Source organism: Mesorhizobium abyssinicae, from assembly GCF_049887195.1.
GTDB classification, from domain to species: domain Bacteria; phylum Pseudomonadota; class Alphaproteobacteria; order Rhizobiales; family Rhizobiaceae; genus Mesorhizobium; species Mesorhizobium abyssinicae.
The window spans coordinates 1-57,671 of sequence record NZ_JARAKC010000022.1 but is presented as its reverse complement, the minus strand read 5'-3'; the positions used below and the strand labels follow the sequence as shown (position 1 = coordinate 57,671).

The following is a 57,671-nucleotide window of genomic DNA, read 5'->3' as shown; positions in this document are numbered from 1 at the left end:
TGCCACTGCTGCGCGTCACACTTGGCGCGGAATTTCAACTGGAGGTCAAGATCAGAGAGTGGCAAACTGTGATCGAGGGCAGTCCAACCGACATTCACCGGATCTTGCTGAACCTGTGCAAGAATTCATCGGAGGCTTTCTCGAATGGAGGGCGTATCGAGATCGCTCTTTCCACGGCTCATTTCCACCAAGCAAAAACCCTTGCTCAAGGCATCTTGACACCCGGGCGTTATGTGGTGCTGTCCATCAGCGATGACGGCCAAGGAATCGAAGCCGCCGTTCTTCCGCACATTTTCAAGCCATTTTTTACGACACGCTCCCACGCCGGCGGAACCGGGCTGGGCCTTGCCGCAGTGTTGAGGGATGTGGACGCCTTGGGGGGCCGTCTCAACGTCACCTCGACTATTGGCCAGGGAACACGCTTCGACATCTACTTACCAGCTTCCGATAAGGAGAGCGTCACAGTTGACAGCTCTCTTAATCCTTTCCATGGGGCGCCGGGCAACGGAGAGGTCGTTGCGGTCGTAGCCGGCCGTGCAGCGACCTTGGAGGCCTATGAAGACAAGATCGCCGCGCTCGGCTACGCACCAATGGGCTTTAGGAGCGTCGAAAGCCTTGCCGGCTGGATCAGCTGCGGAAACGCCCCCGATCTGGTTATTGTTGATGAGTCCGTGGCCGGGCGACTACCGATGGAAGTCAAACGTCCCGCCCCCAAATCAGTGCCCGTGATCATCGTCGGTCGAAGCGACTGCCCTGTGCCGCTTACATGTGATGACAGAGCCTTCGTGCTTTGGCTTGGCGAGCGGGTCTCGTACAGCAAATTAGCATACGCGATCAGTGCGATGGTCAGGGCATGATGCTCTCGATCGCGCCGTCAAGCTGCAGCTCCGTCAAAGCCGCAGGAGGTATGATCCCTCTTTTCTCGGCTCGACCTTTCCAATACAGCCTCGCAAGCGCCGAGCGCCTGGTGAGATGAAAAGTTTTGTCCGACGGTGCCATGGCCGTCTTGCGAAGATCCGCGCTTCATGGAGTTCATTGCAGACGCGGCACTGACGGGATCATCAGTGCTGCTTGAGAAGATCGGCCGCGGTCTCTCCTCGTCTGCGTGCCTCGGCCGCAAGCCATATCTCCCCCACCTCGTATACCTCTCCATGCGAACGGAACGGTACGATTACGTCGATTGCGGCCGTAAGCATGTCGAGCAGGGTGCGGTCTTCCAATGCAGCCCCTTGCGGGCTGCTCTTGACCAGCGAAAAGAGCTTCTTGAATCCCTGGACGGGATCGGCCCCGTGAATGGTCGATATCGATCCGGCGTGCCCAGATACGACTTCGCTCAAATATGCCCAAGCCGCATCATCGCGCATCTCCCCAAGTAATATTCGATCAGGCCGCATACGCAAGCTTGCTTGCAAAAGTTGCTCCGCTGTCACCGCCCCTACGCCCGCTCGATCTTTCGGATAAAGTAGCCGCACATGATTCTCGTGCGGTATCACGAGCTCGAGGGTGTCCTCGATGGTAACCAGCCTCTCGTGCGGGGGTATAGCGCTGATCAACGTTTTGCTCATTGTCGTTTTGCCGCTGCCTGTGGGTCCACAAAGCAGCATAGTCAGCCGACCGGTGACGCATGCGTGCAAGAACTGCTCCAGATCACCCATGTCGTAGTACTGAAGGATCGTTGCGTCCTGCTGCTCTTGGCGCTCTGTTCGAGAGCGCCATCGATTCCATCGAGAGGATTCGTAACGAGCCGACACTTCTTTCAGTGCCGTCACATGCGCAGATGGTCGTCGTATCGTCAGGCTGACTGTTCCTGAGGGCACGGCGGGCGGCAAACAGATCTGCAGCCGCTCTCCATTCGGCAACTCGGTAGAGCACAGAGGATTTCGCGGTCCAACGTCTTGCTTGCGCAGCGCGCCCGCCAAGATAGCAACGTCTTCCAAGTCCTCGTAACTGAGCGGCAAAGGATACTTCGTGAAGACGCCGGACTGCCGTACGAAGACCTCGCCAGGGCGATTGATGGCGACCTCTTCGGTCCCAGGCTCTTCGAGCCATTTCAGAACAGGCTGCAGAAGCAACCGCAGTTGAGGATCCGCCTCCGATAGCATGGTTTGTGTTCCCATCTTATTCGTCTGTTGTGGTGCCGAGGCTATGGTTGCAGATTTCGTTTTTTGCTTCTGGCAGTGGCGGCGCGAAGCTCGTACACATCTGAAAAATCCAGATCCCTAGCCACAAAGATGGATACGGTATCGCCCTGGTTTTTCCTTAACGTTGGCGGAATGTCCACCGTTGCTCTTAGAGCCGTGTCGACGGTTTGTCCGCCAGTGCTTTGGAAATTGTTGATGCTACCTCCGCCGCCTGAATCGGTGGCGTATTGGCCAGCCGCCTGCAGCGCGCCTTGAACGACGCTCAAGAGCACAGCGCCACCAAAGCGCTGCCAGAAGTGATTATCCACCGTGCCAGGCATTCCGGAGCGGCCGAGTTCGTCGGCGCCTGGGGATGCCAGCGAAACGACGGCGTGATCAGGTGTTTCGATACGATTCCAAATTACGAAGACACGCCCATCGCCCTGTTGGAGACCGCGCTGGATCTCGCCAATGACGGTCGTCCCGCGGTCCAAAAGCACTACGTTGTTGGTTGCGCCGCGAATGTCTTGGGGCAAGATGCACTTCACATAGCCAGGCAAATTTGTATCGACTGCCGTTTGCAAGATGCAGGGAATGATCGTTCCTTGCGTGATTAGAAGATCAGGGTGCGGCAAGAGCGTGGCCCGGCTTGGCTCCTGCACGTCCGATTTCATTCGGCTGGAAAGATCGGTGACGCTTGGAGCCTCTGCCACGATGCCCGCTTGCTTGACATCGCCATGCTCGGCGGCGTCGGGCGATTGATCGCTGCTGGTGTAGGCAAAGATCGGTGTTTGTACCGGCGGTTCAGGCGCCGGATCCGGGGGCGGATCAGCGGTCGGCTTAGGCATGGGCGCTGACTCAGGATCTGACGTCTGCCCTGGCGGCGCTGCTGCGAGCTCTGGGGGCTGAACCGTTTGCTTGAACGGCCAACGTGGTGCTGGACGGAATGGTTCGGTGTTGGCCAGAACCGGGCTTGGCCGCTGCGGTGTGTCGTTTTGCGTGTCGGGACGTGACCCGAGCCAGATGAGCGAGAGCGAAAGCGTCAGAACGAGACCCGCAACCGCCAACTTCTGCGGTCCCGAGAGTCGCCGGCGGCCCGGTTCTGCGACCAGCGATCCCGACGCATCCACATCGGGCGGTTGTGTGCCGACCGCCCCACTCATCGTCTCCATCCTTTCAGAACGCGCCACACGTCGGGTCGTACGGTCCCGGTGCCCGGCGCTCGTCCGACGGAATCGAAAGCCCTGTTGAAGATGGACAGAACAGTTTTGCCGTCCCTCAGACGCCATTCCCGCGCGACCGCGGCGACTTCGACATGGTCTCCCTTGACCGAGTAGTTAGCGGCGGCTTCCTTGCCATCGGGATTGATGATGTAAAGGGATGGTATGCGCGAGTTACCTGGGAAGCGAAATGCGGTGGTATAGCCGTCATCGAAAACCTCCAGCGGCGCCAAAGAACGATCTCCCTTTGCGACGTAGTGGTAATTTCTTTCGTTCGGAGCGGCATTTGCAGAGGGCCGGTTCAACGAATCCTGGACGCTCTGGTCGTAGAGAGCTCTCGCCCGGGTCTCATCAACCACCGAGTGCCTTTGTGCTTCCTTGCGTCGAGCCGCCGCCTCATCGGCTGGATAGGTGAACTGAACACTGTAGTACAGGTCGGCCTGATCCTGATCGAGTTTTGCCATTGACCTTGTGGAAAGACTGAAGACGTATCTTCGCGTACCGACGTCGCTTGTTGTCAGAACGATAACCGGCTGGGGTGCCAGCACCTGGCTTGACTTGAAGAAGAGATAGTTGGCACGGGGAAGCGCTGCCAGGTCTTTGCTGTTGGAAACCGCTACGGCTGTCACCGTCTCGCTGGCGCCGAATGCGACGACCAGAGTTGCCCCCACAGCGGTAGACAGGCGCACGACCTGGTCGGGTTGGTAGGCTAGGTAGCGCATGCGCCGATCGAGTTTACCAGCGGTGGGCGCATCTTCCGCGTGCGCCCCGGACACGGCTAAAAGCAGACAGGCTAGCGTGAGAACCGGTGCTTTCATCATGGCTGGCTGCTGCCCATCGTCGACACAGTGTCTTCAGAGGCTTGGTAGGAGGAAACGAGAAGTCCTCCCGGGTTGGCTAGCCTCGATTGGCTCGGCAGATCGGTCACCCGTTCGTAGCGCAGGGTTGCTGTCCAGGTGCTCTCGACTGGTTTTTGCCCATCCATGGTGAGCGTCCGTTTGTAACGGATCTGCTGAACGTTCGGAGCGATATCATTCGAAGAGATGTGCTCGACCTCGAGCTTGCCGCGCTCGCCAATTGTGACCTGCGGTGAGGCGGGATTCGGAAAATTGAAGAAGGTTTGATATTCCTGTCGCACATTGGGCGCGCTGAAATTGGAAACGAGGTCATACGCGTACTGAGCTGTGTCTGCTGTGTAACCTTCGCGCAGGCGAACATATTCCCACAGCGACGCATTTATGACAGCTCGTTCCTGGGTTGGCGGCAGTCGAGAGACGGACACTTCGCTATCCACGGTCCCATCCGGGCGCACCCATAGAAACACGGGCACGAGCTTGGTCAGCGGCACCATGGTGGCGACGGTGACTGCTAGAGCAACATTGCCAAGCAGCGCCGCTGCCGTAACGGCCATGAGGCCTTTTGACAGGCGCCGCGCGGACTTGGCTCGTGAAGTCTGAAATGCTTCCACCTGCTTGTAGTGCGAGGCCAGCATTTCTCTCTCCACCAGAAGGCTATGTTCTGGAGCGTTCACTGAGGCTCTTTCGCACAGTTAACCTGAAGGTCCTCAGGGGCAGGTTGCCATTGCGCTGCATTGAGCTGGAAGGGCTCGCCGCGGCAGGTCGCCAGCCTCTCGCTTGTCTTGCAGGCGGCCAAAAAGACAAAAAAAATCAGCACCACGTATTTCATATATCCGTACTCACTTGGTTCAGTTGAATCAATCACGGGCCGTCTTGGCAAAATGGCGATTGAGACCGCCAAGGGAACTCGAAGGCGCCCAATAACTGCCGGCGATGCTGGTCGCGATGGTTGGAAGCGCGACGATCAGCGCGTCGCCAGCCAGGAAAAACATATCGAGCTCGTAAAGTCCGATGATCTTGGCCGCTGTCGTACCCGCGAGTTTGATCACGCCAACTATGACCACCAGCCAGATTTCTTCCGTAGCGATAACGATTGTTGCTACGATGTTGACTAGTAAAAGTAGCAGCCCGTAGGAGACGAGCTGTGCGATCCATTTGGAAGCCATGTCTCGGGTGTGGTCGAACAGGTAAGCTACGAGAACGAGAGGGCCAATCGCCAACAGGACTTGTGTCAGGATGCCGGCGGCATCATAGATTTCGAATGTCGTCCACAACGCGCCGTAAAAGACCCACTGCGCTCCCTCGAAGGCGATTGTGTCCTGGCTATTCATCGGCCCGATTTCCGAAGCAATGGACTGGAAAATGACCTGAGTGCCGCGAAATATAACGTCCAGTTTCTGGGGAATGTCGAAGAGCGGCACATTACCGCCGCTTATTCGATGAGCAAACTCCGGAATTGTTTTCTGGAAGACCGAGAGAATGTAAACCTGATAGTTCGCTTGCCCCAAGATCAGGGCGGCGACGATCGACACCATGACGACGCGCGTGATGCCCCCACGCGCGTCGACTTGGCCGCGCATGACCAGAAGTCCCTGGATTACGATCCAAAGCGTGACGCACGCCACAAGAGGCGCCCTGACAGCGTCTTGGACCTTCCCGAGCACGATATGCAGCCCCACGGAAAATGCCGTATCGTAGATGGTGTGTATGGCTGTGAATGGGGCAGGGATAGTGAAAGACATTGCGTCAGCCCGATCTGTTGCCGATCAGCGCAGCTGAGTCAGCAGAGCTTTAGGTCCAGCTATGGCAGGACGCCAAAGATGGTTGCAGTATTCCGACGTTCTTGCCGCTGGTTAGCGGCCTCCTCTGCGTCGTGAAGGCCTGCCTGTGCAGTGGCCATCGTCAGCAGGCTCGTAGCCTGGATATTCTGGATCATCGCATCATGGATCTGCTTCAGAAGCAGGCCGTTGGTGACGGTCGCCTGCATGATGTTGCGTGAGCTGGAGAGTTGCCGAAGGGTGTCGGCGTTTTCTCGAAGGCGCCTGTCCATTAGTCCCAGATTATCGGCTGCAATTCCTATAGCGTTCGCTGCGCCAGCGATCTGTTCCCGCAGCAGTGTCGCCTCGGAGTCGGAACCGTCGACCTCCCGATCCTTATCCAGCGCAATGCTGCGGGCAGTGCTGGAGGCCGGCGTTTGACTGTCAAACATCTGTTTGTCCACCCCCCCACCGGCGGGATAATGACCGGGTCGGTTGAGGGAGGTGAGCAGTCCCGTCACGGCGAAGGTCGAGGTCAGCATTGTCACCATCTCGATGGTCCTGGCCAGCGTCAGGGCTGAATTGCTGAGAGTTCCCGCCGTACTGACCGCAGTCAGCGTCGTTTGGGCCTCTGTCACGGGGTCGCTGACCACAAACTGTGCTCGTGCCGACTGCTGCAGGCTCAGCAAAGCTGCCAGCGCCATTGCTGTGATCTTGGCAAGTCTCATGATATCTTCTCCGTCATTCTTGAACTTCATGGATGCGAGCCATGAACTTGTCGAGCCACGCCTCCGGGGCATGCCCGTGGTCGGCGCGAAGCTGGTCAGCAAAGCGCACCGTGTTGGCGCGCCCCGATAGCACGGCGACATACTCGCGCATTTGCCCAAGATCGAACTCGCAGACGACGCTTCCACTCTCGCGCTTGAGCAAGAACTTTCGGCTGCCGACAGCCATATCCTGGCGAATCGCCTGGAATTCCTGTTCGGTGCACTTCAAGCCATCGACGTACGCAGATCGGTCCGCCGTCGGTGACGGGTAGAAGATTTTCGTCATACATTGGGCAACGAGACTCGCCCCGAGTCGCGACTCGAGCACGTGCTCAGGCTGTTGGGTCGCGAGTATCAACATGCCATTATTCTTGCGAACGGTGAGCAAGAACTTGTCGATGACAGCCGAGAATTGCGGATTAAGAAGGTAGAAGCGAAATTCGTCGCAGCTCATAACAAAGCGACGGCCGTCGACAACGGCACCCACTCGATGCAAAAGATATGCGGCGGCAGGCGCACAGACCTCCTCATACTCCAGGAGCTGCGTCATGTCGAAACCGGTGATGGAGGCATCTAGCCTTACTTCGTCCGCCTCGCCATCAAAGGCCCATCCAAGTGCATTTCCTCTGCACCAGCGCTCCAGCCTTGCTCCTGCGCTCTCAGACGGGCCGTGCAGCAGGAATTCACGTAAGCCAGCGAGTGAGCGCATACCGGGCTCGAATGAGAGCTGACGCACAATGGCGCGCTCCAGCCGCCGACTTTCTTCCGGCGAAATCGTGCCGCGTCCGTCACTTTCGATCAGCGCCACCAGCCACTCACGCAGAAAGTCGCGCGAGGCGGGACTGTTATCCAGTCCACGCAGGGGCGCCAGCCCGCTGGGCGCGCCCCTGCGTAGCGCCAGATATGTACCTCCCGTGGCCCGGACCAGCAGTTCACCACCGCGGTCCTTGTCGAAGAAAACGATAGCGCCCGTTCGGTCGATCATGCTTTGCTCAAGCATAGCGAGCACAAAAGTCATCAGCGTTGTCTTGCCTTTGCCCACAGGACCAAAAATTGCCGTCATGCCGACGTCGTTCTCATGGGGAACGTAGTCGAACGAGGTCCCGCCGTTGGTGCGAAAGCGCGCGACCGCATTGCCCCAATGGCCAGAGCTGGTGCCCCTTGGAAAATTCTCGAATGAGACGAGGCCGGCGAAATTACGTGAAGTGATCGCTCCAGGCCGCGTGCGCCATTTGGTGTTGCCCGGAAGTTGGGACCAGTAGGCTGCCTCCATGCCGATGCCCTCTTGCACGATAACGGCGCCCGCATCTGTCAGCCGTGCACGGGCACTCGCCGCGCGATCTGCTAGGCCATTGAGGGTGTCGGCATAGACGCACAGGCTTAAGTGATGCGAGCCCATTACGAATTCATTGCTTGCCAATGCGTCCTCTGCCTCAGCAAGTTCCTTGATCTGGCTAAGGGCTTTGTCGCCCGCACTCGTCATCTGGCTGGATTTGAGGCTCAGCTTCGCGTGGGCCTGCGCGCGAGTGAGGAAGGAAAAGCTCTGAGTGAGCACGAGCGGGAAGTTGGTGGACAACAACGAATTCAGCATCCCTGGCCGGGTCGCTGCCGGATATTCGCGGAACGAAAATAATGAGCCGACGTAGCTATCCCCTGGGGTGCGAATCTCCAGTGCTCGCTTTCCACATATGACGCGGTCAGTGTAGATTGAGGCTCCGAGCGATCCGCTGATCATGGGTACCGGCAGGAAACGGCAGGTCAATATAAGCCGCAGCGCTTCCCCGATTTCAGAGAAGAGCACGCTATCCTTTTCGCGAACGCCGAGCCGGCGCAGACCGTAACCGCCGAGTGCGCTGGAAATGATGTGCCATAGATCCTCCAATATCCGCATCTGGCTGGCTAGATCATTCCTAACCTTTGACTTGACAAACCGCGCGCCGATCTTGCCGACGGCAGTGCGAGGAAACACAAGAACGGTCAGGAAGTGGTCGTTGTGAAAGAGTTTTCCAAACAGCACACGGCGCTCATATGCCTCGTTCAGGCCCCTGGCGAATGCACTTTGGAACTGGCGAGGCGGGGGAGCTGGCACGTCAGTGTGTCGCACGAGGTGAGCACACAACGAGACGTTGTCATCAGCGATGTTGCGCAAGAGGGTATTGAAGGCGCGGCAGCGTGCATTGCGGGTGGCGGTATCTTCCAATTCAAACGGCAAGCCATTGACATGTGCCATGGCCATGACGGACCCGTCTTCCAGCAGGACAACTTGGTCGCTGACGTGGCCGACATAAGGAAGATAGATCTCGCCAGACCTCTCGGCCCTGCCGCTGGCGCCGAACATCATAACATTCCTCTTCCCCGTTTCGACACTCTGATCGGATTGGGGCTCACGCTCGCCCCACCCCAGATGGCCCCGTCGACGCTTCTGCCTGCGGTCTGCAAATACAGGAGCACCACGCTTGCGGCATTATAATCGCGCTCGACAATGACTCGTGCTCCAAACCAAACCGGCACGAGGACGATCTCGTAAAGCGGGTTCTGAAGGAGGACGATGAGAAGCCCAGCCAACATCATGAGCAGTCCGGCCAGCGTCAGTGGCACACCTAAGAACAACGCGGGGCGTGTCGCCGCCACATAAAGCGTGCTCACCTCCAGCCGGGCGCCCATCAGGTAGTCCCTATGAGCGCCTTTCCCAGGAAGCTGGCCCCGAACATGATGACTATGCCGCCCACGACGCCGGCAACCAGACCGAGCGAGGCACGGCCGAACATCCAAGACAGGCCGACGGCCACGATTCCGAGCACTGCAATAGACTGCCCAAATGGGCCAAGTATGAACGAGCAGATATTCTCAACCATTCTGGCAGGATCGGCCCCGCCCGTCACCTGGGCCACGGCTGGTGTGCAGTACACGGCGCTCCATGCCGCGGCCCCGGCAGCGGCTGGCACATATTCAGCACCCGTGCGCAGCTTCGCAGCAAGCTCAGGAACACGTCTCGCAAGCGTTCGAATTACCTTGAGTTTCATCATTGCATCTCCATGTTTCAATCGAATACCAGTCGATTTGCGTTCGCGGGTCCCCGCTCCTTGGATGTCTGACTTGGCGGGATGGATGATTCGGCTTCGGAACGATTGTGGCGGTAGGAACCCCAAACATCCCATGCCTCTCCCGCGGTCTGCATTTCATCAACCGGCCGGCTCGGCGCGAGCAGGGACGGCACATTCTTTCGAGTGGGTGTTTCACGCTCGGGGATTTTGCGACCGGCCGTTTCAAGCTTCCGCTCAAGCAACCTTGGCACGAGCTTGGCGGCGGCCTCGACCTTGCGCACGTAACCGTTAGCAAAGCCACGTGTCAGACTGCCGGTGTTATATGCCGAGATAGCACGGCGAAGCGCCATTTGCTCTGCCGCGGCAGTTCTGCCGCCAGCATATTGCCGTTCTAGCAAGTGGGCGGCAGCCGAAAGAGACGGGCAGGGTTGAAGTGCTGTTTCGGGCGTGAGGTTGAGCTGGGCAAAATTATTGCTGTTAATTTGCATCAGCCCCACGTCGAGGGAGTGGTGCGCTTCGAGGCGATCCTTCAAGTTTCGCGCCGCTTGCAGCTGATCTTTCCAGCGAAGCTGTTCATCAGTTGTGTTGTCAAAGGCCACCAGCGGGTCGAAGCCACTTTCAACCATGGCAATTGCGGTGAGTGTTGAGGGAGCAACCCACGGAGCGCATCGGCGAGCCACGCGGTCGAACTCACGCGGGGAAAGCGGTGCGGGCTCACTCGGGACGGACGTGGTTGCCAGCAACGCGAGAGCCAAAGGCCAAACTGCAATAAACATCGCCTGTCACATGTCCTCTGTAAGCCGTCGGGAGATTGATCTCCGTCCCCACGCGCTTATCGGAGAGGCGTGTTACCTTAGAATTTCGAAATCCGCCTTTTCCGTTTCAAATGAAGCAATCGGCAATTTTTTGCGGCGTCAACGCGCCCGGGTCCACGCCTGCGCCCGAGCGGCGGCTCAATGGCCGGGCGTCGGGCTCCAGAAGTGGCGAGATGCCAGGCAGGGAAAAGGCTGCTGCGTGTCAATGCCGAGCTGCTCGACAAGGCGACCGGCGAAATTGGCCTCAAGCGCAAAGGGGCCCATGCGGCGAGGCGACTGTCGGCGGAACTCGCCTTCACAGCAGTCCTGCTTCCACCGATGCGAAGATGCCGGCGCAGAGCCTGCAAGGCATGATAAGGATTTCGCCCTGGTCGAAAGCCGTAACTGCAATCGAGGAAATCACCCTCGAAAATACTACAGCCACGTGCTGACCATCCGCGGGCGATAGCTACAGGCTCCGCGCCAAGCGAAACAGCAGCTTCATCCCGCCGTTAACAGGCCTCCAGTCGGCTCCGCCTCGCTCGGCCCGTCACCGAAGGAACTGGACCTTCTGCCGACATCATGAACCCGAAGGTGGGGGCGGTTCTTCATGACGCAAAGGAGGCAGCTCCAGCTGGCATTTGACGGTATGGGAGGAAGTCAGCGGCAAGACTAGCTGGCCTAAATATTCGTCTGCCCGCCATTCTAACCCGCTTCGCGCGTCGCCACGATCGCCCTGCAAGCATTTCCGAACCCCTGCAGCAGCCTCTCGGAAATAGTCTTCTTTCGCATTCGGGATGCCATTGAACCGCCATTTGGAGCGTTTCGGTGGGCTAAAATAGGCTGGATCAACGTTCGATTCGTCGCCGGTTAGAACCAGTCCGCGGAGACGGGACACGATTTTGCTGATACCCTAGGCGCCGTGCGCGAAGCTAGTCGGCAAAATCACAACATCGACTTTTGCGAAGGTTTCAAGCGCGTCGATGTAGCGCCTGCTCACCCAGTCACGATGAACTCCATCATCGATCAGGCGATTTGAAATTACCCCGACCAGCGCATCCTTCGGTGGCGACGCCTCAGCGCTCGCGGCGGTGGGCGTGGCACTCCATCAGATTGGAAATCAAACGCATTTCTGGCGACAGGAGCAACTTGCCGGAGACGCAATAGGGATGGGCGCGGAAATGGGACCGCAAGATGCCCGCAGTTCGAACCCAGGCAGCGAGGAACGGCGCCCGGCACTGCGGGGCTTCAGGCCTCAAGAACGAGATCGGATAGCGGCACAGCCTGGCATGCCAGACACATCCCCTCCTCCAATTCCGGTTCCTCGATCAGGTGCCGGACACGGCCCTGCAAGACTCTGACTGCACAGCTTTCACATTGACCGACGCGGCAACCGCTGGGCAGTTGCTCGCCCTTCTTCTCCGCAAAGTCCAAAAGCACGCCTGAATCCGGTTGCCATCTCAATGTTCGGCCAGATCGGGAAAAGCGGATGTCGCAAGCAACCGACTCACTGGTCGGCGGCCTGATCGGCGCGCGGAACCGCTCAGAAAATATCTCGAACTTGGGCACGTTGCGCGCCAACAGGTCCCTGGTGACCTCATCCATCATCTCATTGCCCGCGCAGAGATAAAACCGCGGCCTGCGCAGGAGCAAGCTTTCAGGGATCTCGTCAACGGTGAACCTCCCCCTTAGAGAATCTCCGGAAGGGTCCATCGGCCGGCTTAGATAGTTCACGACATGTAGGTTGCCCAGGCGGCGCGCGTGATGGCAGAGACGTGCGTGGAAGGGCCGAGATTGGGCATCGCGGCAGGTAAAGTAGAGAGTAACTTCGGGCTCGCCAGGCGCACCGGTCAGGTTTTCCAGGAATGACAGAAAGGGCGTTATGCCGATGCCTGCCGTGATCACAACCACGGGGAATTCGTTGACCAGCGGCAAGATAAAGTTGCCTGCCGGAGACTTCAGAGGGATCACGTCGCCCTCTTTGACGACGGATGTGACGTAGTTAGAAACTGGGCCGCCCAAGATTCGCCTGACCGCGATAGAGTAAGAATGCGGTCTCTCGCAGCTGCCGCCGATCAAGGAATAGCAGCGCTCGTTGCCGTCGACCCTAATTGCTACATGCTGGCCTGGTTTGAACCCGGACAGGGGCAGTCCGTCGACAGGTTTGAATTCTAGCGAAACGATCTCGTTTGCTTCGGCCCGCCGGCCAACAACCTGGAAATCGCGCACCGCAGGCTCGGAGGAACTCCGAACAAGCTGAATGCTGCAGGCAAGCGAGCGCATTGGCAGCGAGCCGCTGATTGGGTCCCGGTCACGCTCCGGCACCAACGCGTTGTAGTTCGCACCTTCACCGTCTGCTTCTAGACCATATCCCGGCAAACCGAGATCCGGCGCCGACTGCCACCAGCCATAATCGCCAACCACGACGTCTGGGGCAAGGCCGTCATCCAGCGAAGCTTTCAAGATGATTGATCCAATGCGCGTCGAAACGCGCACCTGATCTCCCTGATCAATGCCGTAAGCTGCGGCCAGATCGGGGTGCATTTCCACCAACGGCTCCGGCCGTTTCCGTCTCAGGGACGAGATGCCGCGATCCTGGCTGTGGCGGAAGTAACCGTTGCTGGCGGCCATCAGCACCAGGGGAAATGACTGATCACCGCTTTCAGGAGAGGGCACGAATTCAGGAATCGCATGATAGCCGTGACGCAACAATTTCTCCGAATAGAGTTCGGCACGGCCCGTTTCAGTCGGGAACCCTTCCTCACGGTACTTTTGGTAGCGTCGCGCGATCGGGACCCTCACTCCTTGCGGGTTGGCGCGCAGCGTATCGAGATCCAAATTGAGTGGATCAAGCTGATACTTCCAAGCAGCTTCGATGTCACCATCAAAGAAGAGCTCGCCCAATCCGAGCCGTTTCGCCAACTCGAAAACGATCCAAACGTCTGATCGGGTGTCTCCTTGGCGGGGGACCATTTGTTGCCGCAGTTGAACGAGTTCCTGTGCTTCGAAGGATATTTCGAAGCCTATTCGAAGTGCCTCGTATTCCCAGGGCGTTGAGACGGGAAGCAGGATATCGGCATAGTCCGAAGTTGGATTGTGGAACAAGTCGCAATGTACATAGAAGTCTAGGTCTTGCAGCGCTTGCTTGCCGCGTCCCGGCGCAGGATGCGAGACAAGAAGATTGGTTCCGAAGGTTACGAGTGCCTTCACTCCATACGGTCGGCGATCGATGATGGCATCATAGAGATCGGTGGAAGTGATCCAGCCATTGACCGGCGGTCCTAACGGGCGATCAGCCAATCCCAACGCCTTGGCGCGCTGTTGTTCCGACATCAACGCCATGCTGTGCAGGGCCTGCGTCGGCAACGGGGTTATCTGGACGTTTCCTCCCCGCACATCGAAGGATCCGGTAAGCGCGTAAAGCGTGGCAATCGCCCGCTCGGTTTGAGTGGCGTTGCGATGCTGTCCGGTGCCCGTCCAGGTGTGGTAGCTGATCTTCTTCGCAAAGCCGAGTGCCTGCGCGAATGTCGCGAACGTCGTTGGTGCAACGCCAGTTAGTCGCTCCACCGTGTCCGGATCGAATGGTGCCACCGCATCGCAGTAGATGTCAAAGGCTGTGCGGCACAAAACATTTCCGGTCTTCGTCGCGACGACATGGGACGCAGATAGTACGGCCGACTTCGATTTGAGCGCCGCTGGCAGCGACCCCTTGGTTTCGTCATCCCACACCAGGTAGTCTTGCTCACGTTGCGCCATGTCCTCGTGCAAGAGATCGCGCGAGCGCAGAAATCTGCCGCTGTCCGACCTGACAAGAAATGGAGCATTCGTCCAATCGCGCACGAAATCCCCATCGAACGCCGCGCGTTCAATAAGCTCTCTGGCGAGCCCCATGGCCAAAGCAGCGTCGTTCCCAGGCCGAACCCGTAACCAATGATCGGCTCGGCCAGCAAAGGGTGTGCGACGAGGGTCGATGACGGCAAGCTTCGCTCCCCGCGCCTGCGCAGCCGCGATAGCTTCCGCCTGCGCGAGCCAGACATTTGAAGGATTGTGTCCCCACAACAGAATAAGCTCGGAATTGGAATAGTCGGCGGCGGGGATTCCTGATCCAAAAGTGAAGGCATGCGCGTAATCTTTGTGCCAGGTGCAAATCTCCGCCGCGTAGCACAGATTTGGACTGCCGAACCCGCGGATCAATCGCAGGATCCAGTCGGTGCTGTCCGACAACGGGGATGACGATCCAGAGGTTACCGCGAAAGCGACCGACTCCGGACCGCCTCGGGCAACATGGCCCTTCAACCGATCAGCGATCTCATCGAGTGCTTCGTCCCAAGAAATCTCCACCCACTGCGGATCTGGGTCGCTCTTCGGCGTCGTGCGCCGTAGCGGCGCCGTAAGACGCCTTGAATTGTGGACGACTTCCGGCGCCGATCGGCCCTTGGGGCACATTGCCTTGCCGGTTGGATGATCGGGATTTGGCACCACCTTTTTGAGCCAGCCGTTTTCGACGACGTTGATGGTGCCACACCGTGACTTACAGAGGGTACAAAAACCGACTTTCTCTTCGATCATGGTAGACGAGTCTCCGAATGTCGTGCGATGGTCGCTACCAACAGGCGAGCAGGGCGAACCGCCGCTTCACACGACTATCGCGTAGCGACCGCCAGTCCGATCTTTTCGAGCGCAAAATCAACACGATCACCAGAGCCATCCGAACCGTCGAGGCGGCGGCTACGACCACCTGCTCCGCGCCGAACTGGATTTGGCTAAACACATGGATCGGTAGTGTGGCCAATCCTGGTCCCACCAGGAAGAGAGTCGCGTTCACCTCTCCGAAAGAGACGACGAAAGCAAAGATCGCGCCGGCTGCGACACCGTTTTGGGTACTGGGCGTGACGAGCATGAAAGTACGAAATCGGCTCGCTCGGTGGACGCATGCAGCATCCTCGATGGCTATGTCGAACAGGTTCAAGCTCGACAATACGGAACGCATGACGAACGGAATACCGAGCAACCTATGCGCCAAGACCAGCCTCAATACTATGGGCATACCGACCATCTGGGAAGATAACAACAGAGCCACGCCCAAGATCAATCCTGGAAAGACAAGCGGGGAGAGCAGGAACGCTTCGATCGTACTCTTGTACGGGAGACGAAAGCGCGTCAGGGCCACCGCAGCCAAAGTGCCTAATACGATGGACAGGCGCATGCTGCCACCGCGGTCGTTTGCTCCAAACCAAATCGGACGTCGAGGTTGTCAGGTCGGGCTCGGAGCGGGCTGCAGCCAAGGCGCTCGAAATTACCCAGCCTGCCGTCAGCCAGCAAATTCGGATATTGGAGGGTCTGGAGTCCAATTGTTCGGGCGTGACAATGGGGCGGCTTCTCCCGACGTCCCAGACGATGACCCTTTTTCGCGATACCGACGCCACCTTCGTTCAGATGGAGAGGATCGCCAAGACGGTCCCGTGCCTGAAGGGTGTCGATAGCGACACGATCAGCATTGCGGCGCCGCACGTCTTCTCGCTCCGGCTTCTTCCGGAGGCTTTCCACAAGCTGAGGTCACATCAGCGGGTCGCGGGGATCGTTCTCAGGTCGGGCACCTACCCGGAAGTGGCGGACCACGTGCTGGAGGGACGCGCCGACCTCGGAATTGCGCGTCTGCCGCTTGGACGGCAACGTCTTTGACTGGCGCCCGGCGACGACCGCGACCAACGTTTACATGGTGCGCGAACTTGAAGCCGGCACGGAGAGCTCTCAACTCGGCCGCGCCCTTCAGGTGTCAGTTACGCTGGGTCTGAGCGTGGCGACCTAAGTTGATCTACTCACCCCAGACACGTCCGCCGATGCCCCCGCTTGGGGCGATCTCGTCAATCCGCTTGACGTCCGCTTCCGTCAGCACGACTTCGGCAGCCGAAATATTCTGCGCCACACGTTGCGGGTTGCGAGAGCCTGGGATCGGAACGATGTAGTCCTTTCGCGCCAAAAGCCAGGCCAAGGCAAGCTGAGAGAGGCTGATGCCTTTGGCCGAGGCCAGTGACGTAAGCTCCTCCGCGATCTCCATGTTCTTGCCGAAATTCCCCGGCGCCCACCAACCTAGGTTCTGCCGGAAATCGTCGGCGGCGTATTGGTCGCGAGATGTTACGTGGCCAGTAAGGAAACCGCGCGCCAGCGGTGAGTATGCAACCAGTCCGATACCTAGTTCTTCAAGGACCGGCAGCAGCGGCTCCACATCCTTGGCGAAGATGGAATACTGGTATTGCTGCACCGAGATGGGGGCGACAGCGCTGGCGCGACGGACGGTGTTTTCGTCCGAGTTGGAAAGGCCGAGATATCTCGCCTTGCCCCCCTGGACGAACTCCTGCATCACGCCCACGACGTCTTCGATCGGGACGTTGGGGTCGGGGATGTGCTGGTACAGCAGATCGATGGTCTCGACGCCCAGATTCCTGAGGCTGGAGTCCACGACCTGGCGGATGGTCTCCGGCCGGGAGTCGGGGGCATAGCTTTCGGTCAGGCCGAACTTCGTTGCGATCGTCACCTGGTCGCGGATCGGCCGCAGGGCAATACCGAGCAGCTTCTCGCCTTCACCCCAGCCATACATGCGGGCAGTGTCGAAGTGGGTGACGCCGAGCTCATGCGCGCGGCGGATCGCCGTGATCGACTCCTTGTCGTCGCTGGGACCGTAACCGATGGCGGTCCCCATGGCGCCGTACCCAATGGCTCCGACTGTCAGGCCGTGGCGGCCAAGCTTGCGCTGCTGCATCGTGAATGTCCTTTCCTGTTATGTCCCAGTGTCGCTTCTCACACGCGACCGAGCGATGCCCGATCCTGCCGGTTCATTGCCTAATCCTGCCGATCGCTTGACGTTTCCAGGTAAACCCGAGCAGATGGTCTCATGACCGATCTTGCCCAACTCAAAGCCATTGCCCTGCGCCATGCCGGCAGGCCGCAACCGAAAATGCCGCGGGTCAGCATAAGCACCTTCGACCGACCCTCGGAGCCCGGCTGGTTGGTCTATGACCCGGTTGTCTGCTTCGTCCTGCAAGGGTCCAAGCAGGTCTTCATCGGCGACCAGGTGCTGGAGTACGGCGCCGGCTACTGCATGGTGGTGGCAGCCGAACTCGCCGCCATGGGGCAGATCAGCAGGGCTTCATCCGAGCAGCCCTATGTCGCGATCAACCTCCACATCGATCCGGACGTGATCTCGGCGCTGCTCGTGGAGATGGGCGGCATGCCGGAGCTGCCGATGCATAAGGGGTTTGGATATAGCCCTGCTGGGCCGGCACTGATCGACGCCTGGCGACGGTTCGCCGAACTTCTGGACCGCCCCGGTGAAATTCCGGTCATGGCACGTCACAGGGAGCACGAACTCATGTTCCGCCTCCTCATGGGACCACAAGGGGCGCTGCTCCGGCAAATCGCCGGCACCGGTAGCCGCCTGTCACATATCCGGCGGGCAATGGCATGGATTCGCGAGCACTACGCGCAGCACATGAGCATCGAGGCCATGGCCATGGTGGCCGGTATGAGTGAGTCGGTGTTCCATCGCCACTTCAAGGCAATCACCGGATTGAGCCCGCTGCAATACCAGAAGCAAATCCGTCTGCATGAGGCGCGTCGACGCCTGATCACGGAGCATACGGAAGCGACGAGCGTGGCCTACGCCGTGGGTTACGAGAGCGTTTCGCAGTTCAGCCGGGAGTACAAACGGCTCTTCGGCGCACCTCCCCGGCGGGACGCCGGAAAAATGCAGAACATCGTTGAGCCAGGACCATAGGTCCCCCGAAGCCTATGCTGCTCGCTCGGCACGGCTGGTGGAAAGCTGAACTACTTCCGCACGTGCTTTGTCTGTTTGTCGTGCAACGCGCGATGGGCTTCGATTTCGCCCAGATGATCCAGGACCCACGCCGCGAGCTGCATGATCGGGGCGGCGAGAGAAGCACCCAAATCGGTCAGGCCATACTCGACCTGAGGCGGTACGGTCGGATGGACCTTGCGCGTCACCATCCCGTCCGCTTCCAGAGCCTTCAGCGTGCGGGTGAGCATCTGCTGGGAAATCCCGCCGATCAGGCGTTTGAGCTCGTTGAAGCGCCGCGGCTGGTCGGCAAGCATCGTGATGGTGAGGATCGTCCATTTGTCGCCCATGCGGCCTAGGATAGCGTTGACTTTGCGACAATCGGGGTTGGTGCCAGGCAGACTCGGAGGGGTAGGCATATGCATGTGACTAGGCCTCAAAAATATGCGTTCTTGCGGCGTCGGCGGTCAATATCCCATATCTGGTCAGCAAAACATACCACCTTTAGGAGAACGTTGTGACTGACAAGAAGACGATCGCCATTTTCGGCGCGGGTGCCGGGCTCGGTGCCTCCCTCGCCAAACGATTTGGGCGCGAAGGATATCGGGTTGCTCTCGTCGCGCGACGCGCCGCTCCACTCCAAGAGCGCGTCGACGAACTCGCAAGCGCCGGCATCGAGGCTGCCGCCTTTCCAGCCGACCTCACCAATCTGGACGGTATTCCCGCGCTTGTGCGCTCAATCGAGGAGCGCCAAGGTTCAATCGACGTCGCGGTCTATCAGCCCGTCGGAAATGTCGGGTTCGTCCCCGCGGCCGAGCTCGATGCGGCGAAATTCAAACCAATGGCCAACATCTTCGCATTCGCGCCGATCGAGATCTCGCATGCGGTGCTTCCCGGCATGCTGGCGCGCGGCGATGGTGCGATCGTGGTCGTCGGCGGCCTGACAGCGACGGTGCCGATGCCGGGGCTGAGCGGCGTTGGCCCGGCGATGGCGGCAGCCCGTAACTACATCTTCTCGCTGAACGCCGAGGTGATGCCGAAGGGTGTTTATGCGGGCACCATCAACATCGGCGGCTTCATCGACCGCTCGACCGGACTTCGAGCCATGACCTCGGCTGGCGCCAAGCCCGACCCGAGCTATCCCATTCTTGATCCCGATCACATCGCGGAGGAGCTCTGGTCGCTCGTCACCACGCGCGATCGGGTCGAAGCGATCCTTCCGCGGACACCTGCGACCTGACGACAGCAGATCGATGGATGGACGAGGTCGCCAGACAGCGGGCCAAGCAAATGGAGAAGAACGATGAAGGTCGAGATCTGGTCCGATGTGGCCTGCCCCTGGTGCTACATCGCCAAACATCGCTTCGACAACGCGCTGTCCCAGTTCGAGCATCGCGAGCAGGTGGAGGTCATCTGGCGCAGCTATCAGCTCGATCCAGACGCACCTGCCATGTCCAACATGAGCCTCAACGACAGCCTTTCGGAAAAGCACGGCTTGAGTCTTGAGGAGGCGATCGCGATGAACGATCAGATGCGTCGGCTCGGCGCTCAGGAAGGACTCAACTACGATTTCGATCGGGCGCGCTACGGCAACTCGTTCGATGCGCATCGGCTGATCCACTTCGCACGCCAACGCGGCGTCCAAACGACGATGGAGGAACGCTTGTTCAGGGCCTACTTCACCGAGGGCAAGGCGCTGGGCGACACCAATATCCTGGTCGAGCTTGCCCGGGAGGTCGACATCAATGCTGAAGAAGCACGCGCAGTCCTTGTCGGCGAGGCATTCGCTGAGCAGGTTCGGGCAGATACAGAGAGCGCGCGCCGGCTAGGCCTCAAAGGCATCCCGTTTTTCATAATCGACGAGAAATACGCCATCGCAGGTGCCCAGGCGTCGGAAACTTTCCGGGATGCGCTTGAGCGAGCCTGGATGGAGTCGCATCCGCTCGTCAGCCTTTGGGGCCCTGAGATGGGTGCGGGCTACTGCAAAGACGGCACCTGTGAGATTCCGTAACCGAAGCCGGCCCGCTGCCCAGACGTCGGCCCGAGAGCGCGGAAATTGCCGCAAGCGGCTGCCGGGGCTCTGATCGCGGCACCTCGTGGAAGCGGGCAGCAGCGGCGAAGTGGCGCTATGCCTTGAGATTCGATCGCTCTTCAGGGGCTTTATGAAGAACGATACGAGCGCGTCATATCCCCTGGCCGCGAAGGCCGCCGGATACAGCATGTCAGGCTTGACCAATCGCATCCTCGATACCGCCCACGCGCTATTTCAGTGACCGGCGAGAACTGGCTGGCAAGCAGATAGCGCCTCCCCCGGCGAAGATTTGGCGCGGACACGGCGGACAAGATGGACAAAAAGCAGATTCATTGCGCGCATCAGGCCGGTGGCGGATTTCATTTGGCTAGTGATCCCCCTCGATGGGGCAAACGATCTTGGGGATCGTGCCCGCTGACGTGACGGCATTGGTCGCCGTGCTCTCCGGCATGGGCCGGAATAATCAGCGCGCCACTGCCGGGAGGCTGACGAGCGGATCATCACTCATCTGGCTGATCGAGCGAAAACGTGGCCGCTCTTTCCAAGCCCGGGATTGGCGTTGATTTCCAGAACAAATGGTTGACCGGAGCGATCGATCCGAATGTCGACCCGGGCGCTGCTGTCGAGCTGCGCTGGGCAAATATTCTTCGGCGCCGCGCTGGCTTCCCAGCTGGTGCACAGACGATTTTCGCGGTCGCCGAAGTCCCGTTCTACTATGGGCAAGACCTCAAGCTCTCCGTTTCCCAGCAGCGCGACCGTGACTTCTCGCCCATCGATGTATTCCTCAACGAGCGCATCTTGCTGATAGCGCGTGACGATCGTCTCCACCGCCTGCCTCAACTGAGTGGGCTCATTTACGAGATGCAAGCCGGCTTCACCACGAATGGGAAGCGCAGGTCGCCGGTACTTTCTGTGCCGCTGCGCATGACCCGAAAATTCGACGTCGGCACGCCGCGGTCACGGATGAGCGTCTTGGTAATAGCCTTGTCGAGCGTCAGCCCATGCCCGAGCGGACTCGGGCCGGTATACGGAACTCCGGCCATTTCAAGCATGGCCGGAACATGGGTCGGAGGGTATTCGCCCTGGACTCCGTTCGCCATGTTGAAGACGATTCCCGAGGGGGCGGCCGTATGCATCGGGTCGCATGAACCCTTCTAGAGTGGCAAGCAAGCCCTTATCGCCTTCGCACAGCAGCGTCTCGTGGCGGTTCTCTTGCAGCGCTGCCACCACACTCTCGAGCGCCTCGCAGTCGTCCAACCTCTGACGAGACCGTCCGAACCTGTTGATCACACCCTTTAGGATCATGGTTCCAGACGAAGGCTACCCGCATCAGCTACTCCTTGGGATGTCTGCTTTCGCCACGTCCGTTCGATCGCAATCTGGTTGAGTGGGAAAACAGCTTGTCTGGGCGAACGCAAGGCTTCACGAACTCAGTAGCAATGGGCGTGCCAAACGATGAAGTTGTGCTCCAAGAGAGTTTCGCGCCGCGACGGCAACTACGGTGGTCGCCGTGATTTTGCGATCGTCCGCGACGAACTCACTCCAGAAATCCCCTGATTTTTTCCTGCCGGCTATGGCGCGTTGTTAACTTACTAGAAGAGATCGAAGACCGAAAACAGCCGCACAATCGGCCGAGGTCAGCCGAAGCCGTTACCCGCGGCCGCAGCGCGCCTTCTGAAGACCTCACCAAGAACGCCGCCGGCGTCCACAAGGTGCTGCGTGGCAAGGATCCCTGGATGCTCGGCGGAAGCGAATGGCCAAGGTGGAATTGAGACCGGGTAGCAACCTGCCAAGCGGCAAGGCCGCCCTCAGTTCCCGATTCCACGGTCATTACAGTTGGTTTAATTATAATCCATATCCCTTTCGCAGCCGACAATCTTCACATCAGAAAACATCATAACGAAACTTAGCAACCTTTAAATTTGGCCGGACGTCCTTCTTTCCAGGCTTGCAGAGCTTCAGATTGATCGTGGCTGTCCTTCGTGGACAGTATATAATCTTGTTCCATGTGCAGCGCCTGGAGGGTCGACATGCCGACCATATTGAGCAGCGCACTCTTGGCGGCGCCATAGGCAAGCGTGGGTCCATTGGCAAACTCAGAGGCCACTTCCATCGCTCGCTTCATCAAATCCTCCCCGCTTACAATTTCGTCGACAAGGCCCAGTTGCAGCGCTTCAGAGGCCGCGAGAGGTTTCGCCCTTAGGAGCAGTTTCCTTGCAATAGCGAGAGGCAAATAATGTGGCAGAAGCGACAAACCGCCTGGCGTGCCCAGGCGAAGACAGGTCGGGCCGAGCTTTGTCGTCTCGGCAGCAACTCGATAGTCGCAGGCCAATATGATGTCGAGCCCTGCGACATAGGCACCGCCCTGGACAGCCGCTACCACAGGCTTTCGCAGCGTTAGCAGACGGCGGATTAATTGGGCTGGTCCTTCGATCACTTCGGTGTCGGCGGAAACGTCGACATCGTACAACGGACCCAGCCCTTCCAGGTCATCGCCGGCGCAGAACATTCGACCTCGGCCCGACAGCAAGACGCAGCGAACCCTGGGATCCACACCCGCCCATCGAATCGCTTCGATCAGGCCGCACAGCATATTTCGAGTCAGCGCATTGAGTTTCTCAGGACGGTCTAAGACTATGCTTGCCACACCATCCGTCAGGTCCGCGTTGATATGCTCAGAGAATTGAGAGGCCATGATAGAAACTCAGCACCAAAATTGTTCAATTTGCCGATACGCAATCCGTCGCCTCGACCCTGGCTTAAGGAGCGCTTCGCGCCGCTAAGGAGACGCGCGAATTATCTTTATGATCCCGGAAAACCCTAGGATAGTGCGCTTCTCGGTCTCCAGTACGCCTTGAACGAAGATAAGGCTGCGCCCCGCGCGAACGACCCTACCCTGGCCACTGACCAATTGGCCGACTGAGGAAGACGAAGCGAACTCGCAGTTCAACGAAACGGTGACCCCATCATTGCCATCGAGACAGTCAGAAGCGATTGAGAAAAGAGTAAAGTCCGCGAAAGTCATGACCGCTCCGCCGTGCGTCGCGCCGCCTTCACGCAGGTTCTTTTCAGCGATCCGCCATCCGGTAATGATGTTTCCAGTTTCAGCCCTCCGGATGTAAAACGGACCAACGTTGGCCTCGTGAGGGTCAAGCCCGTTCCACCGCGACCAGCCATTCCACTCGCCGTCAACTTGAGCCGAAAGATTCATATTCGCGTCATGCCGCTTGCCGCCGTGCGACTGCGCCTCAATGCCACCGCCCATTCGGACCTGCTCCTTAATCTTACGGCGGTTTTGCTTTCCGACCGTTCAACCATATCCCCGCCTGCTCTTTTCAATCACGCCAGCTGAACGTCTGGCTGAAGTGAGATGCGGCCATCGATTCGATCATCTGCCCAGGAACTGCGGGGGTCTCTTTTCCTGCCACGCCTTCAGAGCCTCTTCGTAGTCATGAGTTCCGTATCCGGTCAGGGAATAATCCTGCTCCATGTGCAGGGCTTGAAGGGGAGACACCCCGATCATGCTCAGAAGGGAGCTTTTGATGGCGCCGTAAGCCAGTGTCGGACCCACCGCATACTTTTTTGCGATTTCCATAGCTCTGTCCAAGATGGCATCGGTTTCGACGAGTTCGTCTACCAACCCGAGCTTCAAGGCTTCTTCACCACCGATAGGGCGCGCTTCGAAAAGTATACGTCGCGCTGTGGCAATCGGCACGTAAAGCGTCAGAAGCGCCATGCCTCCGGCGCCTCCCAGACTCGCGCTGATTGGGCCTAATTTCGTACCCGCGGAGGCAACCCGGAAATCGCAAGCCAGTGCAAGATCGAGACCCGCCACGTAGGCTCCCCCTTGCACGGCGCACACCACTGGTTTGCGGAGTGCAATCAACCGGCTGAGAAGTGGCCCGGGGCCTTCAACGCATTCAGTCAATGGCGATGGCCCGGCGCCGTGAAGCGACCCCAGACCATCGAGATCGTCGCCCGAACAAAACATGCGCCCCTTGCCTGAAATCAGTACCGCTCTGACTTCAGGAGCCACACCTGCCCATTTAATGCATTCAATGAAGGAATTCTGAATAGTTCTGGTCATCGCATTGAGTTTGTCCGGGCGGTTCAACGCGATGTGCGCCACTCCGTCCGTGAATGTTAGTTCGAGATCGTCGCCAACTTGAGGACCAGCCACGTCATACCTCCTTTTTTACTCAATTTATTCTTGAGCGTCAGATAATGGACCGTTCGGATGAAGCGGATGCGACATTCATTTCTGCTGCAATTGCCGCAGCAAGTTCGCGCTTCTGTACCTTGTTGCTGGTGCCAACCGGCAGGTTGGAATGAAAGCGGACGTGACGCGGCTTCTTGTAGGAGGCGATGTGCTCTCCCACATAGGCCTTCACCTCATCCTCCGTCATGGAATGCCCTTCGTGGAGCACAATCACAGCACAGACTGCCTCTCCGAACTCCGGGTCGGGGACGCCGACAACAGCGGCCAGCCGCACCGATGGATGGCGCAGCAATGCTGACTCAATTTCGGCTGGGAAGATGTTTTGGCCCTTCGAGATGATCATGTCGCGCGAGCGGCCTTCGATGTAAAGATAGCCGTCCTCGTCCATTCGCCCTAGGTCACCGGTCTTCAACCATCCGCCTCTGAGCGCCTCCCCTGTAAGCTCGGGTGAATTCAGATAGCCGCTCATGACGCCTGGCCCGGCCGTCATGATCTCACCCACTGAGCCAGTCGGAAGCGTTGTACCGGCGGCATCAGCGATCTTCACCGCTTGACCTATTGTCACGCGGCCAACCGAGTAAGGATGCTTGTCCATCTCTTCTCCGCCAATGAAAGAGACAAGACCTCCTTCCGTCATCCCGTACCCAATCAACAGGTTGACATGGGGCCAGCGGTTCCGAAAACGGTTCAGCTTTTCGGGTGGGCATGCTTCGCCGCCCGTTATGGCAACGCGTAGGGTTTCGAGACCCACTCCAACCTGCCCGTCCGCCTCCAGCAACGGTACGATCATTGTTGGAAAGATCACGGCGTGGGTGATTTGCCAGAGATCGATGAGCTCTGACATTCTTTCGGCCTTCCATCCTTTGCTCGGCATTATGCAGACCGTCCCGCCGACAAGGAAGGTGGGGATGGTGATCTCGTTGATGCCGCCTGTGTTGAACATCGCCGGCGTTACAAGTAACCGCATGTCAGCGTTGTAACCTGGCCAGACTGCAATCTGTTGGAATGCATAATTCATGATGCAGGAATGGTTCAGCATAATCCCTTTCGGCTTACCGGTTGTGCCGGAGGAAAACAGGATGATGTGCGGATCGGTCCTCTCGAATGGGCCTTCCAGCACCTCGCCCCGCGTCATCTGATCGAACAGCGGACCGCCCGTCATCGTGGCCAGTTCGATCAAATCAATATGATGTGCAATGTTCTCGATCGCTATTTTTGCAACGTCGGCCAATCGCTCCTCTGTAAAGATTAGTTTGGCGTTGCTTTCCTCGACGACGGTCCTCAACTCTGCTGGCGCCAACCGAAAGCTTGCCGGTATCATTCGCAATCCCGCAAAGGCGCAGGCGAAATAGACCTGAAACATCTCGCCGCGGTTGAACATATGGCATAGAACGGTGTCACCTACCCGCAGCCCAGACTCGCGCAGCGCGCGGGCCATCGCCAATGCCGATCGGCGAAGTTCAGCGTAAGAGAGGCTTCCCCCGACCCACGTCAACGCTTCCTTTGCCGGGTCAATTCCAGCCGGGAGGCCCTCTCCGCCCAAAAGCCAAGCTACGGAGGTTTCTGACGAGGCGAAGGTGCGGCCGTGCATTTATTCATCCTTATCGAATTTTATCTTGACGACTTGGTTCAGGCTCAGGAGCGAATCTTCGGCGTGTCGGAGATACTATCTAAGGAAAAAGAAGGGCCACGAACTCGGCAACACAGGCGGGTTTGTCCTGTCCTTCGACTTCGACCACGACCCGAGTAATAATTCTGGCGTGATCCTCCTTGCGTTCGAGGGCGACCAGTTCCGCGCCGGCGCGAACGCGCCCTCCGACTGGTACGACAGAGGGAAATCGTAGCTTTTCCAGGCCGTAGTTCAGTTCCATTGCCAGGTTGTTGACCTCGAAGATTTCCGCCACCATGGGTGTGGTCAGGGCGACCGTCAGGAAGCCGTGGGCGATCGTGGTGCCAAACGGTCCGGTCTTTGCCCTGTCCTCATCTGTATGTATCCACTGATGATCGTCCGTCGCGTCTGCGAACTTGTTGATCCGATCCTGACTTACAACGCGCCACGGGCTGTAGCCGAGATGCGTGCCTACAGCCTTTGCCAGATCGTCTATTCCATCAAATTGGCGAGGATTCATAACCGCTAACCTTCTTCGTGAGATAACTTCATGCGGCTTCGAAAAGGCCCGCCGCGCCCATGCCCCCGCCAACACACATCGAGACGACAACGAGTTCCACCCCGCGCCGCCGTGCCTCCAGCAGGGCCGAGCCGACGCAGCGTGCACCTGTCATCCCGTAGGGGTGGCCAAGCGCGATCGCGCCGCCATTGACGTTGCATTTATGGGGATCGATCCCAAGCGTGTCCCGACAATGCACTGCCTGCGCTGCAAAAGCCTCGTTAAGCTCCCAGAGTCCAATGTCCTCGATGGCCAACCCGTATCGGGCGAGTAACTTTGGGATAGCGGCTATAGGTCCGACGCCCATCTCGCTCGGATCGCAACCTGTGACGACGATGCCGCGGTAGTAGCCGAGCGGGGCGAGGCCATGAGCCTTTGCGAAGCCGTCGGAAACCATGACGACCGCAGCCGCCCCATCCGACAGCTGTGAGGCGTTTCCTGCCGTTACCGTTGGCCTAGCGAAAGGCTCTCCTTGAGCTAAGACCGTCGATAGGCCCGCAAGCTTTTCCCCGGTCGTCCCAGGACGGACGCCCTCATCGTGCTCGAGTGTAAGCGTGACACGGCTAAGTTCGCCGCTCGCGCGATCGGTCTCGATCTTTTCGACGGTGATTGGGGCAATCTCTTCACCAAAGACGCCGCGTGCTTGTGCCTGAGCTGCGCGCTGGTGGGAAACCGTGGCCATCTCATCCTGACGAGCGCGGCTGATGCCATAGCGTTCGGCCACCAATTCCGCTGTTTGAATCATGGGCAGGTAGATGCCGGGCTGATGCCGAACAAGCCAGGGATCGCGCGCCCGGTAGGAGTTAATGTGACTATTTTCCACGAGCGAGACCGACTCGACCCCGCCGCCGATCACGACATTAAGCCCACCGCATTCGATCCCATGCGCCGCGACGGACACGGCTGTGAGGCCCGAGGCGCATTGGCGGTCGAGGGTCATAGCTGGAACGCCGTGAGGAAGTCCCGCCCTCAATGCTGCTTGACGGGCAGTATTCATTCCTGTCGTGCCCTCAGGATTCGCAACCCCTAAGACCACGTCCTCGACCAGGTCGCCCTCGATGCCCGCTCGATTGATGGCATGGGTAATAGCATGGGCAGCAAGGGCTTGGCCTTGGGTATCATTGAATGCGCCACGGTACGCCTTGCCGATCGGTGTGCGTGCGGTCGACAAAATTGCCGCCTTGGTCATTAGCTTCTTCCTTGGGTATGCCGTTTCGATCACCAATCACTTGGGCAGGCTTTCGCCACCGTCGATGTAGAGCGTCTGTCCCGTGACAAACGAAGCCTCGTCGCTTGCAAGGAACGAGACTGCTGCAGCTACATCCTCCGGGTAACCGACACGCCGGACTGGAGTCCCCTCCGCGCAAAGTTTTCGAAATTCGTCAGGTGCCATCCCAAGGCGGACAGCGGTCGCATCGGTCATGTCGCTAACGATGAAGCCAGGCGCCACGGCGTTGACATTGACACCGCGCGGGCTCAACTCGATAGCGAGCGTCCGGGTAAGGCCCTGTATGGCCATCTTGGCGGCGGAGTAGTTTGCTTGTCCGCGAGCCCCCAAGGCCGAGACGCTGGATACATTGACTATCTTTCCGTAACCCTGCGCGACCATGTACTTCTGAGCGCTCCTGCTCATCAGGAAGTGACCGCGCAGGTGAACCCGCATAACTACATCCCAGTCGTCCTCGGTCATCTTGAACAGCAGATTGTCACGTGTAACGCCGGCATTATTCATAAGGACGTGCAGTCCGCCGAGCATCTCTTGCGTCTGCATCACGACGGTTTCGACCGAGGTGGCATCCGTCACATCGGCGCCGACGCCGATGGCACGCGCCTCGCCCACCAACGGCAATCTACTGGCCGCCTGGCCTGCCGCCTCGGCATCCAAATCGACGATCGCGATAGATGCACCCTCACGAGCCAAGCGGCTCGCGACACCGAATCCGATTCCTCGCGCAGCCCCCGTGATTAGCGCCACCCGGCCCTTAAAGCGGCCTTCGCTTGTAGCTTGTGTAGGCTGATCCATCTGATCTCTCTTTCGTCCGTTTGAGAGCATTGTTTTTTCAATCACACCGAAGAGAATGCTGACCCTTCCCTGGATCGAGAGTTATTATCGGTTACGCCCTTTGCCCTTTTGTCACGCGTCCAGGAATTGACGGCGCCGCCCTCGACGCAGCACGCGCAATGCAGCGACGCTGGCCGCGATTAGGACTGGCAAAGCGATCATTGAGGCGACAGCGGATACAGCCGGCGTGATGCCACTCTTGACCATTGAATAGATTGCGACCGGCAGGGTTCGATTGAACTGCGTGATGAAGATCGACAGCACGGCCTCGTCCCAAGACGTGACAAGCGCGATCACGACCGCACCCACGATCGCCGGGATGACGTTTGGCAATACGACCTCGAAGAAGCCCCGAGTTTGGCTGGCCCCCATCGTCCAAGCAGCCTGCTCGATCGAGATGTCGATGGCTGACAGGCCATTCGCCGCCACAAGAAACGTCAGCGGGAGACAGATGAGGGAATGCGCAAGGACCAGACCTAGGTCTGTGCCCACAAGAGATAACCGGCCGAATACATCATACATGCCGATCGCAAGCAAAATCTGCGGAACGATCAATGGGCTTATTGCTACGACCTGGATAAGAGCGCGCGCCGGCGGTGACACAACCCGAGTTCCAGCCCTTGCAAGTGCGAGCCCACAGAAGGTGGACAACAGAGCCGTCAACCCTGCAATACGGACCGACATCGTGAAGGACTGACGCCACGATGCGGAAGTGAGCACTTCCTCGTACCAACGCCAGCTGAACCCCACAGGAGGGAAGCGGACTTGTGATGTCTCGGTAAAGGACGTGAAGAGCACGATCACAAGCGGAGCTATCATCAGTACGAGGTTGAAGATAAAGACTATGATGCAAGCAATGTTAACCGGCGTGAGCCGCAGGGGTGGATTTGCTGCGACGCCGCGACCCACTGATTGCATGGGCGACAGAATGTCTCTACCGGCCAAACGCAGGGCAATAAAATAGCCCAGCAATGAAAAGGCCAGCAAAGCAATCCCCATAGCGGATGCCTTACCCCACTGATAGGATTGAAGCTGTTGCTGGATGAAGAGTGGAATTGTGAGGTTATGAGGTCCACCAAGGATGGCTGGGGTTAAGAAAAATCCCAGCCCCATGACAAATATGACGACCAATCCGCCCACTAAAGCAGGGCGGATTTGAGGAAAATAGATGTCGCGAAAGATCCTATATTCGGAAGCTCCCATTGTTCTGGCTGCAGTAAGAACGGACGAGTCCAAAGCAAGCATCGCCGACAGCAAGATCAAAATAAGGTAGGGTAAGAGGTAGGACACCATGCCAACCACGGTTCCGAATGTGTTGTATAACATCGGAAACGGCCCCAGCCCAATTGATCCTGCTGCGGTGTTGATGATGCCGTTTTGCCCGAGGATGGTTGTGAAAGCGAAGAGCCTTACAATTATCGACACCCAGAAAGGCGCAAAGATGAGAACCATCATCGCAGATGCGATCGAGGCCGACATGCGAGAGATCAGATAAGCCGTAGGAAATGCGAGAACACCACAAACAAATGTCGCGACGGCGGCCAAATATAAGCTCTGCAATGTCACTTGAAGTAAAAGACTATCCGTGAAAATAGAAGCATAATTTCCCAGGTAGATCTGATGGAACAAAACTACCTTTCCATTTTCGTTCAAGCTGCGCACAACAATCGTGCATACGGGCCAAACCAGACATAACGTGAATATCACCAAAGCGGGCGCGATCAACAAGCCAGTTGCGAGCGCGGAATTCGCAGTCTTTTTGTCAGCTCGTCCCATTTGCAGAATTCCATTCCCCGCTAAGATCACCGCTCCGATAATGAGATGCTCCCGCATCGGAAGCTCGATCCGCCGTTCTGCCGCTAGCTCACAACCGCCTGGTCACTGCGAATTAGGCGCCCAATCCAGTAGCGAACCGGAGAGTGATTGCGCACTCGCTGAAGGACGGACGGATCGAGAATGGCCTGAATTGTCAAGCCATCGGCCAAGCAGATGAGGTCCATGGCGGCTTGCTTGACATCAATCCCCGACGAGATATCGCCGTCAGTCTGGGCGGCCTTGATTGCCTTCGCGACGGATTTGCGCCAGTCGAGCAGATAAGATTGGATCTCACGACGCAGATCCGGATCGGCCATCGCTTCAACATAGAAGAAAACAAAGATGCGCCCCAGGGCAAGTCGCCTGGCATCCAGCGGTATGCCAATCTCCAGGAGTTGCTCCAAAGCCACCAGCCCAGAGAAGGTGGAAAGGGCGCGCAAGTTGTGCGCCCCCAGAATATCCGCGGCTCGGCGTAACCCGCCCAGCAGAAGATCCTGCCGGCTCTTGAAATAGTGAGCGATAACTCCAGTGGACCATCCGCCCTGTTCGGCGACGAACCTGATGGTAACTCCGGACAGGCCGTGCTCCGCCACGACATCCAGCAGAACATCGCAAATTTCCTGACGCCGAAGCTGATGATCAACGATGCGGGGCATAGGCGCCTCATTTTCGACCCGACACCATTTGCCGGCGATTGGATAACCCGGCGCCGCTTAAGCGCTCCTCCCGTACCAGACAGATGTCAGTTATAGGTCGGTTGTTATAAAAAAACATGCATACCGACCTTGGTCAAGCTAAATTTTCGCCCGCCAGGAGCTCCCTCCCCCAAAATTTCCTTGCAAATTGGCGCATGTTGGTGCAACTCTTGGAGTTATCACGGCGAGCCGGGGTATCTTATTTATATCAGTCGTCTTAAAAAGGGTGGAGGCAGATGTCCTTTTCTCGCTGGAGTTGGAGGCCTGAGGGGGTAGTGCCAAATCACGAGACCGCCGCCGACTTCGTGTCTGTTGAGAATCTGAAATTGGCGTTCCCCAACGGATACGTAGGGCTCAAGGAAACGTCGATATCGATCAAGGCCGGACAGTTTTGCACCCTGCTCGGGCCGTCCGGGTCAGGCAAGACGACCTTGCTTCGTGCAATCGCTGGACTGGTCGCCCCCACATCCGGAACAGTCCATATCGACGGAAAGAATGTGACTGCACTGCCAATCCAAGGGCGCAATATCGGCTTCGTATTTCAAAACTACGCGCTGTTTCCCCACATGACAGTTGCGGAAAACATCGACTACCCGCTGAAGGTCCACAGGTGGGCGCCGCAGCTGCGCGCGAGCAGGGTCAAGGAAATCCTTGAGCTCATCGAACTGCCCGAACTTGCTCGGCGACCCGTAGGGGAGCTTAGCGGAGGCCAGCAGCAGCGGGTCGCCATCGGGCGAGCCCTTGTCTATCGGCCCTCCTTGCTTCTGCTGGACGAACCGATGGGAGCACTTGACCGAAGGCTCCGGCAGCAGCTCGGAACCCAGCTCCGCGAGATCCAGCAGCGCACTGGCATAACTGCGCTCTATGTCACCCACGACCAGGAAGAAGCATTCATTCTGTCGGATCGCATTGCCATCATGAATCGTGGCGAAATCCTACAATTCGACGAGCCAACCCGGCTCTATCACCGCCCCAACTCGCGCTTTTCAGCGGAATTCCTGGGCGAGGCAAATTTCATTGACGCAACGGACGCGTCGATCGTTGGCAGCCAGACTATCGTTGCCACGGAACTCGGCAATTTTCCGGTTGTCGACGATCATGATACGAAGCCGACAGGAGCCTCACGGACGGTGCTGCTTAGACCGGAGAGCATCACCCTCAGCATTACCCCTGAGGCACCGGCGAGCCATTGTCCGGCAGTTCCGGTTACTCTTCGGAAGACGTTGTTTCTGGGTAGCCGCTGCATGGTCACGGTCGTGAGCCGCATGGGAAAAGAGCTGCTTGTCGAGTGCAGGCAGTCCGAAATCCCTCAGACTTCTGGCCAACTTTATGCAAGTTGGCCAACTGCTTCGGCCGTTTTGGTGAACCGTTAAAGTCGAGCCTCGCGGCCGCTGGGCGGCAGGCGAATGGGTAGGTTGAGCGAATTTGGTCGTCGCGGCAAGCCATTTAAAGGCTCTTCATTTCTGCTCGCAAATGATGGGAGGTTCCAATGGGATAATCGCCTGCCAGCGGAACTAGATAACAAAAGCTACGCAGACATTTATATTAATGGGAGAAAATCATGGGACATAGATCGATCTGCAATAGGCTCGCTGCATCTCTGTTAGTCGGGAGTATGATTTTTGCCGCCGGTGCTCTCGCTCAGGATAAGGTACTACCCGACACCGTAAAAAGCGGCCTGGGAAGCCAGTTGGTTTGGTATGACACCGGCGGCGGCACGACATCACGGGTCCGCACTGAAACATTGAATGCGGATTTTAAGGGAGAAACCGGTGTCGATGTCGTTGCCGATTACAATCCCGACATGACGAAATTCTTTGCCGCGATGGAGAATGGAGCTAATATTCCATGGAGTATTATCGATGTTCCGTCCATGGGGGATTTTATTAGAGCGCGTGACGCTGGTTATTTGGAAAAGCTTGATCCAAATATTATCGACTTCGGCAAGATGGACGAAGGAACAAACTATCAATACGGCTTTGGGTCGCAAAGGTTCGGGATCGTATTCACCTACAATACGACGGCCTTCCCCGCTGACAAGCAGCCGGCCGGCATCAAGGACCTTTATAATCTCAAGGACTTTCCGGGCAAAAGATGTCTATTCAATTATCCGCAGTTCTCGGCAGATCTGGAATCAGCTCTGCTCGCTGACGGTGTCGAGCCCGCCAAACTATATCCGCTCGATCTTGATCGAGCGTTCGCGAAGCTCGACACCATAAAATCCCAGATTAACTGGTGGTCTAACGGCGATGAGTCGATACGGATGCTGTCGACAGGGGAATGCTCGATGGGCATCGCTTGGAACGGACGCGTATTTTCCGCCATTCAAAACGACCACGTCCCGCTAAAGATGGTTTGGAGTGGGTCACTATATTCGCAAAGCATAATGGCCATCCCGAAGGGCGCTCCTAACGTCAAGGGCGGACAGGCGCTGATTGCGCATTTTGTTGCGGATCAAAAGGGTCAAATCGAATTCGTGAGGCGAATTGCGTATGCCTCGGGAATCAAGGGGCTAAATGCCGCCAGCTACGGCCCCGACGTTGCGCCCTACATTGTGACGCCCGAAAACGCGGCAAACGCCATTGAGGAGAATGGCGAGTACTACGCTAAGAACCTCACAACGGTCCTCGATCGCTTCAACCGTTGGATGGCCCAATAATCCGAGCCGCGAGGGTTATCCGACGGCTCCAGTGTTCAACGGATGCGTTTGATCGCAGATCGATAGCACCGGATCTGAAAACAGCAGAGCGACCGACGCATGGGCCGCGTGGCCGCTCTGCAAGGCGTTAACCAGCAGAAGTCCCAGTTTTCAAAGGAGTTGCCAAATGCGCGAAACCAAGGCTGTCACGCTCTTAGGGATGGGGGCCATGGGCAAGGCGCTGGCGTTGGCAGCTATCGAGAAAGGCTGGCGCACAACCGTGTGGAACCGCAGCCCTGAACGCTTGCGCGGCCTCACAGAGAGGGGCGCTCAGGTCTGTGGAACGCTCGAGGAGGCAGTCAGTTCGAACGATCTAGTTGTCATTTGCCTTCACAATTATGCATCCGTGGCAGAGACGGTCGCCAGCGTCAGCGCGAATGCTATTCGAGGCAAGCAGATCGTCAATTTGACAACGCACACGCCTGACGAAGCCCAGGCGCTTCACGAATGGGCGCTCGATCTCGGTATCACTTATGTACAGGGGGCGATTTTGGCGACGCCGGCAATGATTGGCAAGTCCGATACTAATATAATCTATTGCGGATCCAAGCAGTTGTTCGACGCTCAAATCGGCCTGTTCGAATGCTGGTCGACCGCAATATTTGCTACAGAAGATCCCCGATCCGTCCCTTACCTGGATCTAGCCTTGCAATCGACCATGTATTCCCTCTTCACCGGTTTCCTGCATGGCGCGGCAATGGTTCAGGCGGCCGGCATGAAGGCCGCGGATTTCGCAAATCTCGCCCATCCTTTCATGTGCGCCATGTCCAGATCGTTTCACAATAGAGCGATGGTGGTTGATACGGGCGAATTTTCCAAATCCAGCAAGATGCTGGCTTTCACAGGGACGATTCTCGATATCATTGTCGATGGCTGCATCGCGTTGAATGTGGATCCGCAGCCGATGACTGAAATTCGTTCCCGCATAGACGCGCAGGTCGAACAGGGGTACGGGGACGAAGGTTTCGACAGGCTGATCAAAACCTATCAAACACGACCGTGACCAACTCCCGTCGTGGTCCTGCAGCTGGCTGTGGCGCCCAACAGGTTGTCCTTAGTCGATCCGAGGCGGCAGATAGGTGGCTTTGATTAAGCTGCCGCGTGGCCTGTTTCGATTGTAGCGATGAAGCCATCCTGGCAGCTCCGCCGGTTTGTTCATCGGAAGTGTCATAAGCTCGGACGTAGCCCATTTGCGCAGGCTGGTTTGGATGAAGCGCTCAGCCTTGCCATTCAAGTTCAGACCCACAGTTGGTGCTGACAATTCGAGCGCGAATAGCGGTCGAGATCACGCCAGCGAACGTCCAATCCGTGGCGCGGCCAGCGCTTCGTGCTGTCGACCCGCAAGCACAACTGGGTCGAGGACCGCGTCATGTTCTACGACGCGGAGGCCGAGCAGGCCGGCGCTTCCCTTGGTCGAAACCGCTCCGCCCAGCGCGTCACTATCTTCACGGTCACGCTGTCCTGGCGGCAACGTAATGGTGGATCAGTTCGTAGACTTCGTCCTGGATTTGCGAAAGGGAATGCTGTTCGCTTCCCTCGTAGTTGTACCACAACACGCGAGAGGGGACGCTAGCGACGAAGAACGCTCGCACGGTATCGACATTCACCGGCCGAAACACGCCCAGAGCGGCGCCTTCTTCGAGGACCTTGCGCAGACGGTTTCGGGAGTATTCATTGAGCTCCCTGTTCACTCCACGGTCAATCAACCCCTTGTTCGCGATGTCCATAAGCTCCATGCGGGCATTGAGCTCGTTCTTATACATAATGCGCGTAACCTGATCCGTGATAAAACGCAGCTTGTGCTCCGGTGATAGACCGGAATCCGGCTCCCCATATAGTATAACTTCTCGCGCAATGCTTTCTGCTAATGCCGTCAACAGACCTTCGCGTCCATCGAAGAAGTTATAAATTGCTGACGGCTGAACACCACACAGCTTCGCGACATCCAGAATTCGAACATTTTCTATTCCACGATCTGCGCAGACAATCTTGGTCTTGTCGAGTATTATTTCCTTCGTCAATCCTCGCGATACGCCCCGCTTACCTCTCGCAACACTAAATTCGGTGGCCATATTTGGCTTTGGCTTGGCCATAGTCGTTCTCACGCCTCATTGATAGCAGAACAGATTGATTATTAACCCCAGTCGAGTCGGACACAATACGCCGTCCGCCACCATATCATCTACGACTCGCTTTGAATCAAAACGCCAACGTGCAGCCTACAGACGAATCCCAGGCTTGACAAATTGAAGTTAATTCATTTCATTAGGCGGGTCTAGTTGTGTGCCTGCTTAGTCGCCCGGAAACGTGAGCCGCGATGGAGCAGGAGGGTGAACAGCCGCCCGCCTACGTATCGCTTAGCTCACGCACCAAGGATTTGAGATGACTGAAGCACTCCCCAACAGCCGTGATCGCAGCCTGCGCGCACGTTCCTTGCAGGTCATCCCGAACGGGATATGGGGCCATATGGCCGTGCGTCTGATCGCGCCGGAATATCCGCAGTTTTTCGCGCGCGCGGATGGTTGCCGGGTGTGGGACGTCGACGGGAACGAATACATCGATTTTATGTGCGCCTGGGGGCCTAACGTGCTGGGCTACCATCATCCCGAAGTCGACCAAGCCGCTCTGGAGCAAATGAAGCGCATGGATGCCGGCAACGGCCCAGCCGAAGTTCTGGTGGACCTTGCCGAGCTCCTCGTCGATACTGTCGATGGAGCCGCGTGGGCGATGTTCCAGAAGAATGGCACCGACGCAACCACGACCGCCGTTACCATCGCCCGCGCCGCAACCGGGAAACGAAAAATCCTTGTCGCGAAAAGCGCCTATCACGGTGCTGTTCCGTGGTGCTCCCCCTCGATCGTGGGTGTCACAGCCGAGGATCGCGCTCACATCATTACATTTGAATTTAACGACATCGAAAGCCTCCAAGCCGCCACCGCGCAAGCCGGTGACGATCTCGCGGGAATCATGATGACCCCTTATCATCATCATTTGGCGGTCTACCAGCAGATGCCAACGATTCCCTTCCTGGAGAAGGCGCGCGAAATTTGTGACCGTGCCGGCTCCGCGCTTATTCTTGACGACGTGCGCGCTGGGTTTCGTCTGAACGTTCGTGGCAGTTGGGCCGAAACTGGAGTCATCCCTGACCTTGCCTGCTACTCCAAGGCGATTGCAAACGGGTGGCCGCTTGGCGCGGTGCTAGGAAACGAAAAGTTCCGCGAGGGGGCCTCGAAGATATTTGTGACCGGTTCCTTCTGGTATGGCGCAGCCCCAATGGCTGCTGCAGTCACCACCATCAAGATCCTGCGTGACACGGATGCGATCGCACACACTGCGGCGATGGGCCAGCGCCTTCGCGACGGTTTGGAGGAAGCCGCCAAGCGCCATTGCCTAAAGCTCGATCAGTCTGGCCCGACTGCAATGCCGATGGTCCTGTTTGAAGGAGACAAGGACTTGAAGTTAGGCATTGCCTTCTGTGAGGCAGCCCTGCGGCGGGGGGTCTATTTCCACCCCAAGCACAACATGTTCCTCTGCGCGGCCCATCAACCCGCCGATATTGACCGCGCGGTCGAAGCGGCTGATGGCGCAATGGCCGAGGTGGTGGCCAGAGGCGCAGTTCCAGCCTGACGGCGCAAAGGGCGACAGTTCGGGTTTCATGAGGTGCTGGCGTGCCGGCATTGCAATGTGATGCAGCTCAACCCGAACTGTCACCGTACCGGCAAATTACCTTGGACGACGGAAGCTCATGACCGCTTGGCAGAACACTCTTCTTTTCATCGATGGCAGTTGGCGTGCAGGCGCGGCCGGTGAAACCATACCGGTCCTGAACCCTGCCAACGAGCGACAGATCGGAACTGTCGCCAAGGCCACCAATGTCGACTTGGATGAGGCATTGGCCGCGGTCGCTCGCGGCTTTGCAGCGTGGCGTAGGGTCTCCGCCTGGGACCGGGCGGTGATTATGCGTAAGGCGGCATGCCTCCTGCGAGAGCGCGTTGACGAGATCGCCGTGACAATGGTGCACGAGAACGGCAAGCCGTTGGCCCAAGCCGAAGGCGAGACGCTCCTTGGGGCAGACATCATCGACTGGTTTGCTAACGAAGGGCTGCGTGCCTATGGCCAGATCATTCCGCCACGCGCGCCCGACGTGGTCCAGATGACTTTCAAGGTGCCGGTTGGTCCGGTTGCCGCCTTCACGCCTTGGAATTTTCCCATAAACCAGGCGATACGCAAGATCGCCGCCGCGCTGGCTGCAGGTTGCGCTATCATAATCAAGGGTCCAGAGGAGACGCCAGCGTCGGTCGCCGCCCTGGTGGCTTGCTTTGCTGATTCAGGCGTCCCTGCAGGGGTTCTGAACCTGGTTTTCGGCACCCCCAGCGACATCTCACAGTACCTTGTTCCGCACCCGGTGATACGCAAAGTTAGCTTTACGGGCTCGACTGCCGTGGGCAAACACTTGGCCGCTCTGGCGGGTGCGCATATGAAGCGCATCACTATGGAACTGGGGGGGCATGCGCCAGTCATCGTGGCTGCCGACGTGAACCTGGATAGTACAGTACAGCAAATCGCAACACATAAGTTCAGAAACGCGGGCCAGACCTGCGTCTCTCCTACGCGCTTCCTGGTTGAAGGCGCCATGGCTGAGAAGTTCACGTCGAGGTTCGTGGACTTCGCACGCAAGCTAAAGGTCGGCAGCGGCCTCGAACGCGAAACGGACATGGGGCCTTTGGCCAACGAGCGCCGTATCCCAGCACTCGAAGCGCTTATTTCTGATGCGCTGGCGAAAGGAGCAACCCTTGCAACGGGTGGCAAGCGCATCGGCAATGCAGGATGGTTTTTCGAACCTACTGTTCTGATTGATGTGCCCATCGAAACGAGGATCATGAACGAAGAACCTTTTGGCCCCATTGCTGTCATCAACCGATTCGAAACCATCGATGCCGCGATTAGCGAGGCGAACCGACTGTCCTACGGTCTTGCTGCTTACGCCTACACCAACAACCCAAGCATCTCGGCCCGGCTGCGCGCCGAAGTAGAATCCGGCATGATCACAATCAATCATCTCGGATTTGCGCTACCGGAAGTGCCATTCGGGGGCATCAAAGATTCCGGTTTCGGCACCGAAGGCGGCTCAGAAGCGATCGAGGCTTACCTCGAGTCGCGTTTCGTCACGCAAAAAAGCTAGGACGGATGGGCTTCGCCGCGCAAGCAAGCTACCTTGTTCTATTTGCGCCAGAGAACGTGCATGGCTCGATGGATCAATTGATCTGGCATTGGCCACATCGGCAGCGATTCAACATCCCCATTGACCCGACGATGCTGAGGACGCAAGCCATCACGCTGAACGAGATGGTGGTGCGGCTTTCGGGTCGAACAGTTGATGCGGATCAGGCGTAGCGCATTGAGCGCGTGGTCACGCGCCTCGGCTGGACTGCAAATGGGTGCGCACAGGACCGCACCATCTTTGGTACCTAGCTGACTGGCGCGATCACAATCTCGGTGTCGGCTGGGATTTCGCCCACGTCTGCATCGACAATGCGCCCGTGTTGAGGCTACACAACTAGCTCCATCTAGATCCGGCGAAGCTCGCTTTTCATCAATGAAACCGGACGGTCGCAAGATGACACCGGGCCGTAACCACGAGGCTCAGCCAAGCCAGCGTGCCGGACCGCTACTGGATGACCATGACATTCACTGGCCGCGCGACGCGCCCGCTGCCCGAATTCAGGGTTTGGGCTCTCATAACAATCTCACGGCTTGACAATTAAATAAATTCATTTCATCTTCGGCGAACACCTATGAAAGGCTTCCATCGCGATGACGTATGAGTGTATCTCGGTAGAGAAACGAGGTCCCAGCGCATGGATCTTTCATAACCGACCTAATGCGCGCAATGCAGAGAGCCAGTTGCTGCTTGACGAAATGGATCAGGCTCTGATCGAGGCCATCGGGGACGAGGAGGTGCGCGTGATCGTCCTTGCCGGCAAGGGCGACCACTTCTCGGCCGGCCATGACCTCAAGGAGGCTCAGATCAACCGGGCGAATCTCACGGTGGAACAACGTTACGCTTACGAGGAGCAGCGCTACTACGACTATGCCCTGCGCATTTGGGACTGTCCGAAGCCGACAATCGCGTCGGTTCAAGGTGCTTGCGTGGCAGGCGCATTCATAGTTGCAAACATGTGCGACATGATAGTCGCTTCTGACGACGCTTTCTTTGCTGATCCGGTCTGCCACAGCCTTGCGTCAGCAGCGGTGGAAGTCCTGGTGCACCCATGGGTCATGGGCCTGCGCGCCGCCCATGAATTCCTGTTGACTGGCCGCCGTATGCCTGCCGAGGAAGCACTGCGGCTTGGAATGATCAACAGACTTGTTCGACGAGCCGAGCTCGAGACTGCCACAAGCGAGTTGGCCGACAAAGTGGCTGGCGCATATCCCTTTGCTACCAAGCTGGTGAAGCGGTCGCTCAAGCGCACGGCCGACATCCAGGGCTTCCGAAATGCTCTGGACGCCCATTTCGACACCCACCAGCTCTCGCATGTCAGTGACGAGTATCGCAAGATGCGGGAAGGCGGCCTGGCCGCGGGCATCTCCCGAGCTAAGAGCACGACAGGCAGATGATGGCGCAGGTTTCTGTGGGCCGGCCCTTTGCGTGGGAGAAATCCTATCCAACGAAAATCCGTTGGGATCATGAGATCCATACCTGCAGCCTGGGCGAATACATTGTGCGCGCGGCCCATCAATTCGGCGACCGCCCCGCGCTAGACGACGGGAAGACCATCATCTCTTACCGTGAATTAGGCGATAGGGTCCTTAGGGCAGCGGCAGGTTTCCATGCAATGGACGAGCTGAAGAGTGGTCTTGCACTCTTGTTGCCGAACACGCCATGGCACCCGATTTGCTTTTTTGCCGCTGCTTGCGCAGGGCTACGCGTGGTACAGCTCAGCCCGATGGATTCCATTCGCGAGCTCGAGCACAAGCTGCGCGACTCCGGAGGGCGGGTCGTCTTAACGATCGGAACACCGGACTTCATTGGCAAGGCCATGCATTTCCGAACGGCTGGCCTGGTCGATAAGGTTATCGTTGCCAACGCGAACGTGCATGACAACAAGGTGGACGCCCCCTGCCCCGCCGACCTGATAGCCTTGGCAGACCTGATGAATGGCTCACCGCTGTCGGAACCAGTCAAGGTCGATCCGTCCAAGATTGCTGTACTGCAGTACACTGGTGGCACCACTGGCCTGCCCAAGGGCGCCGCTCTCAGCCATCACAATCTTGTCGCCGCTGCCGAAATTTCCGCCTACTGGCAGACGGTACGCAAAGTAACGGCGCCCGGCGGCGAGCGGGCCCTAATTTACCTACCCCTGTTCCACGCATTCGCGTTGACGATGCTCACCCGGCACCTGGGGCGCGGGAACACCATCTACCTGCGCCAGCGTTTCGATGCGGCGGCCGCGCTCGATGAGATGGTCGCAAATAAGATCAATATCTTCCACGGCGTGCCGACGATGTTTATCGGTATGCTCGCCGACGCGCAGCTTGCGTCGCGCGACTTGTCCGCGCTGACATTCGTGACGTCCGGCGGCGCCCCACTACCCGCTCAGGTGGCTCGCGACTTTGAACGCCTCACTGGCCAAGTGATCCATCCTGGCTGGGGTATGTCTGAGACCGGCGCGATCGGCTGCCAGCATATTCCAGGGGGGCCAATCCACCATGGTTCGATCGGTCTACCATTGCCGGGCATCGAGCTGCAGGTGGTCGACCTCGATGAGCGCACCCGCCTTGTGCCTTGCGGCCAGACTGGGGAAATCCGAATGCGCGCGCCCAACCTTTTCCACGCGTATTGGGACCGCGAAGACGAGCGGCGCAACGACTTCGTGGATGACTACTTCTACACTGGTGATGTGGGTTACATCAGCGAACAGGGTTATGTCTTCTTGACCGACCGGAGAAAGGACATGATCCTATCCGGTGGGTTCAACGTCTATCCGCGCCACATCGAGGAAGCGATCTTCGAGCATCCCGATGTTGCAGAATGTATCGTTATAGGCATTCCGGACGAATATCGCGGCCAGGTAGCCAAAGCATTTATAGCTCTGAAACCCGGCGCGACCGGGTTTGACCTTCCAGCGCTGAGTACATTCCTGTCGTCTCGGTTGGGCAGGTATGAATTCCCACAAGCCATCGAATTTCGTGATCGTCTTCCACGCACCAATGTCGGAAAGCTCTCAAAATTGGCTTTGCAGCAAGAGGAGGCGCAGCGTGGGGCATCCGCTAACAGCCGCTCCGCTAGCGTGGAGAAGTGAGTATGGACATTAGCTACAGTCCTGAAGAGATCGCTTTCCGCGAGGAGGTTCGAACTTTCGTCGAGGAGAACCTCCCCGAAGCTACCCGCAAGCATATGTTGGACGGCAAGCATCCGACAGCCGACATGATCCGGCATTGGCAGAAGTGCCTGAATGCAAAGGGCTGGGCGGTACCGCACTGGCCGAAGGAATGGGGCGGCAAAGGCTGGAGTGCCATGCGGCTCTATATCCTGCGGGAAGAGATGGAGAAGGCTCCGGCTCCGAGCCTTCTGGCCTTCAACACTGACATGTGCGGGCCAATCCTGATCGCTTTTGGGAACGAAGAACAGAAGACGCGTTTCCTGCCCCGGATGGCGAATCTCGACGATTGGTGGTGTCAGGGTTTTTCGGAACCGGGCGCGGGCTCGGATCTTGCCAACCTGCGTTGCACGGCGGTGCGCGATGGCGATCGCTACATCGTTAACGGCCAAAAAGCATGGACCACCAAGGCCCAGTACGCCGACTGGATTTTCATGCTTGTGCGCACAGACTCCAAGGCGTCAAAACCGCAGCAAGGAATATCATTTCTCCTGATCGATATGAAATCGCCGGGCGTCACGGTTCGCCCAACGATCACCATCGACAGTTTTCACGAAGTCAATGAAGTCTTCTTCGACGACGTACAGGTGCCGATCGAAAACCTCGTCGGTCAAGAGAACCACGGCTGGGACTGCGCCAAGCTGCTCTTGTCCAACGAGCGCACCGGTCATGCGAAAATCGGCCCCTCAAAGGAGCGTTTGCGTACACTGCGCGAGCGCGCGTGCACGATCGAGAAAGGTGGACGACCCCTGATTGAAGACTACGACTTTCTTGTCCGACTTGTGGATCTTGAGGTGCAGTTGAAAGCGCTTGAGATGACCACAATGCGGGTGCTCGCCGAGGACAAGGTTGACATTACAAAGCGCAAGCCGAACCCCGCATCGTCGGTTCTGAAAATTCGCGGCTCTGAGATACACCAAGCTATCAGTGCGCTCTATGTCGAGGCCGCAGGGCCGCAAGGACTTGCCCTGCCTGTCGAAGCCACTTCGAACTTCGAATCCTGGCTGCTCGAGGCTCATCCTAACTACTACAATATGCGCAAGCTGAGTATCTACGGTGGGTCGAACGAGATTCAGAAAACGATCATTGCCAAGCAATTTCTGGAGCTTTGACCAAAATGAATTTTGAGCTGAGCGAAGAACAGGATTTGCTCAAGAATACGCTGACTCGGCTGCTGGCAGACAGGTATCGTTTTGAGCAGCGCGCTGCCTACAGCCGCGAGAAAAAGGGCTTTTCAAAAGAGATTTGGGCGTCTTTTGCTGAATTGGGGCTTCTCGGGATCAGCTTCTCGGAGCAGCATGGTGGTTTCGGTGGTGGTGCAGTCGAGGCAATGATCGTTGCCGAACGGCTGGGCACGCACTTGGTCGTCGAACCCTGGATTGAAACAGTTATCACAGCCGGTGGTTTCTTGCGTCGGGGGGCCAGCGAGGAACAGCGGCTCGCCCGCATACCGAAGATAATTAGCGGCGGATACCTCATGTCCTTCGCGCAGGCCGAACGCCACTCGCGCTACGACTTGCATGACGTGACCACCACGGCCCAATCGTTGGGCGAAGGCTGGTGTCTGAACGGCGAGAAGGTGATGGTGATCAATGCTGAATCAGCACAGGAGTACATCGTCAGTGCGCGCGTGTCCGGCAACCGGCGCGACCGGGACGGCTTGGCGCTGTTTCTTGTGAGCGCCGATGCGCCCGGGGTGACAGTCGCTCCGTTTGGTCGAACGGATGGTCGATGTGCCGCAAACGTGCGATTTGAGAATGTTGCCCTTTTGGCCACCGACGTACTCGGCGAGCCCGGTCAAGCGATCCGCCTCATCGAAACAGTGGTGGACGAGACGATCGCGGCGCAGTCCGCGGAAGCACTCGGTTCAATGCAGGCAGCCCTGGACATGACAGTGAAATACCTCAAAACGCGTAGTCAGTTCGGGCGCCCGATCGGCGAGTTCCAAGTGCTGCAGCATCGCGCTTCGGAGATGGTTGTCGCAGTCGAGCAGACACGCTCGATGGTATTTCATGCGGCGATCATGGCCGAGGCTGAAAACGAGAGCGCCCGGCGGCGCGCGATCAGCGCTACCAAGGTCGAGGTTTGTCGCAACAGCCTCTTCGTCGCCGAGCAGGCGATTCAGATGCACGGTGGCATCGGTATGACGATGGAGTATGCCGTGGGCCACCACCTTAAGCATCTCAAGGCGCTTGAGGCGACATATGGCGATGGGAACCATCACTTGCGCGCCCTCATCACGCTCAATGGTCCGCTCGCCGACGGCGGTGCACTAGCCTGACATGATCGAACCGTGAGCCCACTCGCCTGCCAGGCGAATTTCGTACACCCCCTGAAGCGATGTTCTTGCATGGCGCCCTGCGCGTTTTCCGTGACCGCTCCATTCCTGGCCGAAGTCGCTGGCGCCCGGCTGCACTGAACTCGGTCTCATGCCATAAGCTGGCAAAGGCGGTCGGCCGTTGCCTGATCGATCGCGGGAGAAAGGTCATTAGATGGACGAAGCAGTTGTCGTAGCCACCGCGCGCACCCCGATCGGCAGGGCCGGCCGCGGAGCCTTCAATAACACAGCCGGTGTAGACCTCGTGCATCCTCTGATCCGCGAAGTCTTGCGTCGGGGGAATACTGCCGCCGACGAGATCGAAGAGATCGTTATGGGTTGCGGGTACCCCGAGGGCGCCACGGGCGGCAATATTGCCCGGGCCTCCGCCCTGCGTGCAGGCCTGTCGGTCTGCACGGCCGGCACCGTTGTCAGTCGATTCTGCGCCTCGGGCCTGGAGTCGATCGCAGCCGCTGCGTGGCGAATTGGCTTCGACAAAGTCCCTGTGGCCATCGCGGGCGGGGTGGAATCTATTAGTCTCGTGAGTTCCACGGCCAACCGAAACCGGCTGCGCAACAAGTGGCTCGAGGACCATAAACCCGAACTTTACCACAGTATGGTCGAGACTGCCGACATTGTGGCCGAACGCTATAGCATCGGCCGGGACCAACAGGACGAATTCGCTCTGGAGAGCCAAAGACGCACCTTCGCGGCGCAACAGGCCGGGAAGTTCGCAGATGAGATAGTAGCTATTGACGCTGAAAAGCTAGTGGCAGATCAAAAGACCGGCACCGCTCATCATGAGCGCGTGCGTGTCGCGCTTGACGAGGGCAACCGCCCCGACACCACAGCTGAAGGGTTAGCCAAGCTAAAGCCCGTGCGGGAAGGGCATTTCGTTACGGCAGGCAATGCGAGCCAGCTATCCGACGGCGCGTCTGTGAACCTCCTCATGCGGGCGCGTGAAGCTCGGCGGCGGAATGTCGAACCGATCGGGATCTTCAGAGGCTTTGCGTCCGCGGGCTGCGAGCCAGATGAAATGGGCATCGGTCCCGTTTTCGCGGTCCCGCGGTTATTGAGGCGACACGGGCTCAGCATCAATGACATCGACCTTTGGGAACTTAATGAGGCTTTTGCAAGTCAAGCCGTCTATTGCATCACCCGCCTCGGGCTGGACACGTCCAAGGTCAACGTCAATGGCGGCGCGATCTCGATCGGCCATCCATATGGCATGAGCGGCTCGCGTATGGTCGGGCACGCTCTGCTTGAGGGACGGCGCCGAAAAGCGAAATATGCCGTCGTCACCATGTGCGTGGCAGGCGGTATGGGTTGCGCGGGTCTCCTTGAAATCTGCGGCACATAAACCGGCGCGACAGGAGACCCTGTCAAGATTGTTTCCAAGCTAAGATTGTTCTAAGCCAAATGTCCGTTCGTCGCGATGGATGACATGAAAGCAACGACCCGGGAGCCTACTGTCCACACTTCAACTTATCATCAGTCATGGTCCTTTCGGATTGCGAAAACAATCCTGGCATAGGCCAGACAAACTCTTGGCCGGAGAAAACATTTGATAAACCTTATAATATCCTCCCGAGATAGCTCCGCCGTGGCTTCATAAACGCCCATGCGACAAAGGATAATAGGACGCTTCTCTCGAACCTGGATATCACCTAGCTCCATGTCTAATCGCAGGGACGGCGCTTTTATTTTCATTCTGCCTTCTCCATCAGAATGTCAGGCGCGAGCCATGTACTGTCGAATGCGTTCAGCTGCGGGTTCAGCATAGTTCTTTCCCAGTACAAGGCCTTTGACCATGCGACCGGTCATACTGGCATTCAACAGGCCGTCGCCATTGTAGCCGATCGATGAAACAACGTTTGGGTGCCCGGGCAATTGTCCGATAATGGGCATGAAGTTATCGGTCATATCCGTGGGACCGGCCCAGGCTGCATCGATTTTGACGCCGGCGAGCATCGGGAACCGGCGCTGCATTTCTTCATAGATCCGCTGGTATTCGACCTGGTCGCGATCAGCGTCAATGTCCACGGTTGAAGGGGTAAAAAGCCCGCGCGATGGTGGCCCCCCTCCCATCAACAAACGGTTCTGATATACCCGCGCATAGTAGAAAGTGAGGCCTGCGTCTTCGACGAACTTGTACTCTCGGAATCCCAAAGACTCGAATGTCTGTTGGTCCAAAACCTCGGTCGCCAAAACATGAGTGTGGCGCGGGAAAATGAGCGCTTCGAATGGTTTAAGATGCTTGGTGTAGGCGTTGGTCGCGAGCACGGCCTTCCGGGCTGTGACCACCCCGCCTCTGACGGTTGCAATCCTCACGATCGCCCCGTCGTCGGAGATATCAGTGACGTGGGTACTTTCATGGATTGGGACACCCATCGAGCGCAATTGCTCGCCGAAACCCCGCGCCAATTTGAATGGCTGCGCGGCACGCCACTCAGTCCGCGCGATGCCGCCATAGACCTCGTACGGCAAGGCCATAGCCTGCTTCAACTCGTGACGGCTCAGAAGTTTGTGAGGCGTTCCTCGAGCGGTCAAAACCTCTGATTCGCGCAGTTGGGCCTCCCGCGCCTCTTGATCGACGGCGCACATAAGAAGGGGCTCGGCACGATACTCGCACTCGATCCCACCCTCAGCAATCCGGCGCTCCAACTCGTTTCGGGCGTCCAGATACCACGCCTGGGCAAAGCTCTCTTCCACTTTGTCCAAGTTGCTCAAAAAGACCGTTCGAAGTTCTCGCAACCCGGGGACCACGGCACCAAAATTGCGGCCGCTGGGCCCAAATCCTACATGCTCCTTCTCAAGCACGACTATACTTACGTCCGGCTTTGCCCTCTTCATGTAGTATGCGGCAGACATCCCGGCAAAACCGCCGCCGACCACGGCGACATCGACAGTGATGTCACGTGCGCCCAACGGATCCCGGGGCTGCAAATTAGTCGGCGCCCAGAAACTCGTCTTATAAGGGAATTGTTCCAATTTCTGCTCCCACAACCGTCTCAGGGGCGAGGGTATTTGATGGTTTCGCTCACTGGGAGATGATAAAGGATTTCCGTTTGGTGATCATTTATCACCACTAGTCGGGAGCAGAGCATGCCGGCGTCAAAAGCCAAACTCGAACCTAGTTTGATCAAAGCCTCACCCGCTGCGCACATCTCTCTGCCGCCACGCAAAGGCTTGCCCCATATGTCGTTGCTCCGCGCATTCGACGCCGTTGCGCGGCTTGGCGGAATCCGCCGAGCGGCCGAGGCACTGTCGCTCGATCACGCCGGTGTAAGCCGGAATGTGCGCGCTCTGGAGGCCTGGACAGGCACGACACTCATCAAAAAGACCGGCAAAGGGGTCGTCCTTACCGACGTCGGGCTCCGCTTTCATATTCAGTTGGCTTCGGCGCTTGATGCCATCGCGGATGCAACGACGAGCGCCTCCGTCGTCGCTACAGACAACCGCCTGAGAATCTGGTGCTCACCCGGCTTTGCCGTGCAATGGCTGTCCCCACGTTTCGGTGGCTTCCGCGCCACTTATTCCCATTTAGACGCGGTTCTAAGGCCATCGGATTTCTCTCCCGATTTTGGGGCCGACGAGGCAGACATCGACGTTCGATATTTTCCCGTGGCCTCGGTAGTGCGACCACGCAACACGAGGCTTATTGAGTTATGCGCGCCGGCCCAGTTTCCAGTTGCTAGCCCAGACTATCTGGAACAGCACCAGAAGATCCGAGGCGCGAGGGATTTGCTGCACCATGTACTGTTGCACGAAGCTGATATCGGCGACTGGCAATCCTGGTTCGTCGCCAATGGAGTTGCCGATCATCAGCGCATCTCGGGCCCGAAGCTGTGGCATGCGACCCTGACCATGGAGGCGGCACGACAGGGCCAGGGCATCGCATTGGCTACACGATTTATGGCAGGCGACGAAATCGCTAGGGGACGTCTGGTCGAGGTGATCGCAGACGAACATCCTCTGGTCAGGCCGGTACAGGGTCCCTATGTACTGATTACACGCGCGGAGAGGTGGAATTCCCGCAGTGTTGCGCAGTTCAGGAGTTGGCTGGTCAAACTGATTGACGAAGACGCCTACTGACATCGGCTGCGAACGGACCGTCAGGAAGACGCAGCTAGGTTTGAAGTGACGGACGCAATGATATTGCAAGATCTGGTTCGACCTGCTCAAGATAGGATCTTGGCCGTAGAGCGGGGACCTGCTCAGGCCCCTCGCCAAAATTCGGTTTCAGGTATCTTGCCGGTTGCAGCCGAACCAATCTCAGCCGATGATCCCGCTCACGACATCGGCAATGCCTGCCTCATCAAGTCGATAATGCGCGTAAAGGTGAGTGGGCGGAGCAATCAGAGCGTACTCGTCATGGATACCATGCCTGACTAGACGCGCGGGAGATCCCTCTTCGGCGAGCACCTCGGCAACGGCAGCGCCGAGACCGCCCAGAATGTTGTGTTCTTCAATGGTTAGGATTACCGGCGAGCGAGCCGCAGCCTCAAGAATGGCCTCGCGGTCGACAGGCTTTACTGTTGCAAAATCAAGAAGACCGATAGAGCGGCCTTGGGCATTGAGTGCTGCGACCACCTGAGCAGCAGGATACACCGGCATACCGCAGGCGATAACCGTCAGCTCCTCGCCCTTGCAATGCTCGACCGCCTTGCCAAAGACGAAGGGTGTCATCGGATCGTAAAGATCTGGCTCGCGGCCGCGACCAGTACGGAAATAGATCGGCCGGTCATGCTGCGCTGACGCCTTCAGGGCGGCATAGAACTGGGGGCCGTCAGCGGGTGACACAATCGTCAAATCCGCGATTGAGCGCATCGTTCCTATATCCTCAGTGGCGTGATGCGAAGTGCCATAGAAACCCATGCTGATTCCCGTGTGATGACCTATCATGCGCACCGGCTGCGCGCAGTAGGCGACGTCCATGCGGATCTGCTCGCAGGCCAGAAGGCCTATAAAGGATGCAAATGTGGCAATGAATGGCATCATGCCCGCCGCTGCAAGACCGGCGGCCGCCGAAACCATGTTCTGCTCGCTGATGCCAAACTGGATGAAACGCTCGGGATAGCGGGCTGCGTATGGCGCGAGACCGTTGGAATAGCTGAGATCAGCCGACCCGGCAACGACTGGATGGCCGTCCTCGGTCAGTTCAATGAGGGCTTTGGAAAGATGCACTAGGCCCGGCGTTTTGGCGATTACATCGCGATATTGCCAGGAGGCCGAAGAGAGAAGGGTCATTGTCAGATTACCTGCGACAGAATTTCTTGACGAGCGGCTTCAGCGTCCTCGGGCGCGAGATAGCCCAGGTGCCAACCAGGTTCGCTTTCCATGTATGAAACGCCCTTACCCTTTCTTGTGCTCGCGATGATGCAACAAGGCTTGGTCCGTTCGTTGTCGGCTTTGATTTCACGCAGCAAGGTGGTGAGTTCAACAACATTGTGGCCATCGACCTTATGGACCTCCCAGCCGAAGGCGCGCCATTTGTCGTCCAGGGGCTCGACCCCCATCGTTTCGTCAACCGAACCATCGAGCTGGTAGCCATTACGATCAACGATCGCGACAAGCTTGGAGGTTTTGTGGTGACCGGCCGCCGTTGCGGCTTCCCAGACCTGTCCCTCCTGCATTTCGCCGTCACCTAGCAGCACGAAGGTGGTGAAGTCGCGGCCTTGGATGCGACCAGCCATTGCCATACCGAACCCGTTGGACAGAGCGTGTCCTATGGAACCGGACGAAAAGTCTATACCTGGCACTTTGCGCATGTCGGGGTGGTCGCCGAGCGGGCTTCCTAGACGGGTGTAGTTGTCAAGAGCGGACTTCTCAAGCCAGCCTTTATCCGCCAGTATCGGAAAAAGGCCGACAGCGGCGTGACCCTTGCCCATCAAAAATCGGTCCCGATCGGACCATTTCGGATCATCTGAGACCTTCATCACGTCGTAATAAAGAACCGAAAAGATTTCCGCTGCCGAGAATACCGAGCTGTAGTGTCCGACTTTAGCAATCTCAATGAGCCGGATCGTCTCCAATCTTACGAATTGTGCCTTTTTTCGTATCAGTTCTACCTCACGGTCGGTTGGCATCAAGGCGTTGCGAAGCATACCCATTTGATTGTCCCTCTTACTCCCAGCGTTCGCGCCACTAAAACCTGGTGGCGGCCGATCCGCCGTCTGGTTCATTGATGAATAGGATGGCTCTCGATCAAGAACCGCACAAGCATTCCAAGACCGGTTAATACTATAAGCACGACAGAGATTGCAGCAATTGATGGGTCAATATTGTCGCGAAGCCCTTGCCAGATCAGTATGGGCAGAGTCCGAATATTGGTCGAAGTCACAAAGATTGTAAGTGTGATCTCTTCCCATGACATGATAAACGACAAGAACGCAGCCGCCACAATGCCGAAGCGGATGTTGGGCAGTATTACCCAGAACGTGGTCTGCCAGATTGACGCCCCCATTCCCCGGGCGGCCATTTCGAGCTGACGACTGATCTGGGACAACGAAACCAGCAGGACGACCACGGCATAAGGTACCGCGACAATCGCATGTGCAATGACAACGCCGAGCATTGTGTCGTAGAGATTTGTGTTGATCGTAAATAAATAGACGGCGACCGAGGACACCACCGGCGGGACCGCCATCGGAGCGAGAACAATACCTATCAGTCCACGCACCCAGCGAGATTCGCTGTACCACGCGCCGAGGCTGAACAAGGTCGCCAGCACTGTCACGATACCGGCGCTTAGCACGCCAACGATAAGACTTGTCCAAACTCCCTGTCGCCAGCCGGCACTCTCAAAAATCTGGTGATAGTGTATCAGCGACCAGTCCCCATTCGGCATCGACAGCCGATGGCCGCCGGTGAACGACACCGGGACAACAGCGATCAGGGGGAAGAGCATGAAGGTGATCGCCACATAGACTGCGACGGTCGAGGCCCGACTGTAATTGGAGCTCTTCATCGCTAGGCCACCAGCCGTTCAATGCGCGTGATTTTCATTAACAGCCAAACCATCAAGCCAACGAACGTAAGCAGGAAAACCGACAGAGCGGACGCAACACCCCAGTTCGGCGTCACCAGAATCTGCGTATAGACATATTCAGCGATCAGCACGACGCGCCCGCCACCGAGCAGGGTGGGCGTGATGAAGAAGCCAAGCGTGAATACGAAAACCACGAAGCAGGCACCAACGAGACCAGGCATGGAGAGCGGCAGAAAGACATGGAAAAACCGCCGCACCGGCCCAGCTCCCAAGCCACGCGCGGCAAGAAGGATGCGCGTGTCGATCTGTCTCATGACGGCGGAGATCGGGAACACCGCGAAAGGCACCATGAAGTGCGCCATACCAACGATCACCCCAAACTCGTTTCGCACTAGGCGAACCTCTCCGATACCGAGCCATTGCAAGATGTCGTTGAGGTGGAACACCTCATTCAACACCCCACGCGGCTGAAGGATCATTAGCCAGCCGAAGGTCCTGACGAGGATGGAGATCCAAAATGGAAACAGGATCGCCACCTCGACGATCTTGCGTCTGACAGGCGGGCCAAACACCCAGTGATATGCAAGCAGATAGGCAATCAATACAGAAGCAATGGTCGCAATCGAACAAACCCTGATCGTACGAAAGACGACGCTGTGGATATAGTCATCGTTCGTGAGTTGTATATAACTTTGCAAACCGCGTTCCGGGAGCGTTACGCTCCATGCCAATTCCCCAAACAGCGGCAAGATGTAGGCGATCAGAATCGCGAAAGAGAGCGGTCCTATGAAGGCTAGCCATATCGTGCTCTTTCTTGAGTTCAAAACCAACGCTCACCTCTGAAGATGGTTTCTGCCTGGGGTCGGCCGGGCAGATGCGGCGTAGGGTTGGTTTCGGGGGCACCCTACGCCGGCCTGACTACGATCAGCTCGCGATTGTCGATTGGAATTGCTCGAGGACGCTGGCATAGTTTTGAGCGTACCAATCGATATCCAATGCATGCATTGTCGCAAAGATCTCCGGATCTGTGACGTTGTAGTGCCTCAACTCCGCTGGAATCAGTTTGGCAGCGGCCGGATTGGCCGGCGCGGCGTAGATGGCTTTGAAGAACTCCACCTGTGCCTTAGGGTCCTGAGCTGCGGCGATGAACTTCATACCCGCCTCGGCACCGGCTGGATTGTTTTCCATCACAACCCAGCTGTCGTGCATGACGAAGCCGCCGGGGAAGTAGATCTCAAAATCCGGGTCGTCGCGCGCGACGAGCGCGGCACGCGACGACCATAGAATGCCCATCGAGGCTTCGTGGTCTAGCATGATCTGCTGGCTTTCCGCGCCGCTCGAATAAACTGCGGACACGTCCGGCATCAATTCCTTTACCTTGGCCAGCGCGCGCTTGGTGTCGATCGGATAAATGTCTTTGTAGGCGGCACCCTGAGCCATCAGAGCGGCTTCAAGTACACCGTGCATCCACTTCGAGAAGGTGCGCTTGCCCGGGTACTTTTTCACGTCCCAAAAATCCGCCCAGGTACGTGGAGGATTGTCGCCGTATTTTGTCTTGTCGTAGATTAGAACGTGGCCGACCGAGAAAGCTGTCACTTGGTATTTGGTTGCTTCCCCTTCCCGTAGATTGTCTTTGCTGACGATGTTGTAGTCGACTGGACGAATGTAGCCCTTCTCACCAAGGCTCTTGGCAATAAACGGATCGGTGTCGACCACATCCCAGTTGACTTTGCCACTCTCAGCCTGAACTCTGATCGTACCCTCCGACGGGCCCGAGGTATCATCCTTGACGGCGATGCCGGTTGCTGCTGTGAATGGTGCTGCAAAGAACTTGTCCATTGCCTGAGCGCCTTCGCCCCCGTAGTTGGCGAGGACCAAGGTGCGCTCAGCCGCCTTAGCCAAGCCAGCACGCAACGTCATTGTCGAGGCCCCCAGCAGCGCCAGCGCTTTAAGCATCGACCGGCGATCGATCTCACCCCTTTGGAATCTCTGCTGAAGGAGTTCAGAGAAATCTTTTCTAATAATGTCGCTCATCGTCTTCTCCCTGCTGACGTTATTGACACGATACTCGACTCGATGTTGTCCTCGCTTTGGGCAGGACAATCGAGTTTTCTGCGGCCCATGACAACCAGACGATCTCGCCCCAGCTGCCAGGATCCCGGTTCCAAGTGATGGACGGCATTACGATTCGGACATGACAGTCGTCCGGCCCGGCGACACTCACAGCGCTCAGCACAATCTGAGAGCCACGATAGGACCATCCAAGAATCCTGACGCGAATGCCATTGCATCCCGCTTCCGGTTCAGACGTCCTTACGAAAACATTCTCCGGTCGCACACCGTGCAGCAATTCCCCACCGAAGCTGGCAGACGGTGCCCGTAGCACCCGCTCGCCAAAATTGCCGACGATCCAATCACCAGACCGCTCGGCATCCCTGATGGGGAAGAGGTTGAAGTGGCCAAGGAATTCCGCCACGAAGCGCGATGAGGGCCGTGTGTAAACTTCGTGGGGCTTACCAACCTGCAGAATCTCGCCATTGTTGAAGATGGCGATCCGAGTCGACATCGCCAACGCTTCAGACTGATCGTGCGTTACAAAAATGAAGGTGGTTTTGAATTCTTCGTGCACCTTCTTCAGCTCGACCTGCAGCTGCTCGCGCATACTAAGGTCCAGGGCCGACAGTGGTTCATCCAGCAGCAATATTTCAGGGGAGAAGGAGAGCGCCCGCGCCAATGCGACCCGCTGCTGCTGACCGCCACTCAACTGACGCGGATACTTGTGAGAATGGCCGGCCAGGTCGATGCGATCGAGAAGTTCGGAAACGCGCGCCTTTCTCCTGTCCGGGGACCACTTCCGGACCCGAAGCGGAAATCCAATATTGTCAGACACGGTCATGTTCGGGAACAGCGCGTAGCCCTGAAAAACCATGCCGAAGTTTCGGTTCTCCGGAGGACGACAGGTAATATCATTATCGCCTAGGAGCAGCTTGCCTGAGGTCGGCTCGGTGAAACCGGCCACGATGTTCAGGAAGGTCGTCTTGCCCGATCCTGAGGGGCCGAGAAGGGTCAGAAATTCCCCAGCCTCAACGCCGATGTTCACGTCGTTCAGAGCGACGAAGTTGCCGTAGCGACGAACAAGGCCCTGCGCAATCAACTGCATGCCACACCGCCGAACGGATCACACATCCCAATTTGGCCGTACCGATTGAGGAGCGCGCCTGGATAGGAGGAGTTGTCTGCGCAGGCGTCATGCCTTCGTGCCGTGTCTCCGCGCATCCAATTTGTTCTCCGTCAAAGCGACAGGTAGTCAGTACGAGGAAAATGAATTAATGTCAATTCATTTAGAAACAGTGGGAGATCTGCCCGAGCACACAGAGCCGCGCTCACCATGCCCTGAGCGAACTCTCAGTGCAGGAATCGGGTGGTTTAATGAGAGGTAAGGCTTGGCCATCTTCCATATTGGGGCATTGCCGCCGTCGGCATCTGAGTGAAAGGTTACGAGAGCCCGATCTGAATCCCAGCCGGATTCTGCAGACCGCTCAGTTGCAGGAGAAAGCTATCGCCCGACGACGACGTGAGAGCGAACGCTTGGCGATGCTGGAACAGTTCATCGACGAAAGAGCGCGCGCTGCCGACCTGACTGGATCGACCCCCTCCTATGCTGCCAACATGTGCACTGAACAGATTAAGATGACCAGCCTGCTGGCCGCCAACTTCAGGACACATTTATGTTCGGCAGGCGGGATGGCTTGCATTCCACTGTGCAGTCCCGAACTGTCTGTCGATATCCGGAATTAAGCGGAGCTGTGGAGGTCGTATGCGCGCTCGTGGCCTTGAGCACAACGCTCGCGTCCTTCATAAGACCGCAGGCGCGCTGACAATAGCCGATCAGCGTCAGGTTATCGCGGGCCGCTCACCGTGAACGGTCGACCAGATGCCGAGCGATTTTAGGCAAAGACGTGGTCGAAGGTCGTTTGGTCGCAGCTCGAACCCGCGCGCATGGTGGTTGCTGCGGACTGGCTTCGGAGGCTCTATGTGCAAGCTGCTCAGCTTGACTTAAAGGTCTTCCGCTCTGTGGGCCTTGGCCCTCTCGTTCTGCAAGTCTTCGGAGGGTGCTGTTGTCCCTGTATCGTTCGCTAACTCATCGCCTGAAACGCCCGGATCTGTTCGGCGCCATCGACCGCGTGCCAGCGCTCGGAGCGCCAACGGGCACCATCGAGTTCCAGGTATTCAACCCATCGACCGGCGAGTTGCTAGCTGATTTGCCTGACATGGGCGTTGAAGAAACGCAGGCCGCAATCGAAAAGGCTTATGTCGCGCAGGGCCAGTGGGCAGCTCTTACGGCGCGCGAGCGCAGTGACACCCTGTGGCGCTGGCACGAGCTGATCGTCAACCATACCGACGATCTCGCAGCCATCCTCACCGCCGAGATGGGCAAGCCGCTTGCTGAATCCAGGTCCGAGGTCCTGCATGCCGCCGCCTACCTGCAATGGTATGCAGAGGAGGCGAACCGGATTTACGGCGAGACGATCTCGGCGCCGTCGACGGACCGCCGAATGTTCGTGATCAAGCAGCCGATCGGCGTTGTTGGAACGATAACGCCCTGGAATTTTCCGGCTTCGATGGTGGCGCGCAAGATTTCGCCGGCACTGGCGGCGGGCTGCACGATCGTGCTGAAGCCGGCCGAGCAGACGCCGCTCGTTGCCGGAGCGATGTTCGCGCTCGCCGCGCAGGCGGGCTTCCCCGAGGGAGTCGTGAACCTCATCTATGCTTCCGAAGGGGAAGCGGTGGGGCGCGAACTCTGCTGCAACCCGAAAGTCCGCAAGATCAGCTTCACCGGTTCAACCGAGGTGGGACGGCTGTTGATGCGCCAGTGCTCGGACCAAATCAAGAAAGTCAGCCTCGAACTCGGCGGCAATGCGCCCTTCATCGTCTTCGACGATGCCGATGTCGATGCCGCCGTCGATGGCGCGATCCAGGCGAAGTTCCGCAATGCGGGCCAGACCTGCGTTTCCGCTAACCGCCTCTATGTCCAGTCGGCCGTGCATGACGCGTTCGTCGACAAGTTCGTGGAACGGGTTCGTCAGCTTTCGGTGGGCGACGGCTTCGGGGAAGGCGTTTCGATCGGGCCGCTGATCGACAAGCATGCCCTTACCAAAATCGAGGCGCATGTCGCCGACGCCGTGGCGAAGGGCAGCGCCATTCGATGCGGAGGGGAGCGGATCGGTTCCCACGGCACGTTCTTCGAGCCCACGGTGCTGACCGGTATCTCCAGCGACATGGAGGTAGCCCGAGAGGAGACTTTCGGGCCTCTCGCGCCGATCATCCGCTTCGAAGATCCAGACCAGGTGGTGCGCGCGGCCAACGACACGATCTATGGCCTCGCCGCATATTTCTTCGCCTCCAACCTGCAACGCGTCTGGCGTGTGGCCGAAGCGCTGGAATACGGCATGATCGGCATCAATACCGGGCGAATGTCGTCTGAGGCAGCCCCTTTCGGCGGAGTGAAACAGTCCGGGATTGGGCGGGAGGGGTCGCGCCACGGGCTCGAGGATTATCTGGAGATGAAGTATCTGTGCATGGGCGGCATCTGACCCTCGCTTCAAGACCCGAGCCGTCTGAACCTTCCCTACTACGGTCCCTTTCCCACCGAGAACTTTATCAATTCCGGCGTTAGCCGCGCCGCGTATGCGGCCAAAGCAAAGGAGTGCGTACAAAGCGCAGACGATGAAATGTCCGCCGCACGGACATTGTCATTTCATCGTCGAGCCGGTTCGTGACGCCGAGACCGGTTCAACAGGGCGCCTAAGGAGCGTCAGCATAGATGGGCTAATCGGCTTCGTGCCCCATCTCGTCCGTCCGGAAAGAAGGTGTTGCGCCACCGCTGATGATAAAACGCAGTCTGTCGGAACCCGACCCAACCATCACGCAGAGGAGCGCAG

General features: G+C 57.9%; 52 protein-coding genes and 1 pseudogene (1 of these 53 running past the window's edge). 18 read left to right on the top strand and 35 right to left on the bottom strand.

Going from position 1 to position 57,671, the window contains the following annotated elements:
* On the top strand, positions 1–857 hold the end of the coding sequence (locus tag PU724_RS28560; RefSeq protein ID WP_354424815.1) for a two-component system VirA-like sensor kinase. The gene continues 1,687 nt to the left of window position 1, outside the view; only the last 857 of its 2,544 coding nucleotides appear in the window; its start codon lies off the left edge, out of view; it ends in the stop codon at positions 855–857.
* 204 nt (positions 858–1,061) lie between these two features.
* Here the strand turns inward: PU724_RS28560 and virB11 are convergent, their stop codons facing one another.
* The 13 genes from virB11 to PU724_RS28495 all read right to left on the bottom strand — a co-directional run bounded on the left by virB11 (position 1,062) and on the right by PU724_RS28495 (position 15,765).
* Positions 1,062–2,102 (bottom strand): P-type DNA transfer ATPase VirB11, encoded by a 1,041-nt coding sequence (gene virB11 / locus PU724_RS28555; RefSeq protein ID WP_354424908.1) that lies wholly within the window; start codon positions 2,100–2,102, stop codon positions 1,062–1,064.
* A 41-nt stretch (positions 2,103–2,143) separates the two neighbouring features.
* Positions 2,144–3,283, bottom strand: coding sequence for a type IV secretion system protein VirB10 (gene virB10, locus PU724_RS28550; RefSeq protein ID WP_354424817.1), 1,140 nt, complete (start codon positions 3,281–3,283; stop codon positions 2,144–2,146).
* On the bottom strand, positions 3,280–4,161 hold the full coding sequence (gene virB9, locus PU724_RS28545; RefSeq protein ID WP_354424819.1) for a P-type conjugative transfer protein VirB9: 882 nt from the start codon (positions 4,159–4,161) through the stop codon (positions 3,280–3,282). The genes virB10 and virB9 overlap by 4 nt, the downstream gene beginning before the upstream one ends.
* A complete protein-coding gene (locus tag PU724_RS28540; RefSeq protein WP_426213704.1) occupies positions 4,158–4,832 on the bottom strand; it encodes a type IV secretion system protein VirB8 in 675 nt (224 codons plus the stop codon). Before PU724_RS28540 ends, virB9 begins: the two co-directional genes overlap by 4 nt.
* A gap of 35 nt (positions 4,833–4,867) precedes the next feature.
* A complete protein-coding gene (locus PU724_RS28535) occupies positions 4,868–5,026 on the bottom strand; it encodes a type IV secretion system lipoprotein VirB7 (RefSeq protein WP_354424823.1) in 159 nt (52 codons plus the stop codon).
* Between the two features lie 28 nt (positions 5,027–5,054).
* Complete coding sequence (locus PU724_RS28530) at positions 5,055–5,939, bottom strand: type IV secretion system protein (RefSeq protein WP_354424825.1); 885 nt, start codon at positions 5,937–5,939, stop codon at positions 5,055–5,057.
* Positions 5,940–5,998: 59 nt separating this feature from the next.
* Positions 5,999–6,682 carry a TrbJ/VirB5 family protein gene (locus tag PU724_RS28525; RefSeq protein ID WP_354424910.1) on the bottom strand — a complete coding sequence of 228 codons (684 nt, stop codon included), beginning with the start codon at positions 6,680–6,682 and terminating at the stop codon, positions 5,999–6,001.
* Between the two features lie 13 nt (positions 6,683–6,695).
* Positions 6,696–9,059: a type IV secretion/conjugal transfer ATPase VirB4 gene (gene virB4 / locus PU724_RS28520; protein ID WP_354424912.1), complete on the bottom strand. Its 2,364-nt coding sequence runs from the start codon at positions 9,057–9,059 to the stop codon at positions 6,696–6,698.
* Positions 9,059–9,385, bottom strand: a complete 327-nt coding sequence (locus tag PU724_RS28515; RefSeq protein WP_354424827.1) for a type IV secretion system protein VirB3 — start codon at positions 9,383–9,385, stop codon at positions 9,059–9,061. Before PU724_RS28515 ends, virB4 begins: the two co-directional genes overlap by 1 nt.
* A complete protein-coding gene (gene virB2, locus PU724_RS28510; protein ID WP_426213703.1) occupies positions 9,385–9,747 on the bottom strand; it encodes a pilin major subunit VirB2 in 363 nt (120 codons plus the stop codon). Before virB2 ends, PU724_RS28515 begins: the two co-directional genes overlap by 1 nt.
* 14 nt (positions 9,748–9,761) lie before the next feature.
* Positions 9,762–10,541 carry a type IV secretion system lytic transglycosylase VirB1 gene (locus tag PU724_RS28505; protein WP_354424829.1) on the bottom strand — a complete coding sequence of 260 codons (780 nt, stop codon included), beginning with the start codon at positions 10,539–10,541 and terminating at the stop codon, positions 9,762–9,764.
* Between the two features lie 1,266 nt (positions 10,542–11,807).
* The gene (locus PU724_RS28500; RefSeq protein ID WP_354424831.1) at positions 11,808–15,128 is read right to left on the bottom strand and encodes a molybdopterin-dependent oxidoreductase; all 3,321 of its coding nucleotides are present in this window, start codon (positions 15,126–15,128) and stop codon (positions 11,808–11,810) included.
* 34 nt (positions 15,129–15,162) lie between these two features.
* Complete coding sequence (locus PU724_RS28495; protein ID WP_354424833.1) at positions 15,163–15,765, bottom strand: ABC transporter permease; 603 nt, start codon at positions 15,763–15,765, stop codon at positions 15,163–15,165.
* A gap of 17 nt (positions 15,766–15,782) precedes the next feature.
* Between PU724_RS28495 and PU724_RS28490 the strand changes: the two genes are divergently transcribed.
* Positions 15,783–16,241 (top strand): LysR family transcriptional regulator, encoded by a 459-nt coding sequence (locus PU724_RS28490; protein ID WP_354424835.1) that lies wholly within the window; start codon positions 15,783–15,785, stop codon positions 16,239–16,241.
* Positions 16,242–16,374: 133 nt separating this feature from the next.
* Here PU724_RS28490 and PU724_RS28485 read toward each other — a convergent pair whose 3' ends face one another.
* Positions 16,375–17,319, bottom strand: coding sequence for an aldo/keto reductase (locus tag PU724_RS28485; protein WP_354424837.1), 945 nt, complete (start codon positions 17,317–17,319; stop codon positions 16,375–16,377).
* Positions 17,320–17,451: 132 nt separating this feature from the next.
* Here PU724_RS28485 and PU724_RS28480 point away from each other — a divergent pair, with 132 nt between their 5' ends.
* A complete protein-coding gene (locus PU724_RS28480) occupies positions 17,452–18,333 on the top strand; it encodes an AraC family transcriptional regulator (RefSeq protein WP_354424839.1) in 882 nt (293 codons plus the stop codon).
* Between the two features lie 50 nt (positions 18,334–18,383).
* Here PU724_RS28480 and PU724_RS28475 read toward each other — a convergent pair whose 3' ends face one another.
* Positions 18,384–18,776 (bottom strand): winged helix-turn-helix transcriptional regulator, encoded by a 393-nt coding sequence (locus PU724_RS28475; protein ID WP_354424841.1) that lies wholly within the window; start codon positions 18,774–18,776, stop codon positions 18,384–18,386.
* A gap of 92 nt (positions 18,777–18,868) precedes the next feature.
* On the opposite strand from PU724_RS28475, the gene PU724_RS28470 reads away from it, so the two are divergent.
* A complete protein-coding gene (locus tag PU724_RS28470) occupies positions 18,869–19,591 on the top strand; it encodes an SDR family NAD(P)-dependent oxidoreductase (protein ID WP_354424843.1) in 723 nt (240 codons plus the stop codon).
* A gap of 63 nt (positions 19,592–19,654) precedes the next feature.
* Entirely contained in the window at positions 19,655–20,362 is a 708-nt protein-coding gene (locus PU724_RS28465) for a DsbA family oxidoreductase (RefSeq protein ID WP_354424845.1), read from the top strand.
* Between the two features lie 525 nt (positions 20,363–20,887).
* On the opposite strand, the gene PU724_RS28460 is transcribed toward PU724_RS28465, so the two are convergent.
* The 11 genes from PU724_RS28460 to PU724_RS28410 form a co-directional block, all read right to left on the bottom strand.
* Positions 20,888–21,211: a D-alanine--D-alanine ligase family protein gene (locus PU724_RS28460; protein WP_354424847.1), complete on the bottom strand. Its 324-nt coding sequence runs from the start codon at positions 21,209–21,211 to the stop codon at positions 20,888–20,890.
* Positions 21,212–21,237: 26 nt separating this feature from the next.
* Positions 21,238–21,519 (bottom strand): D-alanine--D-alanine ligase family protein, encoded by a 282-nt coding sequence (locus PU724_RS28455; RefSeq protein ID WP_354424849.1) that lies wholly within the window; start codon positions 21,517–21,519, stop codon positions 21,238–21,240.
* Between the two features lie 770 nt (positions 21,520–22,289).
* Positions 22,290–23,078, bottom strand: a complete 789-nt coding sequence (locus PU724_RS28450) for an enoyl-CoA hydratase/isomerase family protein (RefSeq protein ID WP_354424851.1) — start codon at positions 23,076–23,078, stop codon at positions 22,290–22,292.
* An 84-nt stretch (positions 23,079–23,162) separates the two neighbouring features.
* Entirely contained in the window at positions 23,163–23,648 is a 486-nt protein-coding gene (locus PU724_RS28445; protein WP_354424853.1) for a PaaI family thioesterase, read from the bottom strand.
* Between the two features lie 123 nt (positions 23,649–23,771).
* Positions 23,772–24,563: an enoyl-CoA hydratase/isomerase family protein gene (locus PU724_RS28440; protein WP_354424855.1), complete on the bottom strand. Its 792-nt coding sequence runs from the start codon at positions 24,561–24,563 to the stop codon at positions 23,772–23,774.
* Between the two features lie 37 nt (positions 24,564–24,600).
* Positions 24,601–26,193 (bottom strand): class I adenylate-forming enzyme family protein, encoded by a 1,593-nt coding sequence (locus tag PU724_RS28435; protein WP_354424857.1) that lies wholly within the window; start codon positions 26,191–26,193, stop codon positions 24,601–24,603.
* A 79-nt stretch (positions 26,194–26,272) separates the two neighbouring features.
* Positions 26,273–26,731: a MaoC family dehydratase gene (locus PU724_RS28430; RefSeq protein WP_354424859.1), complete on the bottom strand. Its 459-nt coding sequence runs from the start codon at positions 26,729–26,731 to the stop codon at positions 26,273–26,275.
* A gap of 28 nt (positions 26,732–26,759) precedes the next feature.
* Complete coding sequence (locus PU724_RS28425; protein WP_354424861.1) at positions 26,760–27,959, bottom strand: acetyl-CoA C-acyltransferase; 1,200 nt, start codon at positions 27,957–27,959, stop codon at positions 26,760–26,762.
* Between the two features lie 36 nt (positions 27,960–27,995).
* Positions 27,996–28,793, bottom strand: coding sequence for an SDR family NAD(P)-dependent oxidoreductase (locus PU724_RS28420; RefSeq protein ID WP_354424863.1), 798 nt, complete (start codon positions 28,791–28,793; stop codon positions 27,996–27,998).
* A gap of 111 nt (positions 28,794–28,904) precedes the next feature.
* The gene (locus PU724_RS28415; protein ID WP_354424865.1) at positions 28,905–30,665 is read right to left on the bottom strand and encodes an ABC transporter permease; all 1,761 of its coding nucleotides are present in this window, start codon (positions 30,663–30,665) and stop codon (positions 28,905–28,907) included.
* A gap of 26 nt (positions 30,666–30,691) precedes the next feature.
* Positions 30,692–31,303, bottom strand: a complete 612-nt coding sequence (locus PU724_RS28410) for a TetR/AcrR family transcriptional regulator (protein WP_354424867.1) — start codon at positions 31,301–31,303, stop codon at positions 30,692–30,694.
* 314 nt (positions 31,304–31,617) lie between these two features.
* Here PU724_RS28410 and PU724_RS28405 point away from each other — a divergent pair, with 314 nt between their 5' ends.
* The 3 genes from PU724_RS28405 (at position 31,618) to PU724_RS28395 (ending at position 35,043) form a co-directional block, all read left to right on the top strand.
* A complete protein-coding gene (locus PU724_RS28405; protein ID WP_354424869.1) occupies positions 31,618–32,715 on the top strand; it encodes an ABC transporter ATP-binding protein in 1,098 nt (365 codons plus the stop codon).
* 242 nt (positions 32,716–32,957) lie between these two features.
* On the top strand, positions 32,958–34,001 hold the full coding sequence (locus PU724_RS28400; protein ID WP_426213702.1) for an extracellular solute-binding protein: 1,044 nt from the start codon (positions 32,958–32,960) through the stop codon (positions 33,999–34,001).
* 166 nt (positions 34,002–34,167) lie between these two features.
* On the top strand, positions 34,168–35,043 hold the full coding sequence (locus PU724_RS28395) for an NAD(P)-dependent oxidoreductase (protein ID WP_354424873.1): 876 nt from the start codon (positions 34,168–34,170) through the stop codon (positions 35,041–35,043).
* Here the strand turns inward: PU724_RS28395 and PU724_RS28390 are convergent.
* Both PU724_RS28390 and PU724_RS28385 read right to left on the bottom strand, forming a co-directional pair.
* Positions 35,028–35,271, bottom strand: a pseudogene (locus PU724_RS28390) (integrase core domain-containing protein); the annotation flags it as partial. The gene PU724_RS28395 and the pseudogene PU724_RS28390 overlap by 16 nt on opposite strands.
* A 220-nt stretch (positions 35,272–35,491) precedes the next feature.
* Complete coding sequence (locus tag PU724_RS28385) at positions 35,492–36,112, bottom strand: TetR/AcrR family transcriptional regulator (protein WP_426213701.1); 621 nt, start codon at positions 36,110–36,112, stop codon at positions 35,492–35,494.
* 310 nt (positions 36,113–36,422) lie between these two features.
* Between PU724_RS28385 and PU724_RS28380 the strand changes: the two genes are divergently transcribed.
* The 8 genes from PU724_RS28380 (at position 36,423) to PU724_RS28345 (ending at position 46,098) form a co-directional block, all read left to right on the top strand.
* Positions 36,423–37,667, top strand: a complete 1,245-nt coding sequence (locus PU724_RS28380) for an aminotransferase class III-fold pyridoxal phosphate-dependent enzyme (RefSeq protein ID WP_354424877.1) — start codon at positions 36,423–36,425, stop codon at positions 37,665–37,667.
* Positions 37,668–37,785: 118 nt separating this feature from the next.
* Entirely contained in the window at positions 37,786–39,222 is a 1,437-nt protein-coding gene (locus PU724_RS28375) for an NAD-dependent succinate-semialdehyde dehydrogenase (protein ID WP_354424879.1), read from the top strand.
* Between the two features lie 5 nt (positions 39,223–39,227).
* The gene (locus PU724_RS28370) at positions 39,228–39,434 is read left to right on the top strand and encodes a hypothetical protein (RefSeq protein WP_354424881.1); all 207 of its coding nucleotides are present in this window, start codon (positions 39,228–39,230) and stop codon (positions 39,432–39,434) included.
* Between the two features lie 420 nt (positions 39,435–39,854).
* Entirely contained in the window at positions 39,855–40,658 is an 804-nt protein-coding gene (locus PU724_RS28365; protein ID WP_354424883.1) for an enoyl-CoA hydratase, read from the top strand.
* Positions 40,655–42,343 carry an AMP-binding protein gene (locus PU724_RS28360; protein WP_354424885.1) on the top strand — a complete coding sequence of 563 codons (1,689 nt, stop codon included), beginning with the start codon at positions 40,655–40,657 and terminating at the stop codon, positions 42,341–42,343. The genes PU724_RS28365 and PU724_RS28360 overlap by 4 nt, the downstream gene beginning before the upstream one ends.
* A gap of 2 nt (positions 42,344–42,345) precedes the next feature.
* Positions 42,346–43,533: an acyl-CoA dehydrogenase family protein gene (locus PU724_RS28355; RefSeq protein WP_354424887.1), complete on the top strand. Its 1,188-nt coding sequence runs from the start codon at positions 42,346–42,348 to the stop codon at positions 43,531–43,533.
* Between the two features lie 5 nt (positions 43,534–43,538).
* Positions 43,539–44,702: an acyl-CoA dehydrogenase family protein gene (locus tag PU724_RS28350; RefSeq protein ID WP_354424889.1), complete on the top strand. Its 1,164-nt coding sequence runs from the start codon at positions 43,539–43,541 to the stop codon at positions 44,700–44,702.
* Between the two features lie 211 nt (positions 44,703–44,913).
* Complete coding sequence (locus PU724_RS28345) at positions 44,914–46,098, top strand: acetyl-CoA C-acyltransferase (protein ID WP_354424891.1); 1,185 nt, start codon at positions 44,914–44,916, stop codon at positions 46,096–46,098.
* Positions 46,099–46,469: 371 nt separating this feature from the next.
* Here PU724_RS28345 and PU724_RS28340 read toward each other — a convergent pair whose 3' ends face one another.
* Positions 46,470–47,729, bottom strand: a complete 1,260-nt coding sequence (locus tag PU724_RS28340) for an NAD(P)/FAD-dependent oxidoreductase (protein ID WP_354424893.1) — start codon at positions 47,727–47,729, stop codon at positions 46,470–46,472.
* 114 nt (positions 47,730–47,843) lie between these two features.
* Here PU724_RS28340 and PU724_RS28335 point away from each other — a divergent pair, with 114 nt between their 5' ends.
* On the top strand, positions 47,844–48,833 hold the full coding sequence (locus PU724_RS28335; protein WP_354424895.1) for a LysR substrate-binding domain-containing protein: 990 nt from the start codon (positions 47,844–47,846) through the stop codon (positions 48,831–48,833).
* Positions 48,834–49,013: 180 nt separating this feature from the next.
* On the opposite strand, the gene PU724_RS28330 is transcribed toward PU724_RS28335, so the two are convergent.
* From PU724_RS28330 to PU724_RS28305, 6 genes are all read right to left on the bottom strand, one after another.
* Positions 49,014–49,988: a transketolase family protein gene (locus tag PU724_RS28330; protein WP_354424897.1), complete on the bottom strand. Its 975-nt coding sequence runs from the start codon at positions 49,986–49,988 to the stop codon at positions 49,014–49,016.
* Between the two features lie 2 nt (positions 49,989–49,990).
* The gene (locus PU724_RS28325; protein ID WP_426213707.1) at positions 49,991–50,845 is read right to left on the bottom strand and encodes a transketolase; all 855 of its coding nucleotides are present in this window, start codon (positions 50,843–50,845) and stop codon (positions 49,991–49,993) included.
* 74 nt (positions 50,846–50,919) lie between these two features.
* Entirely contained in the window at positions 50,920–51,708 is a 789-nt protein-coding gene (locus PU724_RS28320; RefSeq protein ID WP_354424901.1) for an ABC transporter permease, read from the bottom strand.
* 2 nt (positions 51,709–51,710) lie between these two features.
* Complete coding sequence (locus PU724_RS28315; RefSeq protein ID WP_354424903.1) at positions 51,711–52,553, bottom strand: ABC transporter permease; 843 nt, start codon at positions 52,551–52,553, stop codon at positions 51,711–51,713.
* Positions 52,554–52,653: 100 nt separating this feature from the next.
* Positions 52,654–53,763 (bottom strand): ABC transporter substrate-binding protein, encoded by a 1,110-nt coding sequence (locus tag PU724_RS28310; protein WP_354424904.1) that lies wholly within the window; start codon positions 53,761–53,763, stop codon positions 52,654–52,656.
* 19 nt (positions 53,764–53,782) lie between these two features.
* The gene (locus PU724_RS28305; protein ID WP_354424906.1) at positions 53,783–54,889 is read right to left on the bottom strand and encodes an ABC transporter ATP-binding protein; all 1,107 of its coding nucleotides are present in this window, start codon (positions 54,887–54,889) and stop codon (positions 53,783–53,785) included.
* A gap of 1,003 nt (positions 54,890–55,892) precedes the next feature.
* Between PU724_RS28305 and PU724_RS28300 the strand changes: the two genes are divergently transcribed.
* On the top strand, positions 55,893–57,323 hold the full coding sequence (locus PU724_RS28300; protein ID WP_426213706.1) for an NAD-dependent succinate-semialdehyde dehydrogenase: 1,431 nt from the start codon (positions 55,893–55,895) through the stop codon (positions 57,321–57,323).
* Positions 57,324–57,671 lie beyond the last annotated feature (348 nt).

Excerpts from the sequence above, each read along its gene's own strand:
- PU724_RS28445 (WP_354424853.1), bottom strand. The coding sequence starts at position 23,648 with ATGGGCGGTGGCATTGAGGCGCAGTCGCACGGCGGCAAGCGGCATGAC.
- PU724_RS28350 (WP_354424889.1), top strand. The coding sequence starts at position 43,539 with ATGAATTTTGAGCTGAGCGAAGAACAGGATTTGCTCAAGAATACGCTG.
- PU724_RS28305 (WP_354424906.1), bottom strand. The coding sequence starts at position 54,889 with ATGCAGTTGATTGCGCAGGGCCTTGTTCGTCGCTACGGCAACTTCGTC.
- PU724_RS28495 (WP_354424833.1), bottom strand. The coding sequence starts at position 15,765 with ATGCGCCTGTCCATCGTATTAGGCACTTTGGCTGCGGTGGCCCTGACG.
- PU724_RS28435 (WP_354424857.1), bottom strand. The coding sequence starts at position 26,193 with ATGCACGGCCGCACCTTCGCCTCGTCAGAAACCTCCGTAGCTTGGCTT.
- PU724_RS28385 (WP_426213701.1), bottom strand. The coding sequence starts at position 36,112 with ATGGCCACCGAATTTAGTGTTGCGAGAGGTAAGCGGGGCGTATCGCGA.
- PU724_RS28500 (WP_354424831.1), bottom strand. The coding sequence starts at position 15,128 with ATGATCGAAGAGAAAGTCGGTTTTTGTACCCTCTGTAAGTCACGGTGT.
- PU724_RS28465 (WP_354424845.1), top strand. The coding sequence starts at position 19,655 with ATGAAGGTCGAGATCTGGTCCGATGTGGCCTGCCCCTGGTGCTACATC.
- PU724_RS28540 (WP_426213704.1), bottom strand. The coding sequence starts at position 4,832 with ATGCTGGCCTCGCACTACAAGCAGGTGGAAGCATTTCAGACTTCACGA.
- PU724_RS28530 (WP_354424825.1), bottom strand. The coding sequence starts at position 5,939 with ATGTCTTTCACTATCCCTGCCCCATTCACAGCCATACACACCATCTAC.
- PU724_RS28380 (WP_354424877.1), top strand. The coding sequence starts at position 36,423 with ATGACTGAAGCACTCCCCAACAGCCGTGATCGCAGCCTGCGCGCACGT.
- virB10 (WP_354424817.1), bottom strand. The coding sequence starts at position 3,283 with ATGAGTGGGGCGGTCGGCACACAACCGCCCGATGTGGATGCGTCGGGA.
- PU724_RS28360 (WP_354424885.1), top strand. The coding sequence starts at position 40,655 with ATGATGGCGCAGGTTTCTGTGGGCCGGCCCTTTGCGTGGGAGAAATCC.
- PU724_RS28335 (WP_354424895.1), top strand. The coding sequence starts at position 47,844 with ATGCCGGCGTCAAAAGCCAAACTCGAACCTAGTTTGATCAAAGCCTCA.
- PU724_RS28410 (WP_354424867.1), bottom strand. The coding sequence starts at position 31,303 with ATGCCCCGCATCGTTGATCATCAGCTTCGGCGTCAGGAAATTTGCGAT.
- PU724_RS28325 (WP_426213707.1), bottom strand. The coding sequence starts at position 50,845 with ATGCTTCGCAACGCCTTGATGCCAACCGACCGTGAGGTAGAACTGATA.
- PU724_RS28420 (WP_354424863.1), bottom strand. The coding sequence starts at position 28,793 with ATGGATCAGCCTACACAAGCTACAAGCGAAGGCCGCTTTAAGGGCCGG.
- PU724_RS28320 (WP_354424901.1), bottom strand. The coding sequence starts at position 51,708 with ATGAAGAGCTCCAATTACAGTCGGGCCTCGACCGTCGCAGTCTATGTG.
- PU724_RS28515 (WP_354424827.1), bottom strand. The coding sequence starts at position 9,385 with ATGGGCGCCCGGCTGGAGGTGAGCACGCTTTATGTGGCGGCGACACGC.
- virB11 (WP_354424908.1), bottom strand. The coding sequence starts at position 2,102 with ATGCTATCGGAGGCGGATCCTCAACTGCGGTTGCTTCTGCAGCCTGTT.
- PU724_RS28365 (WP_354424883.1), top strand. The coding sequence starts at position 39,855 with ATGACGTATGAGTGTATCTCGGTAGAGAAACGAGGTCCCAGCGCATGG.
- PU724_RS28480 (WP_354424839.1), top strand. The coding sequence starts at position 17,452 with ATGACCGATCTTGCCCAACTCAAAGCCATTGCCCTGCGCCATGCCGGC.
- PU724_RS28485 (WP_354424837.1), bottom strand. The coding sequence starts at position 17,319 with ATGCAGCAGCGCAAGCTTGGCCGCCACGGCCTGACAGTCGGAGCCATT.
- PU724_RS28505 (WP_354424829.1), bottom strand. The coding sequence starts at position 10,541 with ATGTTTATTGCAGTTTGGCCTTTGGCTCTCGCGTTGCTGGCAACCACG.
- PU724_RS28430 (WP_354424859.1), bottom strand. The coding sequence starts at position 26,731 with ATGAATCCTCGCCAATTTGATGGAATAGACGATCTGGCAAAGGCTGTA.
- PU724_RS28450 (WP_354424851.1), bottom strand. The coding sequence starts at position 23,078 with ATGGCCTCTCAATTCTCTGAGCATATCAACGCGGACCTGACGGATGGT.
- PU724_RS28375 (WP_354424879.1), top strand. The coding sequence starts at position 37,786 with ATGACCGCTTGGCAGAACACTCTTCTTTTCATCGATGGCAGTTGGCGT.
- PU724_RS28310 (WP_354424904.1), bottom strand. The coding sequence starts at position 53,763 with ATGAGCGACATTATTAGAAAAGATTTCTCTGAACTCCTTCAGCAGAGA.
- virB4 (WP_354424912.1), bottom strand. The coding sequence starts at position 9,059 with ATGTTCGGCGCCAGCGGCAGGGCCGAGAGGTCTGGCGAGATCTATCTT.
- PU724_RS28455 (WP_354424849.1), bottom strand. The coding sequence starts at position 21,519 with ATGCATACGGCCGCCCCCTCGGGAATCGTCTTCAACATGGCGAACGGA.
- PU724_RS28475 (WP_354424841.1), bottom strand. The coding sequence starts at position 18,776 with ATGCATATGCCTACCCCTCCGAGTCTGCCTGGCACCAACCCCGATTGT.
- PU724_RS28370 (WP_354424881.1), top strand. The coding sequence starts at position 39,228 with ATGGGCTTCGCCGCGCAAGCAAGCTACCTTGTTCTATTTGCGCCAGAG.
- PU724_RS28535 (WP_354424823.1), bottom strand. The coding sequence starts at position 5,026 with ATGAAATACGTGGTGCTGATTTTTTTTGTCTTTTTGGCCGCCTGCAAG.
- PU724_RS28355 (WP_354424887.1), top strand. The coding sequence starts at position 42,346 with ATGGACATTAGCTACAGTCCTGAAGAGATCGCTTTCCGCGAGGAGGTT.
- PU724_RS28400 (WP_426213702.1), top strand. The coding sequence starts at position 32,958 with ATGATTTTTGCCGCCGGTGCTCTCGCTCAGGATAAGGTACTACCCGAC.
- PU724_RS28345 (WP_354424891.1), top strand. The coding sequence starts at position 44,914 with ATGGACGAAGCAGTTGTCGTAGCCACCGCGCGCACCCCGATCGGCAGG.
- PU724_RS28525 (WP_354424910.1), bottom strand. The coding sequence starts at position 6,682 with ATGAGACTTGCCAAGATCACAGCAATGGCGCTGGCAGCTTTGCTGAGC.
- virB2 (WP_426213703.1), bottom strand. The coding sequence starts at position 9,747 with ATGATGAAACTCAAGGTAATTCGAACGCTTGCGAGACGTGTTCCTGAG.
- PU724_RS28425 (WP_354424861.1), bottom strand. The coding sequence starts at position 27,959 with ATGACCAAGGCGGCAATTTTGTCGACCGCACGCACACCGATCGGCAAG.
- PU724_RS28395 (WP_354424873.1), top strand. The coding sequence starts at position 34,168 with ATGCGCGAAACCAAGGCTGTCACGCTCTTAGGGATGGGGGCCATGGGC.
- virB9 (WP_354424819.1), bottom strand. The coding sequence starts at position 4,161 with ATGATGAAAGCACCGGTTCTCACGCTAGCCTGTCTGCTTTTAGCCGTG.
- PU724_RS28330 (WP_354424897.1), bottom strand. The coding sequence starts at position 49,988 with ATGACCCTTCTCTCTTCGGCCTCCTGGCAATATCGCGATGTAATCGCC.
- PU724_RS28415 (WP_354424865.1), bottom strand. The coding sequence starts at position 30,665 with ATGCGGGAGCATCTCATTATCGGAGCGGTGATCTTAGCGGGGAATGGA.